The 56,557-nt window shown below is 64.0% G+C and carries 57 protein-coding genes and 1 pseudogene (2 of these 58 running past the window's edge); 24 read left to right on the plus strand and 34 right to left on the minus strand.

Annotated features, from left to right (window positions below; translation table 11 throughout):
* Both DK366_RS08165 and DK366_RS08170 read right to left on the minus strand, forming a co-directional pair.
* Positions 1 to 439 carry the 5' portion of a RidA family protein gene (locus tag DK366_RS08165; protein WP_109125114.1) on the minus strand. 47 nt of this gene lie to the left of the window's left edge, so only the first 439 of its 486 coding nucleotides appear in the window; it begins with the start codon at positions 437 to 439; its stop codon lies beyond the left edge, outside the window.
* 100 nt (positions 440 to 539) lie between these two features.
* On the minus strand, positions 540 to 1,421 hold the full coding sequence (locus DK366_RS08170) for a hypothetical protein (protein ID WP_109125039.1): 882 nt from the start codon (positions 1,419 to 1,421) through the stop codon (positions 540 to 542).
* Positions 1,422 to 1,613: 192 nt separating this feature from the next.
* On the opposite strand from DK366_RS08170, the gene DK366_RS08175 reads away from it, so the two are divergent.
* Positions 1,614 to 2,159 carry an ECF-type sigma factor gene (locus DK366_RS08175; protein ID WP_157956473.1) on the plus strand — a complete coding sequence of 182 codons (546 nt, stop codon included), beginning with the start codon at positions 1,614 to 1,616 and terminating at the stop codon, positions 2,157 to 2,159.
* 66 nt (positions 2,160 to 2,225) lie between these two features.
* Positions 2,226 to 5,036, plus strand: coding sequence for a serine/threonine-protein kinase (locus tag DK366_RS08180; RefSeq protein ID WP_109125041.1), 2,811 nt, complete (start codon positions 2,226 to 2,228; stop codon positions 5,034 to 5,036).
* A 68-nt stretch (positions 5,037 to 5,104) separates the two neighbouring features.
* Here the strand turns inward: DK366_RS08180 and DK366_RS08185 are convergent, their stop codons facing one another.
* The 5 genes from DK366_RS08185 to DK366_RS08205 all read right to left on the minus strand — a co-directional run bounded on the left by DK366_RS08185 (position 5,105) and on the right by DK366_RS08205 (position 9,264).
* On the minus strand, positions 5,105 to 5,338 hold the full coding sequence (locus DK366_RS08185) for a 4-oxalocrotonate tautomerase family protein (RefSeq protein WP_109125042.1): 234 nt from the start codon (positions 5,336 to 5,338) through the stop codon (positions 5,105 to 5,107).
* 51 nt (positions 5,339 to 5,389) lie between these two features.
* Entirely contained in the window at positions 5,390 to 6,100 is a 711-nt protein-coding gene (locus tag DK366_RS08190) for an SDR family NAD(P)-dependent oxidoreductase (RefSeq protein ID WP_109125043.1), read from the minus strand.
* A 103-nt stretch (positions 6,101 to 6,203) separates the two neighbouring features.
* Complete coding sequence (locus DK366_RS08195) at positions 6,204 to 7,175, minus strand: LysR family transcriptional regulator (protein WP_109125044.1); 972 nt, start codon at positions 7,173 to 7,175, stop codon at positions 6,204 to 6,206.
* Positions 7,176 to 7,274: 99 nt separating this feature from the next.
* Positions 7,275 to 8,351, minus strand: coding sequence for a nitronate monooxygenase (locus DK366_RS08200; RefSeq protein WP_109125045.1), 1,077 nt, complete (start codon positions 8,349 to 8,351; stop codon positions 7,275 to 7,277).
* A gap of 94 nt (positions 8,352 to 8,445) precedes the next feature.
* A complete protein-coding gene (locus DK366_RS08205; protein ID WP_109125046.1) occupies positions 8,446 to 9,264 on the minus strand; it encodes an SDR family oxidoreductase in 819 nt (272 codons plus the stop codon).
* A gap of 116 nt (positions 9,265 to 9,380) precedes the next feature.
* On the opposite strand from DK366_RS08205, the gene DK366_RS08210 reads away from it, so the two are divergent.
* A complete protein-coding gene (locus DK366_RS08210) occupies positions 9,381 to 10,337 on the plus strand; it encodes a GlxA family transcriptional regulator (protein ID WP_109125047.1) in 957 nt (318 codons plus the stop codon).
* Positions 10,338 to 10,351: 14 nt separating this feature from the next.
* On the opposite strand, the gene DK366_RS08215 is transcribed toward DK366_RS08210, so the two are convergent.
* Positions 10,352 to 11,269: an AraC family transcriptional regulator gene (locus DK366_RS08215; protein WP_198651473.1), complete on the minus strand. Its 918-nt coding sequence runs from the start codon at positions 11,267 to 11,269 to the stop codon at positions 10,352 to 10,354.
* A gap of 128 nt (positions 11,270 to 11,397) precedes the next feature.
* Between DK366_RS08215 and DK366_RS08220 the strand changes: the two genes are divergently transcribed.
* Together DK366_RS08220 and DK366_RS08225 are read left to right on the plus strand one after the other, a co-directional pair.
* The gene (locus DK366_RS08220) at positions 11,398 to 11,934 is read left to right on the plus strand and encodes a carboxymuconolactone decarboxylase family protein (protein WP_109125049.1); all 537 of its coding nucleotides are present in this window, start codon (positions 11,398 to 11,400) and stop codon (positions 11,932 to 11,934) included.
* Positions 11,935 to 12,408: 474 nt separating this feature from the next.
* On the plus strand, positions 12,409 to 12,957 hold the full coding sequence (locus DK366_RS08225) for a DUF4142 domain-containing protein (protein WP_109125050.1): 549 nt from the start codon (positions 12,409 to 12,411) through the stop codon (positions 12,955 to 12,957).
* A gap of 67 nt (positions 12,958 to 13,024) precedes the next feature.
* Here the strand turns inward: DK366_RS08225 and DK366_RS21170 are convergent, their stop codons facing one another.
* Together DK366_RS21170 and DK366_RS08230 are read right to left on the minus strand one after the other, a co-directional pair.
* Positions 13,025 to 13,261, minus strand: coding sequence for a hypothetical protein (locus DK366_RS21170; RefSeq protein WP_157956474.1), 237 nt, complete (start codon positions 13,259 to 13,261; stop codon positions 13,025 to 13,027).
* A gap of 44 nt (positions 13,262 to 13,305) precedes the next feature.
* Positions 13,306 to 13,794, minus strand: coding sequence for a DUF6496 domain-containing protein (locus tag DK366_RS08230; RefSeq protein ID WP_109125051.1), 489 nt, complete (start codon positions 13,792 to 13,794; stop codon positions 13,306 to 13,308).
* Positions 13,795 to 14,120: 326 nt separating this feature from the next.
* On the opposite strand from DK366_RS08230, the gene DK366_RS21390 reads away from it, so the two are divergent.
* The gene (locus DK366_RS21390; RefSeq protein WP_198651474.1) at positions 14,121 to 14,258 is read left to right on the plus strand and encodes a hypothetical protein; all 138 of its coding nucleotides are present in this window, start codon (positions 14,121 to 14,123) and stop codon (positions 14,256 to 14,258) included.
* Between the two features lie 24 nt (positions 14,259 to 14,282).
* Complete coding sequence (locus DK366_RS08235; protein WP_198651475.1) at positions 14,283 to 14,732, plus strand: hypothetical protein; 450 nt, start codon at positions 14,283 to 14,285, stop codon at positions 14,730 to 14,732.
* Here DK366_RS08235 and DK366_RS08240 read toward each other — a convergent pair.
* Together DK366_RS08240 and DK366_RS08245 are read right to left on the minus strand one after the other, a co-directional pair.
* Entirely contained in the window at positions 14,729 to 16,447 is a 1,719-nt protein-coding gene (locus DK366_RS08240) for an ABC transporter ATP-binding protein (protein ID WP_109125052.1), read from the minus strand. The genes DK366_RS08235 and DK366_RS08240 overlap by 4 nt on opposite strands.
* A 189-nt stretch (positions 16,448 to 16,636) precedes the next feature.
* On the minus strand, positions 16,637 to 17,713 hold the full coding sequence (locus DK366_RS08245) for a serine kinase (protein WP_232820969.1): 1,077 nt from the start codon (positions 17,711 to 17,713) through the stop codon (positions 16,637 to 16,639).
* 145 nt (positions 17,714 to 17,858) lie between these two features.
* On the opposite strand from DK366_RS08245, the gene DK366_RS08250 reads away from it, so the two are divergent.
* The gene (locus DK366_RS08250; protein WP_109125054.1) at positions 17,859 to 19,337 is read left to right on the plus strand and encodes a radical SAM protein; all 1,479 of its coding nucleotides are present in this window, start codon (positions 17,859 to 17,861) and stop codon (positions 19,335 to 19,337) included.
* On the plus strand, positions 19,330 to 20,565 hold the full coding sequence (locus DK366_RS08255) for a nucleotidyltransferase family protein (protein WP_109125055.1): 1,236 nt from the start codon (positions 19,330 to 19,332) through the stop codon (positions 20,563 to 20,565). The genes DK366_RS08250 and DK366_RS08255 overlap by 8 nt, the downstream gene beginning before the upstream one ends.
* Before the next feature lie 177 nt (positions 20,566 to 20,742).
* On the opposite strand, the gene DK366_RS08260 is transcribed toward DK366_RS08255, so the two are convergent.
* The 15 genes and pseudogenes from DK366_RS08260 to DK366_RS08330 all read right to left on the minus strand — a co-directional run bounded on the left by DK366_RS08260 (position 20,743) and on the right by DK366_RS08330 (position 35,738).
* Entirely contained in the window at positions 20,743 to 21,855 is a 1,113-nt protein-coding gene (locus tag DK366_RS08260) for a glycosyltransferase family 4 protein (protein ID WP_109125056.1), read from the minus strand.
* Complete coding sequence (locus tag DK366_RS08265) at positions 21,852 to 22,913, minus strand: glycosyltransferase family 4 protein (RefSeq protein WP_198651482.1); 1,062 nt, start codon at positions 22,911 to 22,913, stop codon at positions 21,852 to 21,854. The genes DK366_RS08260 and DK366_RS08265 overlap by 4 nt, the downstream gene beginning before the upstream one ends.
* A gap of 115 nt (positions 22,914 to 23,028) precedes the next feature.
* Positions 23,029 to 24,543, minus strand: a pseudogene (locus tag DK366_RS08270) (radical SAM protein).
* Between the two features lie 20 nt (positions 24,544 to 24,563).
* Positions 24,564 to 25,262: a class I SAM-dependent methyltransferase gene (locus DK366_RS08275; RefSeq protein WP_109125057.1), complete on the minus strand. Its 699-nt coding sequence runs from the start codon at positions 25,260 to 25,262 to the stop codon at positions 24,564 to 24,566.
* Positions 25,262 to 26,491, minus strand: coding sequence for an amidohydrolase family protein (locus tag DK366_RS08280; protein ID WP_109125058.1), 1,230 nt, complete (start codon positions 26,489 to 26,491; stop codon positions 25,262 to 25,264). Before DK366_RS08280 ends, DK366_RS08275 begins: the two co-directional genes overlap by 1 nt.
* 4 nt (positions 26,492 to 26,495) lie before the next feature.
* The gene (locus DK366_RS08285) at positions 26,496 to 27,335 is read right to left on the minus strand and encodes a class I SAM-dependent methyltransferase (RefSeq protein ID WP_109125059.1); all 840 of its coding nucleotides are present in this window, start codon (positions 27,333 to 27,335) and stop codon (positions 26,496 to 26,498) included.
* 84 nt (positions 27,336 to 27,419) lie between these two features.
* Positions 27,420 to 28,277, minus strand: a complete 858-nt coding sequence (locus DK366_RS08290) for a Wzz/FepE/Etk N-terminal domain-containing protein (protein ID WP_109125116.1) — start codon at positions 28,275 to 28,277, stop codon at positions 27,420 to 27,422.
* An 11-nt stretch (positions 28,278 to 28,288) separates the two neighbouring features.
* Positions 28,289 to 29,467 (minus strand): hypothetical protein, encoded by a 1,179-nt coding sequence (locus tag DK366_RS08295; protein WP_109125060.1) that lies wholly within the window; start codon positions 29,465 to 29,467, stop codon positions 28,289 to 28,291.
* Positions 29,464 to 30,411: a glycosyltransferase gene (locus tag DK366_RS08300; RefSeq protein WP_232820971.1), complete on the minus strand. Its 948-nt coding sequence runs from the start codon at positions 30,409 to 30,411 to the stop codon at positions 29,464 to 29,466. The genes DK366_RS08295 and DK366_RS08300 overlap by 4 nt, the downstream gene beginning before the upstream one ends.
* A gap of 2 nt (positions 30,412 to 30,413) precedes the next feature.
* Entirely contained in the window at positions 30,414 to 31,664 is a 1,251-nt protein-coding gene (locus DK366_RS08305; protein WP_109125061.1) for an O-antigen translocase, read from the minus strand.
* The gene (locus DK366_RS08310; protein WP_198651476.1) at positions 31,661 to 32,785 is read right to left on the minus strand and encodes a DegT/DnrJ/EryC1/StrS family aminotransferase; all 1,125 of its coding nucleotides are present in this window, start codon (positions 32,783 to 32,785) and stop codon (positions 31,661 to 31,663) included. The genes DK366_RS08305 and DK366_RS08310 overlap by 4 nt, the downstream gene beginning before the upstream one ends.
* The gene (locus DK366_RS08315) at positions 32,773 to 33,705 is read right to left on the minus strand and encodes a GNAT family N-acetyltransferase (protein WP_109125063.1); all 933 of its coding nucleotides are present in this window, start codon (positions 33,703 to 33,705) and stop codon (positions 32,773 to 32,775) included. Before DK366_RS08315 ends, DK366_RS08310 begins: the two co-directional genes overlap by 13 nt.
* Positions 33,698 to 34,645, minus strand: a complete 948-nt coding sequence (locus DK366_RS08320; protein ID WP_109125118.1) for a hypothetical protein — start codon at positions 34,643 to 34,645, stop codon at positions 33,698 to 33,700. Before DK366_RS08320 ends, DK366_RS08315 begins: the two co-directional genes overlap by 8 nt.
* A gap of 5 nt (positions 34,646 to 34,650) precedes the next feature.
* Positions 34,651 to 35,316 (minus strand): acetyltransferase, encoded by a 666-nt coding sequence (locus tag DK366_RS08325; protein ID WP_109125064.1) that lies wholly within the window; start codon positions 35,314 to 35,316, stop codon positions 34,651 to 34,653.
* Positions 35,301 to 35,738 carry an FdtA/QdtA family cupin domain-containing protein gene (locus tag DK366_RS08330; protein WP_109125065.1) on the minus strand — a complete coding sequence of 146 codons (438 nt, stop codon included), beginning with the start codon at positions 35,736 to 35,738 and terminating at the stop codon, positions 35,301 to 35,303. The genes DK366_RS08325 and DK366_RS08330 overlap by 16 nt, the downstream gene beginning before the upstream one ends.
* A gap of 337 nt (positions 35,739 to 36,075) precedes the next feature.
* On the opposite strand from DK366_RS08330, the gene DK366_RS08335 reads away from it, so the two are divergent.
* From DK366_RS08335 to folE2, 8 genes are all read left to right on the plus strand, one after another.
* Positions 36,076 to 36,600 carry a cytochrome b gene (locus DK366_RS08335; RefSeq protein ID WP_232820972.1) on the plus strand — a complete coding sequence of 175 codons (525 nt, stop codon included), beginning with the start codon at positions 36,076 to 36,078 and terminating at the stop codon, positions 36,598 to 36,600.
* A gap of 116 nt (positions 36,601 to 36,716) precedes the next feature.
* A complete protein-coding gene (locus DK366_RS08340; protein ID WP_343125617.1) occupies positions 36,717 to 37,979 on the plus strand; it encodes a cytochrome C in 1,263 nt (420 codons plus the stop codon).
* 19 nt (positions 37,980 to 37,998) lie between these two features.
* Positions 37,999 to 38,397 carry a c-type cytochrome gene (locus DK366_RS08345; RefSeq protein WP_304529333.1) on the plus strand — a complete coding sequence of 133 codons (399 nt, stop codon included), beginning with the start codon at positions 37,999 to 38,001 and terminating at the stop codon, positions 38,395 to 38,397.
* An 82-nt stretch (positions 38,398 to 38,479) separates the two neighbouring features.
* The gene (locus DK366_RS08350) at positions 38,480 to 39,298 is read left to right on the plus strand and encodes a TorF family putative porin (protein ID WP_109125068.1); all 819 of its coding nucleotides are present in this window, start codon (positions 38,480 to 38,482) and stop codon (positions 39,296 to 39,298) included.
* Positions 39,299 to 39,362: 64 nt separating this feature from the next.
* On the plus strand, positions 39,363 to 39,947 hold the full coding sequence (locus DK366_RS08355) for a sigma-70 family RNA polymerase sigma factor (RefSeq protein ID WP_109125069.1): 585 nt from the start codon (positions 39,363 to 39,365) through the stop codon (positions 39,945 to 39,947).
* Positions 39,944 to 40,576, plus strand: coding sequence for a zf-HC2 domain-containing protein (locus DK366_RS08360; protein WP_109125070.1), 633 nt, complete (start codon positions 39,944 to 39,946; stop codon positions 40,574 to 40,576). Before DK366_RS08355 ends, DK366_RS08360 begins: the two co-directional genes overlap by 4 nt.
* A gap of 10 nt (positions 40,577 to 40,586) precedes the next feature.
* Positions 40,587 to 41,888, plus strand: coding sequence for a S8 family serine peptidase (locus DK366_RS08365; protein WP_109125071.1), 1,302 nt, complete (start codon positions 40,587 to 40,589; stop codon positions 41,886 to 41,888).
* A 61-nt stretch (positions 41,889 to 41,949) separates the two neighbouring features.
* Positions 41,950 to 42,843, plus strand: a complete 894-nt coding sequence (gene folE2, locus DK366_RS08370) for a GTP cyclohydrolase FolE2 (RefSeq protein WP_109125120.1) — start codon at positions 41,950 to 41,952, stop codon at positions 42,841 to 42,843.
* A 5-nt stretch (positions 42,844 to 42,848) separates the two neighbouring features.
* Here the strand turns inward: folE2 and DK366_RS08375 are convergent, their stop codons facing one another.
* A complete protein-coding gene (locus DK366_RS08375) occupies positions 42,849 to 44,060 on the minus strand; it encodes an SGNH/GDSL hydrolase family protein (RefSeq protein ID WP_157956475.1) in 1,212 nt (403 codons plus the stop codon).
* 173 nt (positions 44,061 to 44,233) lie between these two features.
* Here DK366_RS08375 and DK366_RS08380 point away from each other — a divergent pair, with 173 nt between their 5' ends.
* The gene (locus DK366_RS08380; protein WP_109125073.1) at positions 44,234 to 44,440 is read left to right on the plus strand and encodes a dodecin; all 207 of its coding nucleotides are present in this window, start codon (positions 44,234 to 44,236) and stop codon (positions 44,438 to 44,440) included.
* Between the two features lie 73 nt (positions 44,441 to 44,513).
* On the opposite strand, the gene DK366_RS08385 is transcribed toward DK366_RS08380, so the two are convergent.
* Positions 44,514 to 44,831 carry an antibiotic biosynthesis monooxygenase gene (locus tag DK366_RS08385; protein ID WP_109125074.1) on the minus strand — a complete coding sequence of 106 codons (318 nt, stop codon included), beginning with the start codon at positions 44,829 to 44,831 and terminating at the stop codon, positions 44,514 to 44,516.
* Between the two features lie 262 nt (positions 44,832 to 45,093).
* Between DK366_RS08385 and DK366_RS08390 the strand changes: the two genes are divergently transcribed.
* Positions 45,094 to 45,888 (plus strand): SDR family oxidoreductase, encoded by a 795-nt coding sequence (locus DK366_RS08390; RefSeq protein WP_109125075.1) that lies wholly within the window; start codon positions 45,094 to 45,096, stop codon positions 45,886 to 45,888.
* 66 nt (positions 45,889 to 45,954) lie between these two features.
* Here DK366_RS08390 and DK366_RS08395 read toward each other — a convergent pair whose 3' ends face one another.
* Positions 45,955 to 47,148, minus strand: a complete 1,194-nt coding sequence (locus tag DK366_RS08395) for an aminotransferase class V-fold PLP-dependent enzyme (protein ID WP_109125076.1) — start codon at positions 47,146 to 47,148, stop codon at positions 45,955 to 45,957.
* A 315-nt stretch (positions 47,149 to 47,463) separates the two neighbouring features.
* Here DK366_RS08395 and DK366_RS21395 point away from each other — a divergent pair, with 315 nt between their 5' ends.
* Positions 47,464 to 47,619 carry a hypothetical protein gene (locus tag DK366_RS21395; RefSeq protein ID WP_198651477.1) on the plus strand — a complete coding sequence of 52 codons (156 nt, stop codon included), beginning with the start codon at positions 47,464 to 47,466 and terminating at the stop codon, positions 47,617 to 47,619.
* A gap of 217 nt (positions 47,620 to 47,836) precedes the next feature.
* Here the strand turns inward: DK366_RS21395 and DK366_RS08400 are convergent, their stop codons facing one another.
* Positions 47,837 to 48,076, minus strand: a complete 240-nt coding sequence (locus tag DK366_RS08400) for a hypothetical protein (RefSeq protein ID WP_109125121.1) — start codon at positions 48,074 to 48,076, stop codon at positions 47,837 to 47,839.
* Positions 48,077 to 48,522: 446 nt separating this feature from the next.
* Here DK366_RS08400 and DK366_RS08405 point away from each other — a divergent pair, with 446 nt between their 5' ends.
* A complete protein-coding gene (locus DK366_RS08405; RefSeq protein ID WP_198651478.1) occupies positions 48,523 to 49,353 on the plus strand; it encodes an alpha/beta hydrolase in 831 nt (276 codons plus the stop codon).
* 40 nt (positions 49,354 to 49,393) lie between these two features.
* Here DK366_RS08405 and DK366_RS21175 read toward each other — a convergent pair whose 3' ends face one another.
* A complete protein-coding gene (locus DK366_RS21175; protein WP_157956476.1) occupies positions 49,394 to 49,567 on the minus strand; it encodes a hypothetical protein in 174 nt (57 codons plus the stop codon).
* Positions 49,568 to 49,773: 206 nt separating this feature from the next.
* On the opposite strand from DK366_RS21175, the gene DK366_RS08410 reads away from it, so the two are divergent.
* Complete coding sequence (locus DK366_RS08410; RefSeq protein WP_109125078.1) at positions 49,774 to 51,576, plus strand: PAS domain S-box protein; 1,803 nt, start codon at positions 49,774 to 49,776, stop codon at positions 51,574 to 51,576.
* Between the two features lie 9 nt (positions 51,577 to 51,585).
* On the opposite strand, the gene poxB is transcribed toward DK366_RS08410, so the two are convergent.
* Positions 51,586 to 53,316, minus strand: coding sequence for a ubiquinone-dependent pyruvate dehydrogenase (gene poxB / locus DK366_RS08415; RefSeq protein ID WP_109125079.1), 1,731 nt, complete (start codon positions 53,314 to 53,316; stop codon positions 51,586 to 51,588).
* 186 nt (positions 53,317 to 53,502) lie between these two features.
* A complete protein-coding gene (locus DK366_RS08420) occupies positions 53,503 to 54,330 on the minus strand; it encodes a plasmid replication/partition related protein (RefSeq protein ID WP_109125080.1) in 828 nt (275 codons plus the stop codon).
* A 146-nt stretch (positions 54,331 to 54,476) separates the two neighbouring features.
* On the opposite strand from DK366_RS08420, the gene DK366_RS08425 reads away from it, so the two are divergent.
* Entirely contained in the window at positions 54,477 to 55,415 is a 939-nt protein-coding gene (locus DK366_RS08425) for a peptidylprolyl isomerase (RefSeq protein ID WP_109125081.1), read from the plus strand.
* A gap of 158 nt (positions 55,416 to 55,573) precedes the next feature.
* Positions 55,574 to 56,557 carry the 5' portion of an AsmA family protein gene (locus tag DK366_RS08430; RefSeq protein ID WP_109125082.1) on the plus strand. 1,179 nt of this gene lie beyond the right edge of the window, so 984 of the gene's 2,163 nt are visible here — the first part of the coding sequence; its start codon is at positions 55,574 to 55,576; its stop codon lies off the right edge, out of view.

The raw sequence follows: 56,557 nt of genomic DNA on the forward strand, positions 1-56,557 counted from the left end.
ACGGCAATTCCGCCATGCCCACGGCACTGCGCGTGTGGGCACCACGCTCATCGCCGAACAACTCGATGATGAGATCGGAAAACCCGTTGATCACCTGCGGCTGCTGGATGAAGCCCGGCGCCGAATTCACCATGCCGAACACACGATGCCAGCCGTCGACGCGGTCCAGGTCGCCGATGGCGCGCTTGAGGCTGGAAAGCATGGACAGCGCGACCAGGCGTGCCGACGCATAGCCCTCCTCCACCGACAACTCCGCTCCCACCTTGCCGAACGGCCCCGCCATCTGGCCATCGCTGCCCTGCGGACCGAGCCCGGAAATCAGCACACGCGTGCCGCGCACCTGCACGAACTGGAATGGCAGGCGCAAACCGGGCGGCAGCGTGAAGGGCGGAGGCAGCGTGAGTCCCAGCGCGGAAAGGCGTGCATCGATATCGCTCATGGTGCGTCCGGTGGCCTGAAGATGTGCGCCAAGCATAGCCTCATGCGCCCGATGACTGCTGGTGCACGGAGGCTCCGCCGCAGCGGAGCCTCCGCGTGACTCAGTGCCCGTGAACCGACGGCTTGGGCGTTGCGACCATGCCGTGGCGATGTCCTGTGGCATCAAGATAGTCGCCAGCGATCACGCCAAGATTGTTGATGGCCGTGGCGAATGTTGCCGCTGCGCCAGGCATGTCGAACGTCTGGAACTTGCCGTTCGATTCGACGAACGAGTGAATGCCGCCCGCGGCGTCAAAGTAGTAACCGGCGACCTGCCCCACATCGTTGATGCCCAGCGCCACGGTGCCGGCTGAATTGGGCACATCAAGCGTGCTGATCCGGCCCTTCGCGTCGCGATAGAAGCCATGCACGGCGCCCGCGGCGGTGTCCCAGTAGCCGACCGACTCGCCGGTGTCGTTGATGCCCAGGGGATAGGTGTCGCGCGCGCCGCTGACATCGAACGACGTATCCCAGTTGCGACCGATGCGCAGAATGCCGTGGTACACGCCGTCCGCATCCCAGTAGACGCCAAGGATGGCGCCGAAATCGTTGACGCCGTCCACGTTGGAATTGAGATGGCCCGGGAAATCCACCGTGCTCAGGCGATTGCCCTGGATGACGAAGCCATGCTGAATGCCTGTGGCATCGGCATAGCCGCCAAACGTGGTGCCGACGTCATTGGGACCGCCCGCTGCACTGAAATACGTGCCCAGCACGGCCGTATCCAGCAGCTGGAAGCGGCCCTGGCGAAATGCCATGGCATGCGCCGTGCCGCCATTGATCTCGTACTGACCAGCCAGCTCACCGAAATCGTTGATGCCCCAGTAGATGGTCTGTGACGATCCCGGGACATCGAGTGTCTGGAAGTTGTATGACGCACTGGCATTGCTGGTTCCATCGGCCAGCGCGACACCGGACAGCCCGGTGAAAGCAAGTGCAAGCAAAGCCGCGGCCCTTGTGAGCCGACCATTCGTAGCGCGATGATTCGACATGACTTCTCTCCTCTCTTGGATGCGACGGGCGATGGCATTCCCTGGATATGCAGCCGTTCCCACTCACGCCATCTCCCCTTACAGCGCAAAAGGGGAACGGTTTGCGACATCGCCTTCGCCACGTCATGCGATGACCCTGCTTCCATGAGCCCGGATCCGCAGATCACCGAAGTGCTTTCCCGCGCTGCCGGTGGCGATGCCGCGGCATTCGACACGCTGATTCCACGCATCTACGCCACGCTGCATCGCCTTGCGCGGCGCCAGCGCGCCCACGAAGCCGCGCATACGCTGGAGACGACGGCGCTGGTGCATGAGGCCTACCTCAAGCTCATGGCGCAGGAGCACATGAACTTTCCTGACCGTGCGCATTTGTACGCGTACATGAGCCAGGTGATGCGCCACATCCTGATCGACCACGCGCGACGTCGTAAGGCGCAGAAACGCCAGGCACCGGAGCTCACGGCGCCACAGGACGCATCGAACATCATCGACGTGCTCGCCATCGACGAAGCACTGAACCAGCTCGCCGCCGCCAATGAACGCCTTGCGCGCGTGGCGGAACTGCGGCTGTTCGCCGACCTGTCCAGCCCGGACATCGCCGAGGCACTGGGGGTCACCGCACGCACCGTGGAGCGCGACTGGCTGAAGGCGCGCACGTTTCTCTCCGCCTGCCTGATGCCCGCGTCGTAACGCCATGTCGCTCCGGGCGCGCCAAATTCGCTATAGGGTCATACCGGTCCGGAAAACGCGCAGCCCATGACATCCGCCTTTGCCCAGCGCTGGCATGAAATCGAGCCGCTGATCGATCAGCTGTTCGACGTGCCCGCCGCCGACCGCGCCGAATGGCTGCGCCTGCACTGCAAGGACGCCACGCTGCGAGTCTTGGTAGAACGCGCATTGGATAACGCGCCCGGGGTGGAAGCGCTTGAACGCGGCGTGGAGCAGTGGCTGCCTGCCCTGGCCGATGACCAGCCCGATGCCCTGCCCGTCATTGCCGGTTACCGTGTGCTGCGCTTCGTGGGCGCGGGCGGCATGGCCAGCGTGTTCGAAGCGGAACGCGAACTGCCCGGTGGACCGCAGAAGGTCGCGCTCAAGCTGCTGCGCATCGATGTGCACGATGTGGAAGAGCGGCGGCGATTCCTGCGCGAGCAAAGCATTCTGGCGCGCCTGCAGCACACGCATATCGCGCAATTGCTGGACGCGGGCTTCTCGCCGAGCGGCACGCCATTTCTCGCACTGGAATTCGTGGCAGGCCACGACGTGGTCTCGCATGCGTCTATCAACGGTTTGTCCGTGCGCGAGCGGCTCACCCTGTTCATCGACGTATGCGCCGCGGTGGAGCATGCGCACCGCAGCCTGATCGTGCACCGGGACATCAAGCCCAACAACGTGCTGGTGGGTGCCGATGGCCGCGTGAAGCTGGTGGATTTCGGCATCGCCAAACTGCTCACGGGTGATAGCGACCACACGCGCACGGACGCACGCCGCCTGACACGTTCCTATGCTGCACCCGAGCAATTCGGCGGTGATGTGGCGACCACGGCCATCGATGTCTATGCACTGGGCGTACTGCTGGCCGAGCTGCTCGGCAACCAGGCACCGCATCGCATGAAGGACGAGGCCGACGCCAAGGTGCCGGTCTTCGACGACGAAGCCTTGCGACGAAAGCTTGGCACCGACCTGCATGCCGTGGTGCATGAAGCCACACGACCTGATCCCTCGCGCCGTTACGCAAGCGTCGCCGCGTTGCGCGCGGACATCCAACGGTATCTGGAAGACAAGCCTTTGCGCGCACGCCCGGATACGCTGGCTTACCGCACGCATGCCTTCGTCCGTCGCCATGCGGTGGCCGTCTCGGCGGGTGTGGCGATCACGTTGCTGCTCGCCAGTGCCACCGTGGTGGGACTGCACGAAGCCAACCTGGCGCGCCGTGCCGCGCACGACGCCAGCACGCAGGCTGTGACGGCACTGGGCGAAGCACGCCGTGCCGATGCACTGAAGACCTTCCTCGAAGGCCTGTTCGACACCTCGTCGCACGGCACCGAGGCGAATGAAACCTCGGAAGAACTGCTGGCGCGGGGCCTGGAACGCGCCGAGCGCGACTTCGCCACGCAACCTGCGCTGCGCGCGGAAATCATTGCGCTGGTGGGCGACCTGGAACGCCGCAGCGGGCATCCGGAACGCGCCTGGCAACCGCTGGAAGAAGCCGCTGCGCTCGCACAGTCGCAATTCGGCCCCACGGATCGCCGCACACTGCACGCCGAGTATCTGCTGGCCAAGGAAGCCGACGAACTTGGCCGCGTGCGCGAGGCTACGGCACGGCTGCAGAACGCCATCGAGGCCTTCGAAAAAGGGCCTTATCGCAACTCACCCGAAGAAGTGCAGGCGCTCGCCTGGCTCGCGGGCCTGGACGAACGCATCGGCGAATCGGCCAAGGCCATCGATGTCGGCAACCGAGACGTCGCGCTCGCTCGTCAGGTGCTGCCACCCGACAGCGATGCGCTCACCGAAGCCTTGTTGAATCTGGGCTGGATTCTGATGGACGCCGGTCGCGCCGATCAGGCGGAACCCCTGTTGCGCGAGGCGCTAGAACGCAAGCGCAGCCACCTCGGTCCGCGTCACGCGGAAGTGGCTGACACCATGGCTATCCTTACCTCGGCGTTGACCAAACTGGGTCGTTACGACGAAGGCGAACAACTGCTGCGCGACGCCCTGGCCATCGACGCCAGCGCCTACACACACCCCAATGCGCACACGGCATGGCATCTCAACGACCTGGCCAACGTTTTCGGCCTGGAAGGCAAGCTGAATCAAGCCTCGGCGTTCTACGAAAAGTCACTGGCCATGGATCGCCTGCTGGCACCGGCCAACAACCTGACCGAAGCCGTGAGCCGCGCCAACGTTGCCAAACTGCGCTATCAGCAAGGCGACTACGCAGCTGCCGAAGATGGCCTGCGCGATGCCATCAACCGGAAACAGCGCCTGCTCGGCACGGATTACGGCGACAACGCCCGCAGCCATGATCGCGCGGGCCTGGCGGAAATACTTGTGGCCCGTGGCCAACTGGATGAGGCACGTGACCTCGCTGACGATGCACTCGCCGAAGCGCGCAAGCGCCATCGGGATGCGCATCCGGATACGGCCTATGCACTCACCGTGGAGGCGGAAATAGCGGCGGCGAAGAACGATACCGCGCACGCCGCCACGCTCGCCGCCGATGCCGTGAACATCTACGCCGCCTTGGCAGACACGATGTCGGATAAATCGATCCGCGCGCGTCTGCTCTACGGTGAGCTTCTTCAGGCGCTGGATCGCCCGGAAGAAGCGCGCCGCCCACTGGAGTCCGCGCTGGCCAGCGCGAATGCCGTCATGCCAAGCGCCGCCGCGCTTGTGGCGCATATCGAAGGCGATCTGGCGCGCACCGACCTCGCCGTGGGCGACACGGCGACGGCGCAACGGTTGCGTGGTGAAGCACGCGTGCTGCTCGCCGATGTCGAGCCCGGTCCGAATACCGAGCGCGACGCCACCGAACACATGCTCGCAGGCCTTCATGCGCGCGCTCGTTGATCGAGCGCATAAGCTCCGACAATCCGCTCGCGCACAACGCCGTCTCATGCGTCGCACGCCAGCCAAGGCTACTTTCCGGCGCCGCGCTGCTTGCGCATCTCGGAAACCGGCAGCCCTCCCCAGCCCCAGTTCTCAAGTTCTACTTCCTCGATCACCACGAAGGTGGCGTCAAGCGGTTTGTTGAGCACATCCAGCAACAGCTGGCTGACGCCCTTGATCAAGGCGGCCTTTTCTTCAGCGGTGGCCGCACTGCGACCTGGGCCGGAACCTTCGCGGGTAATCTGAATGTTGACGATGGGCATGATGCTCTCCTCGCGTGAAAGGGGTGAGCATGGCGCTCACCCCGTCGTGCTTCAGTGACCGGCGCTCTGGCCGCCATCCACGTGCAGGATCTCGCCCGTGACGAAGCCCGCGTTGTCGAGGTACACCACCGCGTCGGCCACGTCGGCGATGTCGCCCATGCGACCCACCGGGTGCAGGCCGGCGAGTGCGCCGTGCGTTTCCACCGGATGCATCGGCGTCTTGATCACGCCCGGCGCCACGGCGTTCACGCGAATGCCCCGCTTGGCGTATTCAATGGCGAGCGACTTGGTGGCCGCATTCAACCCACCCTTGGTAAGCGACGCCAGCACCGAGGGCACACCATCAATGGCGTGATCGACCAGGCTGGTGGACACATTCACGATATGCCCGCTGCCCTGCTTCTCCATCGCGGCAATGGCGAGCTGCGTGATGTGGAAGAAACCATGCAGGTTCACTGAGATCACGTCTGCGTAGTCCTGCTCCGTGTACGCCGTGAACGGCTTGGCCACGAAGATGCCGGCGTTGTTGACCAAGGTGTCGATGCGACCGAACTTGGCAAGCGCTTCATCGACGATGCGCTGGGCCACGGCGCGCTCGGCGATGTCACCGGGCACGGCAAGCACGTCCGCGTCATTGGACGGCTTGATGGAACGCGAGTTGGCGACGACACGGTAATTGCGATCACGGAAGGCCTTGACCAGGCCCGCGCCAATGCCCTGCGAGGCACCCGTGATAACGACGACGTTCTGCTGACTGCTCATGTGGATCACTCCGGGATGGGGAAAGGGGTTCAGCTTGATGCTGATCGGCCTTGTTTGCCGACGTACCCAATCTAGGAGCGATGCATGGATTAGCGAATCCCTGCTAGTCGACAGACACTCTTCCACGCCGCGGTGGAATGGCCGCTTCTGGCGTGGTTTCCGCGTCCTTCGACAGGCACGCGAAACGCGTGCGCAGACGCGGCAACGCAAAGTCGACGAAGGCGCGCACTTTCGGCACCGAGAGACGCCCCTGCGGCGCAATGATGTTCACCGGAAGCGGCGTCGGTTCCGCATCGGCCAGCACGACCTGCAGCTTGCCTGCCTTGATCTCCGGCGCCACGTGATACGACAACAAACGCGCGACCCCGTGTCCGTCCACTGCCGATTCCACCACCGCGCGCACGTTGTTCACGGCGAGCCGAGGCGTGAACACCACCGTGCGCGGCACGGCGGAGCCTTCCAAAGGCGGAAAGCTCCAGGAGTCCGTGCCGTTGTGGGTCATCGCGATGATCTGTTGCTTGCCCAGATCCGCAGGTTCGACGATACGAGGATGCGTGGCCAGGTAACGCGGCGAGGCGACGACCACGCGACGTGCTTCGCCGACATGGCGCGCCACCAGCGTGGAATCGGCCAGCGGATAAATACGCAGCGCCAGATCCATGCCTTCCTCGACAAGGTTGACCGGTCGTTCGAGCAGATGAAGCCGCACATTCACGGTGGGATATTCGTCCACGAAGGCGTCGACGATGGGGCGAAGAATCTCCACGCCCACGAACACGGTGGTGCTGATGGTAAGCGTGCCGCGCGGCACGGAGCGCTCGCCCGCTGCCGTGCGGTCGGCTTCTTCCAGCTCCGCCAATACCTTTCGGCACGACGCGGCATAGCGTTCGCCGGCTTCGCTCAACTTGATGGAGCGCGTGGTTCGATGCAGCAGCGGCACGCCCACGTGCGCTTCGAGAAAGGCGATGGCACGACTCACTGCGGCGGCGGAGCGTCCCGTACGCCGACTGGCGCCGGCGAGGCTTCCCTCGTCCAGCGCAGCGACGAATACCTTCATGGCATCGATGCGATCCATGGCATGCCTCGCCTGTCAGCGTGATTGAGCGTCAGCAAAGTGTCCTACAACTGTTTGCCACGCGCACAGGCACGCCGATACCTGATAAATCAGGAACGGTCAGCACCGTGCCTGTTGCCATTCATCGATCAACGTCTGCATCAGTTCACGTGTCGGCATGGGCCGCGCCAACGGCGCACCCTGCCCGGCCCAGTGCGCGCCGTAACCTGCTTCGCCGGCAGCACGTCCCGCCGCATTCAACGCCTTGCCGGCGTCGTACGTGATGGGATAGTCAGGCACGTCGGCGCTCGGCACCGAAGCACCCAAGCGCGTAAACAGGCTGGCCAGGCTGCGTGCGGGGCGCCCGGAGACGGCGCGCGTCATCACGGTGTGTTGCGCCGCATCGCTCGCCAATGCCTTGCGATAGCCGGCATCGGCCAGCGACTCATCGGTAACGACGAAGGCCGTGCCCAGCTGCGCGGCTGCTGCGCCGAGCGCCAGCGCGGCAGCGATGCCCGCACCATCCATGATGCCGCCCGCAGCAATCACGGGAACGCGCACGTTCGCCACCAGCAGGCGCGTCAGCGCGAAGGTGCCCAGCTGGCTGTCTTCAATATCGGGATCGAACATGCCGCGATGGCCACCCGCTTCATAGCCTTGCGCCACGATGGCATCGATGCCTGCCTGCTCGATGGCCTTGGCCTCCACCAGGTTCGTGGCCGAAGCCATCAAGTAGATGCCTGCGTGATGCAGTGCCTTGATTTGTTCGGTGGTCGGCAAGCCAAAGTGGAAGCTCATCACGGTCGGCTTTTCCGCCACCAGCATGGCGAGCATGTCATCGTCGACGAGGAAGGAGGTATAGATCTCCTTCAACGACGACGGCGGCGTGGCGCCGAAACGCTTGAATTCCGGTGCCAGGCGGGCAATCCACGCGGCCTGTCTTGCTTCGTCGGCATGCGCCGGGCGGTGAACAAACACGTTGATGTTGAGTGGTCCGTTGCTCTGCTGGCGAAACGCGTGAATGGCCTCGCGCGCTTTTTCGGCCGTCATCGCACCCACGCCCAAGGAGCCCAGGCCACCCGCGTTGCTTACCGCGACCGCCATGGCCGGCGAGGACACACCGGCCATGGGCGCCTGGATAATGGGCACTTCCATACCGACCGCGCTGAGCAGCGACGAGGAACCAGCCTGATTCATGGTGACAACTCCGGGGACGGACGGGGACACGTCGCAATGTACGCGCCCCCGCCGTCACTTCGAAGTCATGGCGCCCGGCAGTCACCCTTCCATGTCACGCAACAATGGCAGCCGATGACGCCACGCTGTAGCGTTCCGCAGGCTTGGAGCGCGACAGGTTCGGCAGCAGCTTCTGGCGCGCGCCCTCGTAATCGGCAAGGTCCGCGGCATCAGGCAGCGCAGGAATGGTGAAGAGCTCACCTTGATCCAGGCCCGCCAGCGCGGCGTCCACCATGTCGTCGGCGGTCATCACCCAGCTTTCCGGCAGGTTGCTGATGGGGTGGCCAAGCACATCCCAGAATTCCGTGGCGGTCGCGCCCGGCAACACGGCCTGCACGCGCACGCCCTTGTCGGCCAGTTCGTGCTCCAACGAACGCGTGAAGGCCAGCACATACGCCTTGGTGCCGCCGTACACGCCGTTCAACAGCTCCGGCGCCACGGCCACGATGGAGGCGATGTTGATCACCGTGCCAGCCGCTCGCTCCACGAAGCCCGGTACGGCGGCATAAGTGAGTCGCGTCAGCGCATTGACGTTGAGCGTGATCATGTCGGACATGCGTGCCACATCCGATTGCAGCAGCGGCGTGGCCGCACCGAAGCCCGCGTTGTTCACCAGCATGGTGATGCTGCGGTCCGTGCGCAAAAGCGCTTCCACCCTGGCGAGATCGGTGGCGTCGCCGAGGTCGGCCGGAAACACCTGCACCGAACGGCCGGTGGCGTCCGTGAGGCGGCGCGCCAGGTCCGCAAGGCGCTCGCGATTGCGCGCCACCAGGATCAGGTCGTAGCCGCGGCGGGCCAACCGGTCGGCATAGATGGCGCCAATGCCGCTGGATGCGCCGGTGATGAGGGCAGAGCCCAGGGTTTGCGTGGTCATGGCTGTTTCTCCGCATGGTCCGGCGGGGTGCCGGTGTCTGGGCATAGTTGTAAGTCCGGCCGCAAAAGACTTAAATGTCGCATATGCCACCTTTTAGGCCATAGCCGAGGCCAGCCATGCAAACCGTGGGTTTCGTTGTTTACCCGGGCGTCCAGTCCATGAGCCTGGCCGCGCTGTCGGTCTTTGAATTTGCCAACCTTGAGCTGGATGAACCCGCCTACGACGTGCGCGTGGTGTCCGAAAACGGGGGCGCCATGCCCTGCTCGTTCGGTGTGACCATCCAGAGCGAGGCGTTTCCCGCCGAACCGTTCGACACGGTGATGGTCTGCGGCAGCACTGGCGTGCCCACCTCCACGCCCGGCCTGCTCGACTACCTGCGCGTAACGTCGCAAACGTCGCGCCGCGTGGCGGCCATCTGCACCGGCGCCTTCCTTCTTGCGGAAACCGGGCTGCTGGATGGCCGTCGTGCCACCACGCATTGGCTGCTTGCGCGCGAACTGCGCGAACACTACCCGGCGGTGCATGTGGAAGAAGACCGCATCTTCATCATCGATGGCACCGTGTGGACATCCGCCGGCATGAGCGCCGGCGTCGACCTTGCGCTGGCCATGGTGGAAAAGGATCTGGGCGCGGAACTGGCGCGCGCAGTGGCGCGCATGCTGGTGCTGTATCACCGGCGTGCGGGCGGGCAGTCGCAATTCTCGGCCCTGCTGGATCTGGAGCCGAAATCCGATCGCATCCAGACCGCGCTGAACTACGCGAAAAACCATCTGCGTTCGGCGCTGTCCGTGGAGGAACTGGCCGCGGCCGCGAACCTGAGCCCGCGCCAATTCAGCCGCACGTTTCGCGCGGAGACCGGTCAGTCGCCAGCGAAGGCAGTGGAACATCTGCGCCTGGAAGCGGCGCGTCTGATGATGGAGCAGACGCGACATCCGGTTGAAGTGGTGGCGCGCGAAGTGGGGTTTGCCGATCGCGAACGCATGCGTCGCGCGTTTCTTCGCGCATTCGGCCAGCCGCCGCAGGCGATACGTCGCATGGCGCCGGAAAGTCCCATGGATGTTTCGGCAGCGTAGGCTTCGTCGGGCAATCAGCCTGTGCTGTGCATGCGTCCGTACGCAGCAGGGCTGTTGCCGTAGCGCGCCTTGAACGCACGCGCGAAAGCAGCCTCCGAAGCGTAACCGGCGATTTCCGCCGCCCTGCCCGCCGATAGCTTTCCCGCACGCAACGACTGCGCCGCCACGGCAAGCCGCACGCCGTTCACCCAGTCCATGGGCGTGACGCCCGCCGTTTCCGCGAAATGACGCGCGAAGCTGGCACGCGAGGTATGTGCCACGTCTGCCAGGTTCTGCAGGGTCCATGCATGGGCCGGATCTTTCAGCACGGCTTCCACCACGTGAGCCATGCCAGGCTGCGTCAGCAATCCCAGGATGCCCAGCTGCAAGTGGCCGCCTTCCGTCATGCCGCGCAGGATCAGCGCAAACATGGCGCCCGTGATCATTTGCACGACGGCGCCGCCGCCCGGTTTCGGTTCGGCCGCTTCATCGCGCAGCAACTGGATAAGGCCAGGCAGCGCATCGCTGCGGCCTGTGCGCAGATGCAGCACCTTGGGCAAGCCTGTCCATAACGCGTCCGTGGCACCTGAAAGCACGAACTCGCCACACAGCATGTCCAGCAGCTCACCGTCTCCCGTGCGCTCCACCAATGTCACCCGACCGTTCTGCTTCCGTGTCTCTCGACCGGCCGGCGACCGGTGGCCTGCGTCGTCCGGCGCGCTCCGCAAGATGTGCGCATCGCCATAGGGAAACAGCAGTACATCGCCCTTTTGCAGGGCAACGCGCTTGCCGTCCATCTCAAGTTCTGCGTGCCCGCCAAGTATCACGTGGTACGGCAGGTGATTGGTTCGCGCGGCGGGATGCTCGAGCGACCAGTCCCCCGCAAACCGGCATTGCAGCTCCACGCTTCCGGTGGGTGCGATGGCGTGAACCAGTCGGTCGAGACCATCCATCCGTTGAGACTCCCGGGCAAAAGGTTGAGACGCGCGTGTGCGGAAGGCAATGACCTTGCTACCTATCATTTTCTCACGGTCAAGGCATCACCACACCGTCTTTCATCCATTACCCAGGAGTCAACGTCATGAGCCGTTTGAAGACCATCAATGTTGCCGACGCGCCGGAAGAATCGGCAGCACTGTTCGCTGCCGTGAAGAAGGCCATCGGCAAGGTTCCCAATGCCTACGCCACCATCGGCAGCAACGCGCCTGACGTGCTTGCCCATGTGCTGCAGACAGGCGCCTTGCTCAAGCAGGGAAAGCTGTCCGCGATGGAGCTGGAAGCCATCAACCTGGCCGTGAGCGAAGCGTCGCAGTGTGACTACTGTGTGGCCGCGCACTCGATGACCGGCAAGATGGTGGGCTATTCCGCCGAACAGGTTCACCAATTACGCAACGGAGGCCTGGAAGGCAACGCGAAGATCGACGCACTCACCAAGTTTGCCGTCACCCTGGTGACCACCAGCAACACGCTTTCGGCGGAGGCGGTGAACAACGTGAAGGAGGCAGGTTACAGCGACCAGCAGATCGTGGAAGCCATTCTGGCGGTGAGCGCCATCCTCTTCACCAACATGTTCAACCGCGTGAACGACACGGTGCTCGATTTCCCGAAAGCAGCGTAAACGCAGCGAGGGCCGCGACACATCTCGCGGCCCTCGTGATGTTCAACCAGCCGAACCGTCCTGGTCTTCTTCAGATCGCCCCATGCAGGCGGGATGACCGCACTGGCATTGGGCTTCGACGTTTCCCTTGGCTTGCGCCTGTCGACAATGGGCGCTGCAGAAATCGCCTTTCTTGTCCACGTAACACTGGCAAGGGGGATAGGCGCATTGATAGCCGGTAGGCATGGCGATGCTCCGCGGACAGAGCGTCGAGTGTAGTTACTTGCGTCGCTGCATGGGTCTGGTCCACGTCAGAAGTGCGTTGTGGTTTCGATAGATTTCGAGGATGGCGACGGCATGTCCACCGCGCGTGAACTCGCCGTTCCTTCTTTGGTACCGTTGCGGCAAAAGGGCGAACACATGGGTGTCACACGCGCGGCATTGCGCGCGCCTTAGGGTCAAGTCACCTCGTTCCTTCCCAAGAAGGTGGCTGCCATGAAACGAACATCGCTCGTCATTGCCACGGCACTGTTCATGTCGGTGCCGGTATGCGGCGACTTGTGGGCACAGGCGGCAACGTCTGGCGCGTCACCTGTCGTGCAAGACCCCATTTCGGATCAGGACTTCTTCACCAAGGCGTCAAGCGATGGTGCTGACGAAGTCGCGATGGGTCAGCTGGCCATGCAAAAAGCCGCGTCTTTGCAAACCAGGGCGTTTGCGCAACAACTGGTGAAGGATCACACCGCTGCCAACAAGGAGCTGGCAGCACTGGCCAACCGCAAGCACGCCACAGTCGTGCAGCAACCGCCATCGTCGGATCTGATGGATCGACTGCAATCGCTCAAGGGCAACGATTTCGACAAGGCCTACGCGACGGCCATGGTTGGCGGGCATCAAAAAGCCATCGAGCTGTTTGATGCGGCCTCACACAGCAACGACCCGGACGTGAAGGCATTCGCCACCAGGACGCTGCCCACGCTGAAGCATCATCTCGCCATGGCCCAGGCGCTGAACGGCGATAGCCCGCCGATGGGTGCACCGTAACCGAAACAAGTGACCAACTTCATCCCGCGACCCGGCAAGGGTCGCGGGATGATCGTTCATCACGACATCAGGGGGACGTCGTTGCCGGTGCGGGAGCCGGCGCGCTTTGGGGATACGCGGGCGCAGGCGTCATGGCGCTGGAGCTGGCTGCAGGCGTGGTCGCGGGAATGGCCGGCGACGGTGCCGCTGAACTTGCCGGTGCGGGCGGTGCGGTGTTGGCGTCTTCATCGCTGTGACTGCAGCCCGCCGTTGCCAGCAGGGCCAGCAGCAGCGGTGCACAAAGCTTGCGTGTCGAAAGAACCATGTCATGCCTCCGTGGGCGGTGGTGGAGTGGATCAGCGTGATCACTCATGCACGCGCCTTGCGCGTACGTGCAGCTTTCTTCGCAGCCGCCGAACGGCCGGCGGCGCCTTTTGTGCGAGCAGCCTTTTTGGCCGCCGTCGATTTCGATGCTGACGTGCGTTTCTTTGCACTGGCCTTGGCCTGTCTGGACACGGCCGCGTGAGACGCCGCCGAATGTCCTTCCTTCTTCAACGCGCGTGTCGTGGCGTGGGAGCGCGTAGCCGAGGTCTTGCGAGGATGCCTGGAAGCCTTCTCGTCCTGGGCGGCCTTCTTGCGCGTTGCCTTGCTGGCTGTCTTGCCTGCCGGCACCTTCACGCCTGCTCTTCGCGCCTTGGACAGCCCGATGGCTATGGCTTGCTTCGTCGAGCGAGCGCCATGTTTTCCTTCCCGCACATGCTCGATTTCTTCGCGAACGTACTCTCCCGCCTGCGTACTGGCGGATTTTCCCTGTCGTTTGTCCCGCGCGACGGCTTTGCGCGTTTTTGCTTCGGGCATGGTCTGCTCCGGTTTGAATGTCCTTATTCGTCTAAGCCCTGCCATGTGCAGTACGCGTCATCCTTTTGCGCACAAGGGCAAAGCGTTCAGTGGATGCTCATGCTCCGAGACTGCATGCTCACGCCGCACCATCATCCTGTTAACGCGGGCAAGGCACGCCTGTTGACTTGCCGCCACGAGTCCATCGCCATGAGCGCTGAGCACGTAACCGGTACCTATCCGGTGTTTCGCCGTTACTTAGGCGGAATTACCTAGATGCACCCCGTAGATGTTCGCTAGCCCGGGTGCCTCCCAACGGATGAAATAGGCAGGAGCCATCGTCGCCCATGGCAGCAAAGACCGACACGCCATGGCTTGCGTCAGCCGTGAGCGGCTTTCGCGATCACCCAGCGATGCCGAATCATCCGGAGAAGACCATGAGCAAAGTCGGTGCCAAGATCAAAGAAGAATTCCTGAAGATGTAGCCGCCGACCATCTTCTTCTTCGTCATGCTCAACATCGTGCTGCTGGTGCGCGCACTGTTGACCCGCAACACGGGTCTCTCCGTACCCACTTTTGCCACCGTGGCGATCTCCTCGCTCATTCTCGGCAAGGCCGTGCTGCTGGCGAACATGCTGCCTTTCATCAACCGCTTCCCCGAGAAACCGCTGATCTGGAACGCCGCATGGAAGACGGTGATCTACAGCGTCGTGGCCACGTTCATCCATTACCTCGAACGCCTGCACGAATTCTGGAAGGAAACGCATGACCTTGGCGCCGCCAATCACGCCATGCTTACGCAGATGGTCTGGGGGCATTTCATTGCCATCGAGATCCTGCTGCTGGTACTCATCTTCAATTACTGCGTGTTTGCCGAACTGGCACGCGTGATCGGCGTCGCCAGGATGAAGGCCATGTTCATCGGGCCGATACCGGCGCAGCCCGGTCCTTCGCGCTAGATCGCTGCCACGTTGGCGACATCCTGGCGCGTGACGGCCGAGACCGTCGCCTGCCCCGCCCGGATCGTGAGGCATTGATCCGCCACGCACGCCACACCCGCGCGATGGGAGACGACCAGCAGGATGGTGGTCGGCAGGCGCCGCCTCAAAACGGAGAGCACGGCCAGCTCAGCTTCCGTGTCCAATGCGCTGGTGGCCTCGTCCAGCCAGGCCATGCGAGGACGATGCAGCAACACCTGCGCCAACAGCAGGCGCTGCAGTTCCCCACCGGAAAGCCGGCTCGATGAACTGCTGAGCGCGGTGTCCAGGGCGACGGATACATCGACCAGGCGCTTGTCGAGGCCGACGTCGACCAGTGCCTGCCACATCATGGCATCGGTCGCGTCCGGCGCAGCCCATTGCAGGCACTCGCGCACGGTGCGCTGCCACGGGCGAACGCTCTGGCTCACGTACGCACCTTCGCGCACGAGTGTCTTGTAGGCACTGAAATCGATGGTGCGTTCGCCCATGCGTGCAACGAACGATGCCGGCTCAACCATGCCGGCCAGCACGTCGACGAGGCTGGTTTTCCCGATACCGGAGTCGCCACACACCAATGTCAACTCGCCGGGAGTCAGTCGAAGATCGCTCAGCTCCAGCACGGTCGGTGCATCAGTGGTCAGCCTGCGAATGTGCAGGGTGTTGTCGATGGTGTCCACCGATGCCGAGCACGGCCCTTCTTCCGTCGCCGAGGCATAGCGCAGCCACAACTCGAAGGCGGGAATGGCCGAACGCAACTGCTGAAGACTTTGCCTCGTGGATACCAGGTAAGGCAGAAGGCGTCCCAGCAACAGGCAGACGGCAATCAGCGCCGCGCGATCCACGCCATGCCAACGGCTCGCCACGAAGAAGATCGCGGCGATGCCGAGTGCGGCAAGCATCTCCAGCATCAACCGGCCCGACGCAATCAAGTCCATCTGTCGCCGATAGCCGCGCCCCAACCGCTGCGAGATGTCGGCGTAGTGTGCCTTTTCGACCGTTTCGCGGCCGAAGGAACGGATATGCCGCCAGCGCCTGGGGAAATCCTCGCTCAACCAGAACAGATGCGTCAGATCCGCCACGTACTGGCGCGCAACGGCAGCCTGTTCCCGGCTGCTGGCATGCGATGCAGCCCATGCCAATGCCCCGACGAACGGCACCGCCAGGAGCAGCGGCGGTGACAGCCACAGGGCCATGGCAAGGCTGACCACGGTGGTCAGGCCGGCAACCAGCAATTGCAGCATCACGCTGAAGCCCTGCGTGGCGATCTCGATGTTGTACGTGAGCACGTTGGCCACTTCGGCGGAGGTGGCGTCGGCCAGCGAAGACAGCGGCGCGTCGATCAACCGTGCGTGCACCGTCTGGCGCAAGTACATGCCGTATCGGCTCGCCAAACGAGCACCCACGCGCGCCGCCTGCCATCGAAGCAGCGCAAAACTCGCGGAAATGCCGAGGAATACCGTCGCCTGCATGGCGGGATCGCCATGCACCAGCCAGCCGAATCCGGCGGGCAGCGGCTGGTCAGGTTCCACCAGCGGCGCCAGGGACACGGCGGCGACGCTGCCAGTGAAAGCGCTGCCCAGCGACAGCGCGACGTACCAGACGATGCCGCCCAGGCCAAGGCTTGCCAACGTGGCAAAAAAGGGCCGCGACAGACCACGGACCTGCTCACGCGATCGCGCGTTTCCGGCCTGCATGACTACGGAACCGCGCGACGATGAGCCCGCATCCGCCGCGGCACAATGGGCACCTGATGACAGTGCAGAAGGACACCTCGACCCGTTTGAGCTCCCATGCGGGTGAGTGCGGGTTGAAACGCGACGGGTTGCGTCCTTTGCCGGAAAAGCGAGTTTCAGCCGGGGCGTCGCCCTCAGCTTGAACGGAAATCAGCCCAGCAGGCGCTTGACCGCATCCACCGAGGCGAAGGGGTTGGTCCCGCGTCGCAACTCATACGCTCCCCACTGCTTCACTTTCGCCACAAAACCATCCCAGCCAGGCCGGGAGGCGGCGTAAGGCTGTTCGGCAGCGAGCCTTGCGGAAATCTCCTGCTCGGACATCGCCGTGATCAGCGCCTCCCCTTCCTGCGCATATCGACGGGATGCAAACACCACGCAGGCCACATCGAGCGGTCCTTGCGCCAGATGGCCACGGCCACCGCGAAGATCCACTTCGTATTTCTCCACGCCGCTGCGACGGCGAATCACCGGGGAACGCTCCACGTCATGTCGAAAGCCATCATCGCCCAGCAACTGAAGTGTGCCCGGCGTCACGTGCAGGTAGTTGGCAACGCCCAACGCCTGTCCCCCCTGCGCATGCACGAACACCGCATCCTCGGAAAGAAACTCCAGTCCCGCCATCCATGCATGCAGGGCGAGCGTGGATTTCCCGGCGCCGCTCGCTCCCATGACCAATGCACCGCGCCCATGCCAGCCGACGCAGGCCGCATGCAACGGCACCAGGCCAAGAGCACGCGTCGCCAACGTGAACACGGTGAACTCGATCAACTCGTAGCGCAGGTGATACGGGCGCGCCAGCATGTCGGGCGAGGCCACGATCAGCGCACGGCGCTGCTGCGGGAACAACACCGCGTAGTTTGACGCATCCATCACGCCGCACAGGAAGCCGGCGCCCGACTGCATCTGCACCAGGGGCGGTTCGTTTTCGGCAACCTGCCGTGCCGGCGACAAGCGCAATTCGATCTGGAACGCGGGCGCGATGCCGGGCAACAGCTGTGACGGCAGGCCGCCATAGGCCATCGCCACCACGTCGAGCAGCGCTGCATGATCGCTGGAAAAGCGGAACTGACCGCCCAGCACCTGCACGTCCATCGCATGCCGTTCGGCCGTCCGTTCAGCAAAGGGATCGGGACACATTTCGTCCGCGGAGAAATTCATCGTCTGCGCCATGGTGGTCCATCGTCGATCAGCGGCGATGTGATAGCACAAGGTTCCGCGACACGACATCGAAATATTTTCGTTACACACCGCAACCCATGCATCGAGCCATGGCACTCACCTGGCACGAGCGTTGAACGCTGGCGGCCGGGTGGCCGGCCTGCGGTGGAAGCGCCGGAGCAGTTTGCCCCACGGTTATCGAGGCTCTCCCGACATGCTAACGATCCAGGTCGGCCATTCCTATTTCCTCCGGTTCGACCGCAAGCAATGGGAACGTGGCAAGCCGTATCCACCGCTCGCCACCATGCAGGTGGCTGCCCTGCTACGACGCATGGGCCATGGCGTATCACTGTTCGACGCCATGCTCGCGGAAGGCGTGGACGACTACGCCACGTCGCTGCACGAAGCAGCGCCCAGTGTCGTCGTGATCTACGAAGACAATTTCAACTACCTCACCAAGATGTGCCTTGGGCGCATGCGCGAAGCCGCCTGCGAAATGATCGCACTGGCGCATGCGAGGGGTGCGCGCGTGATCGTGGCGGGTTCCGATGCGTCGGACCAGCCGGAGGCTTTTCTGGCGGCGGGTGCGGATGCCGTGTTGATCGGCGAAGGCATTGCGCCGTTGATCGAGCTGATCCGTCGACTGGATCAGAATCCTTCCGTGCAGCCGCGCGACTGGGTTGCCAATCTCAACGGCGTGGCATCCATGATCGATGGACAGCTGCAACTGACGCGCGTGGGCGCCGTGCCACCCGACCCGCGCATCGTTGGCCACCCTGCGTGGGACCTGGTGGACATCGCACGCTACCGCACGTTCTGGCGTGAACGACATGGCTACTTCAGCCTGAACATGGCGGCTTCCCGCGGCTGCCCCTTCCGTTGCAACTGGTGTGCAAAACCCATCTGGGGCAACCACTACAACCGTCGCACCGCCGAAGACGTCGCGGCGGAAATGACCTATCTCAAGCACACCTACCAGGCCGACCATATCTGGCTGGCCGATGACATCTTCGGATTTCATGTGGATTGGGTGGAGGCATTCGCCGCGCACGTGAACGCATCCGGCGGCTCGATTCCCTTCACCATCCAGACGCGCGCCGACCTGATCAGCGAACGCATGGCCACCGCGTTGCACCATGCCGGTTGCGCAGAAGCGTGGATCGGCGCGGAGAGCGGCAGCCAGCGCGTGCTGGATCACATGAACAAGGGCACCAAGGTCGAGGATCTCATCGTCGCCCGCGAGCGGCTGGGCGCCGTCGGCATTCGGGTCGGCTACTTCATCCAGCTCGGCTATCTCGGTGAACAACTCGATGACCTGAAAGCCACGCGCGACCTCATTACGCGCGCCGCACCGGACGACATCGGCGTGAGCGTGTCCTATCCGCTGCCCGGCACGCGCTTCTACGAGCAGGTGAAAGCGCAGCTGGGCGAAAAAACACACTGGCAGGACAGCGACGACCTGGCCATGATGTTCCAGGGCGCGTACGACTCCGAGTTCTACCGCCACGTGCGCGACCTGCTGCATGAGCAGGTGATCGTGCAACAGTGGAAAGTGGTGGGCCACACTGACCGACATCACCAGGCGTCCCGCGCGCTGGATGCACGATGGGATGCGCTGGTGGCTACCGAGGCCGTGCACCGCACGACCGCGCCGGAAGTCGTGCTGCGGTCGCGGACCACGTGCCATGTCTGAGCACGACACGTTGCCGCCATTGGCCACGCTCAAGGCGGGCCTGCAGCGCACCACCGAAGCGCTGGCCAACGAGTTGGGCAACCCCACCGGCACCACCCCAGGCTGGACGGATCTCGAATGGCGGCTCGCCGCCGCCGTGGCCGCGGCACACGGCGTGGCACCGTTGCTGTCGGTCTATCCACGCTGGCAGAACCCAAGTTGGTCGCGCTTTCTGGAAAGCCAGTACGAACATGTGGCGCAACGTCATCAACGCACTCATGCCCTGCTTGCGCGCATCGATGCAGACGCCCGTGCAGCCGGTATAGCGTTGGTTGCATTGAAAGGGTCGGCCCTGCATGCGCTGGGTATCTACACGCCTGGCGAACGCCCCATGGCGGATATCGACCTGCTGGTGCGTGATGCCGACATGGAACGCGCAGGCGCCTTGCTGGAAAAGCTTGGCTACGGCACGTCGTTCAACATGTGGAAACACCGCGTCTACAAGCCGTGTGGCGAATCACCCACCTTCGGGCTGGGCGAACACCGCGATACACCCATCAATATCGAACTGCACACGCGCATCCAGGAGCGCCTGCCCGTGGCGACGGTGGATATCACCGACCGCATCTACCCACGCGCGCCCGTGCCGGGCATCCATGCCTACCCTTCGACGGGTGCCTTGATGAGCCATCTGTTGCTGCACGCGGCGGGTAACCTGTGCAGTCGTTCAATACGCCTCATTCATCTCAATGACATTTCGCTGTTGGCTTCACGCATGGTGCGCAGCGACTGGCACGAGCTGTGGGGAGGCGACGCCGATGTATCGCCATGGTGGGCGCTGCCACCGCTGCAGCTGGTGTCGCGCTACTACCCCGATGCGGTTCCGTCCGCACTGCTGTACGAACTGGCCTTCGATTGTCACGCGCTCTTGCGTACGGTTTCCCGGCACCGGACGCTTACGCAGTGGTCGTGTTCGGAATTGTGGCTGCATGCCTGGTCCGGCTTCGAGTGGGCGCGCACCACTCGCGAACGTGTTCACTACATCTTCAATCGCGTTCGCCCCAGCAGGGAAGCGCAGCAAGAGCGCGATGACATGATTCGCACGCAGCTGTGGTTGCAGGGTGCGCCGTGGGTCAGGACGGGACAGATGCGCCGCGTGTTGACGTGGCTTACGCACCCTGTGCCGCGCATGGATACGTTGTATGTGTTGCGGGCTGCGCTAGGGTCTTCATTGGCTGCTTGGTCGTGAGCCGGGCTGCTCCCTCCAGTTGACTTATTCTCTGCCGTCATTCCCGCGCAGGCGGGAATCCAGCGACTTTGTACCTAGCGAAAAGGCACTGGATTCCCGCCTGCGCGGGAATGACGGTGAGGGATAGGTGGCTTCCCGGGGGGCTACTGAGCGCCCCAAAAGGCCTCTCCGTATTCCTCAGCGTCCCGCCCCTGCGGTCAGCAATTGAAGATAGAGCGCCTCGAACGTGCGCGCGGTGTAGTCGGCATCTTCCGTTACCGCCTTGCGTTGCGCCGCCACGGCCAGGCGAAGCCGAAGATCGTCATTCGACAGCACGCGGTCGATGGCATCGGCCAGCGCGGCCCAATCACCGACAGGCACCGCAAGCGCCGACGTGGGCGACCATTCCGCGATATGCCCTACGGCCGTGCCCACCGTGGGTATGCCCATCACGGCGGCTTCCAGCAATACCAATGGCCCGGCTTCGTGCAGGGACGACATCACCAGCAAGTCGGCTTCTTCCATCAAGGGCCTCAATTCGCGCTGCGTCTTGAAACCGTGGAAGCGCAGCCGGGCATCCAGGCCCAGCTCGTGTGCAAGCCGCTGCATTTCACCATCAAGCGTATCCACACCCACGATGTCCATGCTGAAGTCCACGCGCGCCTCGACCAGCACGGCGAGCGCGCGTAACAGCGTGGCCTGGTCCTTGACCCGGTTGAGGCTGGCCACATGGATCAGACGCGCACAACCATTGCGCCGCCCACGTGGCGGCAAGGGAGGCCAAAGGCGCAGATCCACGCCTAGCGGTACGCGCCTTGCCTGCAGACCCAGCGCACGTAGCGAATCGATGATGGGCGAACTGGCCGCCGTTATCGCGTCAGCAGCGCGCAGTACCAGTGCCTCACGAAGACGCCCCTTGAAGAAGCGTCGGCCGCCGTAGTCGATGTCATGCAACGCCACCAGCTCACCGCCCGCAATGTGCACCACGCTGGGAATCCGCAGCAGCATGGCCGCGCACACCGCCACGAAACTGCATGAACCCGAAAAAATGGCGTGCACCAGGTCAAAGGGAGCACGACGATGTTCCTGTCGGATGGCATCGATGGCACGAAGTCGCGACCATCCGTCCCCGATGTTGTGGATGCGCGCACCGGCAAGCTGCCAGCAGTCGGCCGTCGCCTCCTGCCTCAGCGCAAACACATGCACGTCGTGTTCGTTGGCCAGACGACGTATCAAGGCGAGGAATACAGGGATCACGCGGAACTCGCCCGTGCGATCGACACCACCGGGAACCACCAGCGCGATCTTCACGATGCCGCTCCCATCCGCGCGGTGCTCAATTCCTGATACGCCTGCTCCCAACGTCGCCCAACAGCCTCGAGCGACAACGCCCGATCGAAATGGGCACGCACTTCCGCGGACGATGTGCGCGCGGCGGCGGCCTGCACCATGGTCCGTGCCAGTGCACTTGCATCACCGCGCTCCCAAAGACGCCCCACGTTGCCAACCAGGGCCCGAAACGACGGGATATTCGTCACCACCGGCATCACGCCGCAGGCCATGGCTTCCAGCAGCGCATAGCCACAACTTTCCGCATGGCTGCCCGAAACGAAGATGTCGGCAGCACGCATCAGCGACTGCACATGCGGATGCGGCACCTTGCCGAGCAGGTGCACGCGATCGACCAGGCGCGCATCGCCCTCGATGCGTCGGCGCACCTGATCCAGCAACGGCGCGCGGCCGAAAGCACACCACAATTGCAGGCCCGGCAAGGACTCGCTGGCCTGCGCGACGCCTTCCAGTACCGTAAGGGGATCCTTGCCGGATTGCAGATGGCCGACCCACACCACGCACGGATCGCCGTACAGCCCGGTCTCCGACCACGCGCTTGCGCGGCTGCCCGGCGTGAACCGGCTGGTGGATTCGGGCACCACGAAGATGCGTGTCGATGGCGCAAACAGCGCAGCGGATACGTAGGGCTTCGCCAGCTCTGGGGCCGTGAATGCCACGCCCTGCGCAGCCGCGTACCAGCGCCGCCAGCGCGGGTGACGCCAGCGCGAGGGCACGCGATCCGCGTGGTCCTGCAGCAGGATCGGCAAACGCGGCAGCTCGCGTGCCAACGCGTGCACATCCGCCGCACAACCCAGGCTGTGCACGTGCGCCACGTCGGCGCCCAGTTCTCCAAGCAGATGCGCCACGCCACGCGCGCGTCCAGCGACGCCAGCGTGGCCCGCCGGCATGAAGCGGTAGTCCACGCCGTTGTGCTTCATCCTCCCCTCCCGCGTCGCCATCTGGATGACGCTCACCTGCACGCCTGCACTGGCCGGGGCTTCGGCGATGTCCACCAGCGACGGCCAATGCGCAAGCATGTCGGCGGGTGAAAAACCCTCCGGCGCCGGGAAATAGTTGATCTGGGCGACATGCAGGGGACGCACGGTCAGTGCCTGCGAAGGAAGCGTCGGCGCAACAGCATGAAAGCGCCGCTCAAAGGCCGGATACCTGCGGCATGCGCAAGCGCACCAGCCGGTTGGCAAGGTTCAATTCCCAGGGGCGATCGTACCTGCGCAAGCGGTATCGCCACGATGCTGCGGCCGCCAGCGTCCGTTTCGCCCACGGCGGCGAGCGCAGATCCTGCACGGTCGGGTAGCGGCAACGCAGCACCGTGACGAAATCGTGGATGCGCTGGCGAAGCTTGTCGTTGACCCAGGGCGCGTCCGCATGACAGGCGTAGTCCACCCATTGCTTCTGCGTCCATTCTTCGGGCGTGGAGGGGAACACCACGGGATTGCCGTGGATGTCCAGCAGCGGCGTCGCACGCCGCTTGCCGTGATCCTTTTCGTGCCGGCTGCTGTCGGGTAGCGGCGTGTAGATGTACACGATGATTTCCGACTGCGGATTGATGCCCTTCAACTAGCGGATGAACTCGAACGTATGCTCGGTTTCTTCTTCCGTGTTTTCCGGCGGCGCGACCATGAACGACAGTTCCGGAATCACGCCGTGACGGCGGCACAGCTCCGCCACTTCCAATGTCTGATCGGGACGCGTGCCCTTGCGGATTTCCTTCAGCATGGCCGGGCTGGCCGATTCCGCACCGATATACGCCATGCGCAGTCGACTCTTGCGCACCAGTTTCCACGTGCTTTCGGACAGGTTGAGCAAGGCATCGGCTCGCGCGTAACACCACCATGGCATCTCGAAGCGGGCCATGATTTCAAGCAGCGGAATCATGTCCTGTTCGCGGTCGAAGAAGTTGTGGTCGAAGTACTGGATGGAATCGGCACCCAGGCCGTGCTTGAGGTATTTGAGGTCGCGCTCGAGTCGCGCCAGGGGAGGCAAGGCCGTGGCACCGCCGAACATAGCCGCCACGCCGCAGAACGTGCAGCGAAAACGGCAACCCACCGATGCCTGGTGCGCCACCGTGCGCCGCCCGAGGAACGTGCGAGCGAGATAACGGCGCGGATCGCCCAGCTTCTCGTACGGCAACACCACGGACGGCCCGTTGCGGGAGAACGGCCGACTCGGGTTGTGTACCACGCCGCCCTCGCCCTTCCACGAGAGCCCGTTCACCGTGCCAAGCTTCGCCGTGTCGCCTGCATGCAATGCGGTGATCAACTCGGGAAAGCTGTCTTCTCCCTGCCCACGGATCGCATAGTCCACGTACGGCGCCGACAGCGCGGTATCGGTGTAAAGCGTGGGGAAATAGCCGCCCCATACAATGGGCGTGTCAGGTCGATGCGCACGTATGGCGCGCGATACCGCAATGGCCGGTTCAATTTGCGGACCACCCATCACGCTGATGCCCACGGCCGTATGGGCACGCTGGTCCAGCGCATGCAAGGTGCGATCGATGAAGTCGCGATCCATGTTGCCGTCGATGATCGAACTGCTTCCTTCGCGATCCAGCGTGGTCGACAGATGCAGCAGCGACAGCGGGAACCTTGCGCTCGAACGCGAGGTAATCGTGGGATTGATCAGCAGCGTGTGCGGTGCGTGGTTCATGGCGTCCGGGTGCCGGGGAATCATGGCTTGCGCCACAACTGGAAAACGAGGGCCACGGGCACGTCGAGCGCCACGCGGTCGAAGTGCGCGCCGGGCGGAATGTCCGCCGGGTCGAGCATGGGTTCGAGTACGCAACCGATCTCCAGCCCTTGCGCCGCACACGCGGCGTGCCAATGGCTGTAGTGGTGCGCGGTGTGGCGCACGGCATAACGCCGGCCTTCCGCCTTGAAGTCGCGCAGCCAGCCCAGGGCATGGCCGATGGGATGCACATCGCTGCACAGCACCATGCCGCCGGGCTGCGTGACGCGGCACAACTCGGCAAGCACGGGTTCCAACTGCTCGACATGGCCCACCGCCAGTCCACACACGGTGAGATCGGCCCACGCATCGGACACGGGCAGTGCATCCAGGCTGCCCTGCATGAGTTCAATGGATGCATGTCGATGCGGCGCCGCCAGTTCGTCCTGCGCGCGCACCAGCATGTCCGGCGAAAGATCCACGCCCGCCACGCGCGCAGCACCGCGCCGTATCGCATGGCGCATGTAGCGCCCGGTGCCACAGCCGGCGTCGAGCACATTGCGCCCGCCCATGTCGTGTGGCAGCAGGCCGAGCATGGCGCGTTCTTCCGCCAGCATCACCGGGTTGTGTGCCCGTGCCGGGTAACTTGGTGCCCACAGCGCGTATGCGTCGGCAGGATCGAGGATCGGCGTGGTAAGCATCAGCAGCGCGCCTCGGCGATGGTGGCAGGTGCGGTGAAAGCCGCGCGCGCGGTCGCCAGTTCAAGTCCGGGCTCCAGCGCCAGCACGGCGGTATCGGCCAGGGCCTTCGCCAGCAACTTGGGACGTCCATCCAATACGACGCGTACCGTCTCCACGCCGGCGACGTCAAACCATTCGGCAAAATCGGGATCGGCGATGCGCGGCACGCCGCCGCGCACCACGGCGCGAATCTGGTTGCGTTCGATGCCCACCAGGTTCCACGCCTCGTGGCCGCCGCGATCCTCCACGATCACCAGGTCCGCATGTGCACCCGGTTGCAACGTGCCGTGCCACGGCATGCGCAGCAGCCGGGCACTGTCGTCGGTAACCAGCCCGAGCAACTGTTGCGGCGACAGTTCACAGCGAACCGCTGCATGGCGCAGCTCTTCCAGCAGGTCACGCGAACCGCTCAACCGTGAATCCGTACCCAGCGCCAGCCTGCCTGTCTCGGCGAGGCGACGCGGTTGCAGCGTGCGTCCGAGCAGGCGTTCATTGCTGGACGGGCACCACACCACACCCGCACCGCAGGCGAGGATACGGTCGATGTCCTGTTCGCGCAGTCCCACGCCATGCACCAGCACCGTGTGCGCGGCGAGGCAACCGAGCTCATCGAGTCGCGCAAGTTCCGCTTCGGCCACGGCGTCGGTGCCTTCGGCGAGGTGAATGATCCACGGCCTATCCACCGGTGTCTGCGCAAAGCTCTGCTGCACCGGGGGCCCGTACGACGTCCAGCCCAGCGCATAGCTCCAACCGTGGTCGCGCAACAGCGCCACGGGGAAATCCACATCATCCAGCGCGGCATGCCATGGATCGTGGTGGGCGACGCACGTAGTGCCCGCCAGCAGATTCTTCAAACCACCATGGCGCAAACGCGTGGCCTTGGGCACGCGCAACGCGGCAACGACCGCGGGATTGGCGAAGTGCGACTGAAACGCCTCGATCCACGCGTAGCTGTTGGGAAACGCGCCCGCATCCAGCGCAGGCACCGCGTTGACCTGCAAATGATCGTGCGCGTTGATCAGGCCGGGAAAGATCAGGTGATCGCGCAGGTCGACCCGGTACGCCCATGCCGGCAGCGAGGCGTCGATGCGGCCGCCGCGAATCTGCAGCGGTGCGCGCGTTACGCCGTCGCGCGTGACGCACGCCGCTCCGCACAGGCTGGCATGGGTTCGGGCCGACCGCGTGTCCACGCTATCACCGCCTGCGCATGACAATAAGGAAGTGGTCGCCCATGTCGCGCAATAACGGAAAGGCACCGAGCTTGTCGTCGAGGCGACCGAGGCGCTCGTACCAATGCTGGCGTCGGCGATACCTGTCCACCAGATACGGCGGCGGCATGAACAGGCTCAGCGCGCGATAGCTCTCCAGCGAGAACTGCCCGGCAAAGGCGCGATAGAACTCACGCGGCAGGTAGTAGTAAGTCCAGATGGTGTGCTTGTTCATGCCCACCGCCGCCGGGCCACGCGTGCCACGCACACTGGCGCGGCGAAAACGCCCGCGCAGCGCGTAATGCCCCAGTTCCCACGGGCAGATGCGACCCATCGCGGAGAACACCAGCTTGCCGCCGGGCTTCAGCAGGCGTGCGCACTGCTCGGCGACGGCAGCCAGGTCCGGCGCACAATTGAGCGGGCCGAAGTTGGAATAGATGCCGTCGAACGATTCCTGCAATTGGTCCAGCTGCTGCACGCCAAGGTGCATCGCCACCACGTTCGATTCCACGCCCGCCACCGCGGCGCGTGAACGCGTGCGGCCCACCATGGCGGGCGACCAGTCGGTGGCCACCACCTGGTAACCGCGGTGCGCGAATTCCAGGGCATCCAGGCCCGTCCCGCAACCGATGTCCAGCAGTTGCGAGCCAGCGGGTACTTCGTGACACACCGTGTCCCACAGCGTGGTGCGCATGCGCTGGATCAATTCGTTATTGCCGCGCGGGCCATCGTAATCGGCGGCCACGCTGTCGAAGGCACGCTGCGTGTCGAGCAATTGCGCGTCGTTCAAGGAAGCCTCCATCGGGCGTCCGCTTGGTTGTCCCATCACTGGCTTACGGCACCCGTTTGCAGATTCATCGAGGCAACGCGTTCCCGTGCCGGGCGACGCGTCATGTGCAGGTAGGTGCCTTCACGCGTGCGTTTGGTTGAATGTCACGGTGGTGACGCGGGTGCGCCGCATGGCGTTGCGCACAATCGCGGCGAACGCGCCCAGCGTAAGCCCGAACAGCGCCCCGATACCCCAGATCAGCGCGAGATTGGGAAATGCCGGCCCCTTGGGCACGTACACGGGCCACATCAGCGAGGTGTCATACGTGTAGTTCGGGCTGAGACGGATGCTCAGGTCGCCACGCACCTGGCGAAGATCGCGAATCTGCGTATCCGTGGCCGCCAGCAGCACGGAGGCCACACCGGCATCCTGCGCGGTACCGTGCGCACCTCCCGGCGTGGCCTGCTGGGTCAACTGCTTGCGCTGGTTTTCGGCATTGGCCAGATCCGACTGCACTTCACCCAGGCGCGCCTGAGCCAGGGTCAGCGGCGTGGCCAACAGTTTCTGATGGAGCGTCTTCAGCTGGGCCACGGTCGCTTCAGCAAATTGCCGCGCCTGTTCGGGCGACCAGCCACGTACGGAAAACTTCACCAGCGGTCCTGCGTAGGGCAGCGGTTCGAGTTTCACGCTCTTTCGATACAGTCGCGCCTCAGTTGCATCCTCCGGGATATGCAGGCTCGCCAATACCTGGTTCTGGAACGGCACCAGCTGAAGGCGCTCCAGCACGCGCGCCAGCGGCTCCACCTTGGGGTCCTGCCCCGGAGGAATGCCGCCCACCTGCCCTATCTGGATATACGCCGTGGCTTCCCACTGGGGGCGCGCCGCATGCGAAAACGCGAACGTCGCGACCAGCACCACCAGCAACCCAGCGAGAAACCACACCCACTCGCGGATGAAGATCCGCCACATGTCCACTACGTACACTTCGTCTCGTTGCATGATCGTCTGGCTCACGGAGGGGTTGGCGTGGGCATGCCGCCGTTGGGATCGGCATGATCGAAGGGAGTGCCGGCATTGCCGCGTCGACTGGGCAACAAGGCCGCCACCAGCTGCAGCAGCAGGCACAGCACGATGAAGCCCGCATTGGTCCAGGTGAATGCCTGGGGCGCGAACGGCGCCATCAGGCAGGTATAGGCCACGCGCAGGAAAATCAGCAGCCCGAACAGCGGCACCGCGGGCTGCATGCGCCGCACGCTCCACAGCAGCAGCGCGTACAGCGCCGCCATGGAAGCGACCGCACCGCCTGGGCCCAGCGCCATCAGGAACGGAAAGAATTCCGTGCCCACATTGACGTTGGACGCATCCAGGGGAATGCCCGTGCCGGCGGTGACGATCGAACCCGCCATCGGCACCAGCTGGTTGATCAGGAAGTGCGTGTCCCGATAGTGCTTGGCGAGGATCGATGCGAAGTTGTACGGCCCGGCACTGGCGTACAGCAGCAACCACTTCACGCCCTGCGGCAATGCCTTGTACGTGTCGCTGAAGGGAAGCGTGACGTAATCGAGCGTGCCGGAACGCAGGATGCCGAGTACCGAAAACACCACGGCGCCGCCCAGCGCGAGCAACAGCACCCGCTTCCACGGCAACGGCCTGGCATCATCGCGACGGAACAGGATCACCAGCGCCACCGAAAACAGCGCGGCGAAGATGCGGTTGCGATCAATGACGAGCACGGGAAAGACGAATCCCGCGATGACCAGCGCCGCACGCAGCCCGCGATGGCGTGCGCAAAGCAAGCCGATCGGTGGCAGCACCCAGCACATGTCGGACACATGCCGAATGTGGTCGCGGCCGCCTTCCATGTTGGCGTACGACGAAGGTGCCGAAAACAACGGCACCGGAAACAGCACCAGATCGAGCACGCAGAACACCACGACGAGCCCGGCGAACAGCAGCGACACGAAAGCGTCCCGGGTGCCTGTGTAATCGCGGCTGCGAAAGACCGCGCTGCGCGGTACGCGAATGCCGGCCACGGCGTCGAAGGCGATCATGGCCACACCTGCCGTGGCCAGCAGCAGGAGACCTTCCAGATAGTCCGGTGGCAGATCGTAGGTAAGCAGCGTGAGTCCGCAAGCCACCAGCAGCGGCACGCCCAGGTAGAACGACGGCCATCGAAGTAGCGTCTTCATGCCTGCGCCACCAGGCGATGGGCCTGACGACGCCGCGTCCGCGCCATCAACAGCAACAAGGCGTAGCCGGCCATGTGCAGGGCCACCGACCACACGCGACGTTCCAGAAAAGCAATCTTGGCGCCTATGTGATGCGACTGGGCCAACAGCAGCGTGCGGTCCGGCTCATCGAACAGCACCGCGCGCCGTATCGCGACATCGCGCGCTTCCATCAGGTTGCGAATGCGCGCGTGGGTGTCGCGCGTGCGGCTGAGGTTGCTGCCGTGGATGCGGTAGGCACACACATTGCGGTCGATGAAACCGATGGCATCGTGGGCCGCCAGGCGCAGGAAAAAGTCCCAATCGTCGATGCGCAGGCTCTCGCTCCAGCCCGCCACCGTTTCCAGCGCACGCCGGCGCACCAGCGTCACCGGACCGCCGATCGCCCATTGCGTGATAACCGCGCGGCGAATGCCTTCATCCGTGCGATACAGGCGCTTGTCGGCGTGGTGAAGATCGCGCATGCCGCTGTGATGCACGCGATGACCGTCCTGATCCACCACTTCCGAATCGCCGATCACCGCCCACTTGTTGGGATGCGCCAACAGATAGTCCACCTGTGCATCCAGGCCGCCCGGCAACAGATAGTCATCGCTCGCGCCCAGGCGAAGGAAATCGCCACGCGCACGCGCGGCCAGTTCGTTGAGCGTGGCAGCCACGCCCTTGTTGCCGCGACGCACGTACTCCACGGGTACATCGTTGCCATGTCTAGCGATCCACGCAGCGATCCGACAACCGGTATCGTCCGTCGAACCGTCATCGATGATGATGATCTCTTTCGCCGGATAGGGATCTTCCAGCACGCTATCGAGACAGCGCTCCACGAAACGCTCGTGATTGAACGCGGGCACCAGCACCGACACCAGCGGCATGGGCGACGCGTTTTCCAGCATGCCGATTTCCATCGTCATAGTCCCCCCAGGTAGCGATGCACCACGACCGCATTGAAAGCGAGATAGAGCACGTAGTTCGCCACGAAGGCATACATGGCACCCACCACGCCGTAGTGCGCCGTAAACAGGTACACCAGTGCCACGTAGCTCGCGGCAAACACCAGCTCTGACGCCACGAACAAGCGAGTCATGGCCTTGGCCAGCATCACGTAGGAGAGAACGAACGAGGCGATCTTCACCACGTCGCCCATCAGCTGCGGCGCGTAGAGGTCGTTGGCGGGAGAAAATCCGGCGCTGAACAACAGCGAGGTCACCGCGTCACGGCAGAGGTAGACCGCCGCCGCCAACACCACCACCGCCGGCATGATGTAGCGGTACGCCATGCGCAACTCCGAGACCAGCGGCGTGCGCGCGTGCGTGGACGCCAGCTTGGGCAGGTAGTACACGTTGATCGCGGTGGTGAGGAACAACAGGTACGCGTCCGATACCTTGCTCACAGCCTGCCAGTAGCCCACCTGCTCCCAACCGAACTGAGTGGCGAGATGGTCGCGAACCGCCAGGTTCACCAGCGGCGGCAGCAACGCGGAGGTCAACGTCATCACGGAAAAGGCAGCGAGGCGCGTGGTCATCTCGCGGTCGAAGTGCATGCGCAGCATGCGTCGGTCAAAGTAAGGGCTACGCCACCACGCAGGCAGGCCCACGGCGAGCACCAGCAGCTGGCCAATCACCAGCGCGAGCAACGCGCCGTACAGATGCAGCCAGTGCGAAAGCGCCAGCGCCGCAGCAATGCTCAACAGCGAACCCAGCACCTGGATGAACGCCAGGCGCTTCACGTCCATGAAGCCATTGATCACGGCAAGAATGTAGTTGACCAAAGCGATGCCGAGCTGCACCGCCGCCAACACGGCAATCAGGCCCTGGTAACGCGCGTCGCCCAACAGCCAGCCGGCGATCTGGCGGCTGAGCAACAAGCCCAGGGCGCCGATCAGGCACGAAGCGCACAACGCGTACCACAGCGCTGCAGCCAACAGGCGCGACAAGCGCTGCGGATCGTCGCGGTATTCCGCCACGTACTTCACCACGCCCGCGCTGATGCCACCGCCGGCCAGCACGGCGAGCACCGACATCAGGCTCATGAACTGGCCCAGCCGGCCCACGCCTTCGGGTCCGGCCATCCACGCCACCAGCTTGATGATCACCAGCCCCGCCAGCAGCTTGGCCGCCGTGGCGATCGAGGCATAGAAGCCGGCGCGCACGATGTTCACGACATGCCCCCGAACGTATTGCAGGCATCGATGACGCGCTCGACCGCGTCGTCGTCCAGCGCGGGGCCCATGGGCAGGCTCAGCACTTCGTTGTGCAACTGCTCGGTGATGGGCAGGGGCACGTCGTGCAGCGATGCATAGGCCGGCTGGCGATGCGGCGGTACTGGATAATGCACCTGGCTTTGCACGCCCTGCAGGCTCAGGTGGCGCTGCAGTTCGGCGCGCTGGCTGCTTCGCACCACAAACAAGTGCCACGCGTGGCTTTCTTCAACGCCCACTTGCGGCAACACGATGCGCTCGTGACGAATGCCCTCGCGATAGCGCTGCGCCACCGAGCGGCGGCGCGACACCTCGTCATCGAGGTGGGCCAGTTTCACGCGCAGCATGGCCGCCTGTATTTCATCGAGCCGCGAATTAAAACCCTGGTAGAGATGGTGGTATTTCACCTCGGACCCGTAATTGCGAAGTGCAGCCACGTGCGTAGCCAGTTCGTCGTCGCCGGTAACCATGGCGCCACCATCGCCCAGCGCGCCGAGATTCTTCGCCGGAAAGAAACTGAAACCGGCTGCATGACCGAACGTGCCCGCCCGACGACCGTTGCGACGGGCGCCGTGCGCCTGGGCGGCATCTTCGATCAGCAGCAATCCGTGCTGGCTAGCCAAGGCTCCCAGGGAGTCCATATCCGCCAGCTGGCCGTACAGGTGCACCGGCATGATGGCGCGCGTGCGTGGACCGATGGCGGCTTCCACGCGCTCGGGATCGATGTTGAAGGTGAACGGGTCCGGCTCGACCGGCACCGGCACCAGCTGGTTGGCGGTAATGGCGAGAAAGGTGGCGATGAACGTGTTGGCAGGCACGATCACCTCGTCGCCGTCGCGCAGCACGCCCATCTCCTTGTAGCCACGCAGGATCAGTGACAGCGCATCCAGTCCGTTGCCCACGCCCAGTGCATGCGTGGAACCGCAGTAGGCGGCGAATTCCCGCTCGAACGCGACAAGCTCATCGCCCATCACGTACCAGCCCGAATCGATGACTCGGGACGCTGCTGCCTTGAGTTCATCGACGTAGCGCGCGTTGACGTCACGCAACGAGAGGAAGGGAACGTCCATCACAACACCCACTCGTAGAAGTCATGGACGACGCCGCGTGCACCGAAGGATTCCTTCTGGGCGATCAAGCCGCTGTTGAGCACCGTGCCTTCGCTTTCGGTGGAAATGCCGAAGCTGAAATGGCTGCGATCCGCATAGACCTCGTCGACCAGCGTTCCCAGCAAAAGGCTCAGCGCATCGACTCGACGCCCCTCTTCCGAGGCGGCGATGTATTGCGCATGCACGGTCTGGCCAAAATCGTAGACGAGCACGCCCGCCAGCATGGCGCCATGCAACCGCGCTTCATGCAAAACGATCTGGTCGGGAAAGCGCGAGCGCAGCAAAGCCAGCTCACTTGCGCTGTGCGTGGGCACCGCATCGTGGCGTTGCAGAACTTCGCCAAGCAGCGAGTGGTACGCCACAAGATCCTCGCCACGCCCCACCTCAACACCCTCGCCCCGCGCCCTGCGAATGGCGCGGCGGCGTCCGTCGGAAAAGCCGACGCGCTGCCTCAGCGGGATCACGGAAGAGATGTCGCGCCGTGTCAGCCGGGCGCCGAGGCGCTGCAAGGCGTAGAGATCTTCCTCGGAGGGATACGCGTGGAAGACATGGGGAACCGGCTTGTAGATAAGCCGTGCCACACCGCCCCGGCGATAGTGGCCACCCATCATTTCGAATACCGCAAGCGTGGCGTCTGCTCGCAGGTCGTGCGTAGCGATGAGGCCCGCATAGGTCAGGCCGCCATGGCTGGTCACCCGGTCGCCCCGAATGCTGGCGGGAAAAACGGCGACCATCTCGCGCCCCCGTTCAACGACCAGCGACGCATCGGTAAAGCGATCGGCGTGGTAGTCCATGTAGCCGCGGCGGTGCAAAAAGTTGCCATTCCTCGACCGCAAGACCACGGCATCCCACGCTGCCGCGTCCGACGGCTGGTAGGCGCGCACGCTAAACATGCGTGCCGCTCTCGAAGCGTGGCCGTTTGGCGACAGCCAGGCCGAAGCCGTCCATGCCCATGTCGTTGCCGTTGTAGAACATCAACATGTCGTCGCCGCGGGGCAACAGCGCGGGATAGCAGATGGTGCGCGAATCCCACCCCGCGTCGGACAACGCCAGGCCCAGCGCCTCGTCGCGACGCTCCCAGGCGATGCCATCGTCGCTGAAGGCCATCCCGGGGAAGTATTCGCCGGTCACGTTGCCGCGCGTGAAATACATCGTGTAACGGCCATTTTCTCGATACACGCGAGGACGTCCGATGCGGTATTCGTTGCCGCGCGGCCTCAGGCAGACGTGAGCGTCCAGCGGAATGGCGGAAAGATCGTCCGTCGCAACGCTGCGAATGTGATAGCGCGGGAACGGCTGCCCGTCGATGCGTTCCCAGTCGTCGCCGACGGCATACCAGAGGCGCCACTGCCCGCCGTCGTACATCGCCGAATGTACAGCGCCGATGGTGCTTCGACCCGGGGCGCGATCCAGGATGGGCGTCTCCTGCACGCGCTCGAAATGCTCGCCGCCATCCGTGGATATCGCCAGGCCCGTAAACGCAAGGAACTTCGCCCTCGCCACCCGCTGGAATCCCACGTAGAAAAGATGCAGTCCACCCGGTCCATCCACGATGTCGCCGAGGATCATGCCGTTGTCGTCGAAACAGCCACCGCGTCCGATATCGAGCGCGGGTTCGGCACTGACACGAAGCACGCGCGAAGGATCATCCGCGAGCACATCGACGTAGCCGATACGGCTGACGCCATCTTCGTCGCGAAAGCCTGCGTAGACGCGAATGGTGTCGTCGTCGAGCCGCCAGGGTGTTGGCGTCAGCGCGGAATGGCGCATCCATCCGCCGACACCTTGCCGTGCGGTGTCGAACACCAGGCCTTGCTTGTGCCATGCCGTCATGGCGTTCACAGCGTCACGTCGAAACTGGATCGACCCGGCACCGCCTTGGCCGGCGAACCGACGTAGACCCTGCCCGCCTCGGTGTCCTTGTGCACCAGCGCGCCGGAGCCGATGACGTTGTCGGAGGCGACCTTCACGTGATCGTTGAAGGTGGTGTTGACGCCGATGAAACTGCTCTCGCCGATGTCGCAATAGCCGGAGATCACGGCATGCGAGGCGACGAACACGTGGTCGCGCACGACGGTGCGGTGCCCCACGTGGTTGCCGCTCCACAGGATGCAGTTGTTGCCGATGCGCACGAACGGCTGGATCACGTTGTTCTCGAAGATGAAGCTGTTTTCGCCGATCTCGGCATTGCGCCAGACGAAGGCGCGCGAACTCACGTAAGTGGCAAGGCGATAGCCGCGTTGCTTGGCATCCAGGTAGAAGCGCGTGCGCAAGCGATTGAGCTGGCTCGCGGGAATAGCCACGAACGCTTCGACATCTTCAGGCGGATAGTGCTGCTCCAGCTCTTCGTACGGCACCACGGGACGACCGGCCAGCACGGGCTGGCTCAGGTATTGGCGTTCGACGCTGAAGGCCGCAACGTCGTAATCGCTGTCGTGTTCGAAGTATTCGCAGGCGATCTGCGCCAGTTCGCCTGCACCGATCAGGACTAGGCGCTTTGGCATGCGACCAGTTCCGCGGGAAAGACGAGCCCCTTCGCTTCGCGCAGGAATTCGTCATAGTCGGTGATGTAGTCGGCGGGATCGTACAGGTGGTCCGCCAGCACCATCAGCACGCAGTCGTCGCTGAAGTTGTACAGCTCGCGCCAGACCATGCGGCCCAGCAGCAGGCCTTGCGAAGGGTCGTCAAGCACCACCTCGGCGGCGCCCGAGCCATCGTCGACCAGGAACGTCACCGAACCACGCACGGCGACAGCCAACTGGTGCAGGTGTCGGTGCGCGTGCTTGCCACGGTGCACATCGTGCTCGGTCGCGAAGATGTAATACACGCGACGGATTTCAAAAGGCACGTTGCGGTTCTGCTCAAGGGCAATGAGCATGCCGCCGTGGTCGCCGTGCGACTGCAACTGGACGCGTTCGATTTCCATGTTCTCGGCCGGGCTCTGGAGTCGTCGACGACGATTCTTGTCACTGAGTGCCGGCCCGTTCGCAGAAGGTTGCGTCGCGCGCGTACCGTCCATCGGCGGTGTTTATGCGCAACCTTCGATGGCGTGTGCGGCACTCACCCGCACAACGCACGCTCCACCCCACGCGTCCCCTCCCCCGGCACACCTTCGCCGACGGCAGGCGCGTGACGAGCGGGTCACCGAGGCAAGGTGCAGAGGTCCATACATGGAATGGCAGAACAAGACTCCGCCAGCGGCGAATGACGAGGTGCTTTCCACGCCCGTCACCGACGAGCGCAACGAGGCCGAAACGAAGGTCATGCGACCACGTTCGCTGGTTGTCCTGCACTGGCTTACTGCATTGTTTCTTGCTGTTGCCGCCGCCCTCATCCTGATCCGCGATGAAGTGGATGGCCGCGCTTTGCGGTTATGGCTGCTGGAAGGTCATCGCCACTTCGGCCTGTTGGTGCTGCTGCTCTTTGCGGTTCGCGTAGTGCTGCGTTTTCGCCTGGGAAAACTGCCGGGCGAAGGCAATACATCCGCATTGATCCGTCTGGCAGCCGGCACAACGCACATGGCGTTGTACGCGCTGCTTCTGGTCCAGCCGCTGCTTGGCTGGGCCTTGAGCAATGCCGAAGGCAAGCCAGTGCATTTTCTTGGCATCACGCTGCCGGCCCTCGTAGCCAGCGACGAGAACCTCGCGGACAGCCTTACCACGTGGCACCAGGACGTTGCCTGGGTGCTGCTTGCCCTGATCACGCTGCATATGGGTGCCGCGCTCTGGCACCACTTCGTGCTGCGCGACCGCACGCTCCGGATGATGTTGCCGGAGCGTCGCCGCTGATGCGCACCACACCGCACCATCCGCTTCCGCCCCAAGCGAGACAAGGAGTTCGCATGCCGTCTTTTCTGACCCGTTGCCGGGCCGCGCTGGGTTCGTCTGCGCTGTTGGCCGCATTGATGTTGGCGGGCAACGATGCCCATGCGGTTCCCGCCTATGCCCGTCAGACAGGCTCCGCCTGCGCGGACTGTCACGCAGGTGCGTACGGTCCGGCGCTTACGCCGTACGGCATGCGCTTCAAGCTCAACGGCTATACCGACACCGATGGCCAGGGCACCAAGATTCCCGTCGCCGCCCAGCTGACCGGTTCGCACAATGTGCCTGCGCGCGGTGACAACACCACGCAGCTCACCGAAGCGGATGTCTATCTCGCCGGTCGCATCAGCGACCATCTCGGCGGCTTCGTGAAAGTAGAAACGGATAACAACGGCAACGACCACTTCAGCACCAAGCTGAGCAACCTGGATCTGCGCTTCGTTGCCAAGGACCTGAAGGTGGCCGGCAAGGACACCATCATCGGCGTGAGCGTGAACAACAGCCCGGGCTTTGACGACCCCATCGCCGCCCTGCCCAACGCATCCAGCCTCGGGCCGCCGGCGGTATCGGGCACGCTGCTCAACCTGTCCAGCGCCAACACGCTGTACAACCGCGTGATCGGTGGCGGCGTGTACGCGCTGTACAACAACGACTGGTACGGCGAGATTGGCACGTACAACACCATGCCCACGTCCATGCAGGATCACCTGGGTTACAACATCGCCAACGATCCGGGACGCATCAGCGACACGGGTTACTTTCGCTTCGCCTACATGAAGGACATGAAGCGGCAGTTCTTCTCCGCAGGCGTGGTCGCGCTCACCACGAAGCGCCAGTTGCCGCGCAATGCACCCAGCGACGACATCACCGATCTCGGCTATGACCTGACGTACCAGTTCCTGGGCAATCGCGAGCACATCGTGCAGGCGAGCTACGTGAACATCCTGGAACAACGCGACTACGGCAGTACGCCGGTGGTGAACGGCGTGGTGGCCAAGCCACGTGGCGATGCACACGACCAGACGCTCAGCGTGACCTACACGTTCAAGCAGAGCTATGCGTTGCAGGTGGCACACCTGGTGAGCACCGGCACGCAGGATGCGGCGCGCTATCCACCGTTTGGCAAGCCCGACAGCACCGCCAACCTCATCACCCTGTACTGGACACCGTTCGGCAAGGACGACTCGTTCACGTCCATTGCGAATTTGAAGATCGCTGCCACATGGTTCCGCTTCACGCGCTTCAACGGCGCCAGCTCGAACATTTTTGGCGCGCCCGTGGGATCGCCGATGACCAACGCCAAAGACCTTGATGCCTTCACCTTGAGCGCAAGTGTTGCGTTCTGACATCGACAGGAGCCAAGACGTGACTTGTTCCCCAAGGGTTAAAGCGGCACGGCGTGCCTTGCTGGCCGGCCTGTTTTTCTACAGCGCCGGCACGCTGCCAGTGCTGGCCGGCGATGCCAGCGCGGGCGCGGACGTGTTCAAGCAGGAATGCGCCGAGTGCCACACCACCAAGGAAGGCAAGAACAAGAAGGGCCCCAGCCTGTTCGGCATCGTGGGACGCAACGCCGGCAGCCTGGACGGCTACAGCTATTCGGATGCGCTGAAGAACGCAAAGTGGACCTGGACCGAGGACAAGCTGCACTGGTATCTCTCGCAGCCGGCCAAGCAGGCCAATCCCGGCACCAAGATGAAATATTCCGGACTGGACGATGCCAAGCAGCTCGATGATCTCATCGCTTACCTTCAATCAAATCACTGATGTGATGACAGGCGTGTCCGTGTACAGGGCTGTCTCGGTCCGACTAACCTACGTCGCACCGAGACGCACACACTAAGGGCTGATGTTGCAAGGCGATCGACCAGCCAACGTGGACCGGCGGCACACTGTTCGGTCATCTGCTTCCGCGGCGTATTCGCGCTCGCGGCGCTGGCTGTGCGCGTTCGCTGCGTTGGCCGTTGGCTCCGGCGCATCGGGGGCCGCACACGCGCAGTCGTCGAATCTGAGCGGCACGGTCGGCCTGAGTTCGCAACTGGTGGACCGAGGCCTGGCAATTACACCCGACACGACCATCGCGCAGGGTGCGGTGTCGTGGACGCTGCCTTCCGGCTGGGCATTCGGCGCCGCAGCCAGTACCGAGGTGCGCGATGCCACGCCCCTGGCCGAAGCCTTCGCGCAGGCGTCCCACTTCTGGCGGCTCACGCCGGACTGGCAGTTCGAAGCCGGGCTGGCCTATTACGACTACCCGGGCCGCGGCGGCGGGGCCTTCAACCGTGCCGAAGGCAGCGCCAACTGGATCTACCGCGACGTGCTTACCCTGGGCGCGTCGGCCATCTATCCCACCGGGGGTACCGACCACGCGTTGCGGGGAGCGGCGGACGTGGATTTCCACTGGCCGCTGCCCTGGCACGTCTCCTTTGCTGCCGGCGCGGGCTACGCCCAGGCCCAGGTGCCGTACTACCGGGTCTACCCCAACGGCCACGGCAGCTACGGCTATCACGGCGGGGACCGCGTAAACTCCTATGGGTACGGGCATTTGGGGCTGATCTGGGCCCAGGGACCCTGGCGCGTGGAGGTCGACCGCATGTTCGTGGATGCCAGCCTGCGCAGCGAAAACCTGGCCGCGTCGCCCTGGGTGGCCACCCTGTCGTTCTCTTTCTAGGCCAGGGCAACCCTTTCGGCGAGATCAGGCACTTACGCGTAACCCTCATGCCTCTGTCCTAGCCATGAAAGACGCCGATATCGACGCTGACGAGACAGACCGCCTGCTGCTGCAACGCATGGCGTCGGGCGACCGTGCCGCGCTGGCGGTGCTGTATCGCAGCTACCACGGCCGGTTGTGCCGCTTCCTGTCGCGACTGACCCGCCGCGCGGACCTGATCGAGGAAGTGATCAACGACTGCTTCTGGATCGTCTGGCAGAAGGCGGCCACCTTCAAGGGCGAGTCGCGCGTCTCCACCTGGATCATCGGCATCGCCTATCGCTGCGGCCTCAAAGCCCTGCGTCAGCGTGGCGACGAACCGGTGGATGACGAAAACCTGCCGGAAGACCGCACCCCCGCGCACGACCCGGGCGAGGATCGCGAATTGCGCGACTGGCTGAGCAAGGGCATGGAGCGCCTGTCGGCCGACCAGCGCGTGGTGGTGGAACTGGTCTACGGCGTGGGCCACACGCTGGACGACGTGGCCGCCATCATGCAGTGCCCGGTGGGCACGATTAAGGCACGGCTGTTCCACGCCAGGGTGAAATTGCGCAACGTACTGCCAGCCTTGGCTGGTGACCAGCTCACGCAGAAAGAGAGCGTGCCATGAAGTTGACGAAGGATACCGACAGGGATTGTGCGCAGGCCTGGGAAGCCATGCCGTGGGTGCTGCAGGACAGCGCGCCACCGGAGCAGAGCGCCTGGCTGACCGAACACCTTGCGCGCTGCGAAGCGTGTCGCGAAGAGTTCGCGCAGCAGAGCCAGCTGCGGCTTGCGCTGGCACTGCCCACCGACATCGACCTCGACCCCGAGGTTGGCCTCAAGCGGCTGATGGGCCGCATTGATGCCACCCAAGTGGAGGAAACCCAGACGCATGCGCGTACCGGCACATGGTTCACGCGTGCACTGGTGGCTGCCGTGCTGGTGCAGGCACTGGGCATCGGCGTGCTCGGCATCAAGCTGTGGTCCGAAGGTGATGCGCAGTCGTATCGCACGTTGAGCCAGCCGACACCGGCCGCCATGCCTGGCGCCATCCATGTCGTACCGGATGCCGGCATGAAGCTCGCCGACTGGAACACCCTGCTCCATTCGCTGCAGTTGCAGGTGGTGGGTGGACCCAACGATGTCGGCGCGTATACGGTGGTGCCCGCGCACGCGGCCGGTACCAGCGATACGCTGCAGCAGCTGCGATCCACGCACGGCATCCGCCTTGCCGAGCCGGCCACGACGAGCCCGTGATCACGCCTCGATGAACGTCCGCGCCCTGTTTGCATTGCTGGCCGTGATCGCACTGGGCGCATGCGCGCCCGCGCGCCCGGATGCCTCTGCGACCGCTACGGTGGCGCCGACCTCGAACGATCATGTCGCGAGCATGGATAGCGGTCGCGACATCGTGCTTGCCGTGGCCAACCCGCAGGAACCGCCGTCCACGCATGCCGGTTCAAGCATGCTCGGCTACGTGCCTGCCACCAACTACGGCGCCGGCCAGCGCGCCATTTCCACGCTGGACGACATGCGCCAGCGCTATGGCTGGCACCAGGTCACCGGCTGGCCGATCAAGGCGCTGAGCCTGTACTGCATCGTGCTCGAACCACCCGCCGGCATGACGCGCGACGACCTGCTCGCCGCCCTGGCCAAGGACGACCGCGTCGCACTGGCGCAGCCGTTGCAGGACTACACCGTGTATGCCGCGCAGACCGAACCGGCGCACAAGTACAACGATCCCTACGCGGAATTGCAGCGGGGCTTCGTCGAAACCGACGCGGCGCAGGCACACGCCGAAAGCCAGGGCGATCGCGTGCACATCGCCATCGTGGATACCGGGCTGGACATGAGCCATCCGGATCTCCAGGGCCGCATCCACGACATCACCAACGAAGTCGACGACGACGTACCCGCGTTCAACCGCGACCCGCACGGCACGGAGGTCGCCGGCATCATCGGTGCCATTGGCGACAACCATGTCGGCATCGTGGGCATGGCGCCCAAATCGATCATCAGCGTGTACAAGGCGTGCTGGTATCCCGGTGCCGTGCAGGCCGGTGCGCGCTGCAATTCCTTCACGCTGGCCAAGGCGCTGGCGGCGATATTGGATACGGATGCACGCATCATCAACCTGAGCCTGGGCGGCCCGGCCGACCCCTTGCTCAATCGCCTGCTCGCGCAGTTGCTGGAGCAGCGACGCATCGTGGTGGCGGCGCTCCCACCAGATGGCAGCACACGCGGATTTCCCGACAGCGCACCCGGCGTGCTGGTGGTGCGGGTAAGCAACGGCATGCCCGCGCCACCGGACGTATTGAGTGCGCCGGGCAACGACATTCTCACGACCCAACCCGGCGGTGGCTACGACTTCACCTCCGGCTCGTCCATGGCTGCCGCTCACGTGAGCGGCATCGTTGCGTTGCTGCTGTCGATTTCGCCGAATCTCGATGCGCACTCCATCCAGCAGCTGTTGCTCGGCAGCAGCAAGATGGTGAGCGGCAACCGCCAGGTCGACGCCGCAGCCGCGGTGACGACGTTGCGCAAGAGCATCGCCTCGTCGCGCCACTGACACCCCTTCCCTCCCCATCGCGGACCCCACCGTGAAGCAGATTGCCGAAGCCCCTTCCTGCATGCCCGATGTCGCCGTCCAGCCGTTGCTCGGTGGACGACTCGACTGGGTAGGCATGGAAGGTATCGACGCGCCCTTGCATATCGACGCCGGCAACGGCAGCACGCAACAGGTCACCGCCCACGTGGGCGCCTTCGTCAACCTCACGCGCACGGACCGGCGCGGCATCCACATGTCGCGCCTGTATCTGTTGATCGACGAGCATTTGGGCACCAGTACGCTCAGTCCCTTCACGCTGGAACGATTGCTGCGCGCCTTCCTGCAATCGCACCACGACCTGGCCGACCGTGCGCGACTTCGCCTGCGCTTCGAACAGCGCGTGCTGCGCAAGGCGTTACGCAGCGATCACTATGGCTGGCGAAGCTATCCGGTGACGGTGGACGCCACGCTCGGGCACCACGGCATCGACATAACGCTGTCCGCCGATGTCACCTATTCGTCCACCTGCCCTGCGTCGGCCGCGTTGTCGCGACAGTTGATCCAGGAACGATTCGCCAGCGATTTTCCGAACGCTGCGCCGCTGCATCACGCCGACGTACTCGCGTGGCTGGGCACCGAGCAAGGCATCGTGGCCACGCCACACGCGCAGCGCAGCATTGCGCAGGTATCGGTACGCCTGGCACACGACGCGCCGTTGGACATCATCGGCCTGATCGATCGGGTCGAGACCACGCTGGGCACACCGGTGCAGACTGCCGTGAAGCGCGAGGACGAACAGGCCTTCGCGCTCGCCAACGGAGCCAACCTCATGTTTTGCGAAGACGCGGCGCGCCGCATTCAGCGTGCGCTGGATGCCGACGAGCATTTCGCGGATTTCCAGGTGCGCGTGGAACACCAGGAAAGCCTGCACGCGCACGACGCCGTGGCGTGGGCCAGCAAGCACGGCGCCGTGTAACCCGCTCAGGGCTTCGCGAACAGCACCGGGATATCGAACGCCGCAGCAATCGCCTTGTGACCGGCATCGTTCGGGTGCAGGTGATCGCCACTGTCGTACGCGGCCAGCAGGCGTTCCGGATGCGCCGGGTCGCGCAACGCCTTGTCCGTGTCCACCACGCCATCGAACGCGTGGCCGTTGCGTATCCACGCGTTGACGGCCTGTCGCTTCGCCTCGCCATCCGCCGAATGGAAGGGCCATTCCAGTCCATCGAATGGCAGCAGCGTGGCGCCGATGACTTTCACCTTGCGCGCATGGGCTCGCGCAACGATGGTCTTCATGCCATCGATGATCTGTTGCGCGGTGACATCATCCGGCGTGCCGGGAAAGTAGCTGCTTGCGGAAATATCGTTGATGCCTTCCAGCAGCACCACGTAGCGCACGCCGGGCTTGTTCAACGCATCGGCGTCCAGTCGCGTCAACGCGCTGGGACCGATGAATGGCAGGTGTTCGTCGTGCAGCACGCGGTTGCCCGCAACGCCTTCATCGAGCACGGCCACGTTGTTCATGCCCGCGGTGTGTTGCAACGCAGACGCAAGATCGTCCGGCCAGCGTGCATCAGTATCCGGTGTGGAACCCACGCCATCGCTGATGGAATCACCCAGGACGGCGATGGCATAACCCGACGTGCCGGGTGCCACGTCCACGCCAGTGAGGAACAACCGGCTGCTCACCTTTTCCTGGACGGGAAACGCAGCGTCGCCGGTGGCATCGCCCTTGGCGATCCAGGCGGTCTGGTTGCCCACGCCGTGAGCCGTCGTGGCGCCAGCACCGTCGCCTACATGGATGCTCACCGCCAAGGCCTGCCATGGCGACACGGTCATGGCGACGGGATCACTCGTTGCCGTCCCGCCCTTCGCCAGCGTCACGGTCGGCTGGCCATGAAACATCACGGCGTGATCGGAGCCCGGCACGATGGCCGCGCCATCGGCCCGCTGGGCCACGCGCACCGGTCCCAGCGTGACGGGGCCCGTACCATTGACGTTGGATAGTTCCAGCCGCACTTCCGTGCCGCCCACGCTCGTGCGAATGGCTTCGCGCACGGTGGTCCCGGCAAGCGTGGGCAAGGTGGAATCCGGTGATGCGGACCAGGTGGCGACCCATGACGGTGCGGGTGCGGCATGCGCCGCCACCATGCTCAACCCAGACAACCCGCAGAACGCGACAACACGCTTCAACGACCTTCCGGGCATGGCTTGGTACCCCTTGGCGAAAGTGGGACAGCGGCCGCGGCATGGTCCGAGGCTTGGGACCGGGCAACCAGTGCCATTCTTCACACCAAGTTGGCAAGCCTGGGTATGCACTGGGTGGACGCCCTGCGACCCGGCACGGCCCCAGCGGAGACCCACGCATGTCCGAGCATGTCTACAAGTCCATCGAACTCACCGGTTCATCCAAGACCAGTTGCGATGACGCCATCCGCGCTGCAATTGCGCAGGCGTCCAAATCGGTACGCAACATCCGCTGGTTCCACGTGATCGAGACGCGCGGCCACGTCGACGACGGCAAGGTCGCCTATTGGCAGGTGACGCTGAAGGTAGGCTTCACGCTCGAGTGAACCAGCACGTGCGGTGCGTCTTGCCTGTCCATTCGTTTAAGCGGGTGGACAGCGCGAAGGCACACGCCAGGCCTCAGGCGCGCGCGTAACCACGCTTGAGATCGAGAAACTCGATGGTGCGTTCTGCGCGCAGCCATTGCGGCAAGGCGGCTTCGAATGCCTGTCGATAAGACTTGCCAAGGTGATGCTGCAGGAAATGTTCGCGGCTGCACGACCACACTTCATACAACACGAACGTATCCGGATCATCCGGGGCTTGATGCAGATGAGTGGACACGAAATCCGGCTCTTCCTGCATCGCGTCCAGCACATCCAGCATGCCACGCTCCAGTTGGGCCGCATGCTCGTGACGTGCGGGAAGATGCACGATGAAGGCGATGGTTTCGCTCATGACGTTTTCCTCGACGTTGCCAGTTGGATCGATGCGCCGCAGGACGGCGAGCCGACAGACAGCATGATCCCGCGCCATCCAGGCACAGATATTCGAAGGGGCTGATGAACATGTGCAACATCATCGAACGATGATGGACAGGTCCTTGAGGTTCATTCGGCAGGCCACCACGTGACATGCCCGAAGGGACGCTGGCCGATCCGTTGCCGCGTCGCTCGCCATCCCATATCCGCCACGTCACCGCTTTCCCGAGGAGTTTTCCATGCACATCGATCTCACCGGCCGCACGGCCATCGTCACCGGTTCCACCGCCGGCATCGGCCTGGCCATTGCCACCGGTCTTGCCGGCACCGGCGCGCACGTCATCGTTACCGGGCGCACCCAGGCACGCGTGGATGAGGCCATCGCCAGCATCAAGGCGGCGGTTTCCTCCGCCAGCGTCAGCGGCGTCGCAGGCGACCTTGGCTCAGCCGAAGGTGCACGCGAGTTGATCGCCAAGATTCCCGACGCCGACATCCTCATCAACAACCTCGGCATCTTCGAACCCAAGCCGTTCTTCGACATTCCCGACGAAGACTGGATGCGCTTCTTCGAAGTGAACGTGCTCAGCGGCGTGCGCCTGTCGCGCCATTACGCGCAAGGCATGGCCAAGCGTGGCTGGGGCCGCATCCAGTTCGTCTCCAGCGAATCGGGCCTGCAGATTCCCGCGGAGATGGTGCATTACGGCACCACCAAGACGGCGCAACTGGCCGTGGCGCGCGGACTGGCCGAGTCGCTGGCTGGAACCGGCGTCACCGTGAATTCCATCTTGCCGGGCCCGACACGCTCCGAAGGCGTGGGCGATTTCTTCGCCAAGATCGCCAAGGAACAAGGTGTGTCGCAGGAACAGGTGGAGCGCGACTTCATCCAGACGCACCGTCCGTCGTCGCTCATCAAGCGCCTGGCCACGGTGGAAGAAGTGGCGAACCTGTCGGTGTATCTCGCTTCCGAACAGGCGTCGGCCACCACCGGTGCCGCCATGCGCGTCGACGGTGGCGTGGTGCGTTCCATCGCCTGATGACTTGCAACCCGACGTGCTGAACGATGGACGCCCGCCTTGATGCGGGCGTCCATCAAATGGAGATCACGACGTCAGCCACGCCACGCAGCGCTCCACATCGCCCGACGCATGCCAGCCGTGGAATGCAATGCGGAGATAGCCTTCGCGCATGCTCGCGTGAATGCCTTGCGCCTCGGCGGCGCGCAGCAAATGTGCCGCGCGCTGCGGCGGCACCGCGAACGAAAGTATCGAGCCGAGCCTGTTGTTGCGCATCAATGCGTGCAGACGTTGTGCCTCGGACGACCACGACGGGTCGTTCGCCAGCGCAGCGAGCAACGCCTGCTGCAATCCGGCGATGTGTGACTGGATCGCCGCGACGCCACCGCTGTCCAGCAGCAACTGGATCGACGATGCCAACGCGGCGCACGACACGATCGATGGACTGCCTGCCTCCAGGCGACGACCATCGGCGGCCCACAACGCATCGCGCGATGCCTGCGTGCCTTCCTGCGAAAAATCATCGGGCGCGGATAACCATGTGCCCAAGGGAATCAGCTGCTGGCGGAAGGCGCGTTCGGTCCATAACAACCCCTGCCCCTGCAGCCCCAGCAGACCCTTGTGGCCACCCGTGGCAAACGCACTCACGCCATCCAACGCCGCCACGGCAGTACCGGCACCCTGAATGCCGTCGACCACCAGATGCACGCCACGCTCGCGGCAGGCGCGTCCCAGCCTTTCGATGTCCAGACGCAAACCATCCTGGTAGCGCACCCATGACACGGCGATGAGGCGCGTGCGCGGCGTAATCGCATCCAGCAAGCGCTGCTCCGGATCGACCGTGGCTTCGGGCGCCACGGGTGCATCGCCGGTCTGGCCGTCCCAAAGCACCACCTCCGTGCAAGTCACGCCCTTGTCCCGCAGCGCCAGCCAGGGCAAGCGGTTGCTGGGAAATTCACCGGCGGGAATGATGACTTCATCGCCGGACTTCCACGGATAGCCGAGCGCCACCGCCTCCAGCCCGCTCGACGTGCACGTCACCAGGCTCATGTCGTGAGCATCCACACCAAGCAGTTGGGCGCCGGCGTGACGCAGCGAGCGCTGCACATCGAGGAAATCCTCGTTCCAACGCACATCCCAGGGTCGCAGTTCGGTTTCCATCAGCGTGCTGATGGCTCGCGCCGATGCGCGTGGCAGCGGACCATCCTTGCAGTGGGACAACCACAGCACGGATGCCGGCATGTCGAAGTGGTCGCGGGAAATGAGCGGCTTGACCAACACGTGCGGGTTCCTTGAATGCGGGCACCGCCGAGTCGGCACGAATGCGGCGCGTGAAAACGGGGACACGGCACGCTAGCACAACGATTTGGGTCCCTTGTCGCGTTGAGCACGCGGCAAACGAACACTTGCGTGTCCGTAGCGGTGTCCGCGGTCTGCCGCGCCTGTCCGGACACCGTCCGCGGACACTCGTCACCGCAACGGCACATTGCCAGAAAATGGCTTCACAGCGCGGTTTACAGGGCATGCAAAGGGTTGGCACGGGGCTTGCCATATATCCAGTGAAAGCCACCCAACCCAAGTTCAAGGAGAACGACCATGAAATTCGAAAACCTGATGCTGCACAGCCTGTTCGCCGCCTGCCTGCTGGTTTGCGTGCTGACCCTGGGCGCCATGGTGACCGCACCGAACTTCACGTCCGCCGCCGTGGCCAGCAATGCCCCGGTCGCTACCACGGCGCAGCCCGCCGGTTGAGGAACGACGACGTGTACACACGTGCGTTCCCCCACGCACCGGGGAACCGATCGACGGACGGGTTCCCCCCAGAAAAATAGCCCCGGGAAATTCCCGGGGCTCGATGAGCGCAAGGGCATGCGCTGAAACACGCGTGACACAGGGATGCTTCACCACACAGGAAATCGTGTCTCTCGAAGCTCTACAACGAAGCAAGGGACACGTGGAACGAACGCTCTCAGTGAGCGCTCGACGCCAGCTGACTCAACTCGGTCAGCCCATGCCGCTCCATCGTCGAATACAGCTGCTCCCACCACCAGCGGCGATCCGCTTCGGCGATATCGGACGTCGGCAGCTGGACCAGTTGCTCGATGGCTGCCCAGCGTTCCTCTTCAAGTGCATGGCGCCGTGCAAGCCGCACCAGCTGCGCATCCAGCGCGGCAAAGCGGAAGGTCAACTGTTCCCGGGAAAATGGCACGTTGCTGTCCATCGTCTATCGGTGTTCGTTGCAGTGTTCCCTTTCTACTACGCCGGAGCACCCCGCAATGCACGAATCTGGCAGGCATGACTAAACGGGCTGGTTGAAGGCGTCGCCGGAAAGGTGACTGCCATTCACTCCCCATGTCGACGTTGCTGCGCATTGCCCGACGTTGGCAGCCGCGATATCACCTGCTTGACGGTTACTTCACCGCCACAAGAGGAATCTTCGGCGGGTGACGCGAGCCGACGTGCGTCACCCGTGGTGCTTCGCGTGACAGCGGAGCCCACACCCACCGCAGGGACACCAGCGCACGGGGACCAGCGCGCCTTCGAGTTGCTGTGCGCATGACTTTTTCTTTGCCGCTCGTTGAACTGTTTTATCCATGGCTGGCGTTTCGGCGCCAAGCGTCCGCATCGCGCCACTCAACCAACAGGTGTAAGCACATGGGCAGCAGCACGATCACTACGAAAGATGGCGTCGAGATCTACTACAAGGATTGGGGCAAGGGTCAACCGATCGTCTTCAGCCACGGCTGGCCGCTGTCGGCCGACGATTGGGACGCGCAGATGCTGTTCTTCCTCAGTCACGGCTATCGGGTGATCGCGCACGATCGTCGCGGGCACGGCCGCTCCACGCAGACGGAGGACGGCAACGACATGGATCACTACGCGGCGGATCTGGCCGCGCTCACCGAAAAGCTGGACCTGCACGATGCCATTCACGTGGGCCACTCCACCGGCGGTGGCGAAGTGGTGCATTACGTAGCCAAGCACGGCATGGCGCGCACCGCGAAGATCGTGCTGATCAGCGCCGTCCCGCCGATCATGCTCAAGACCAAGGACAACCCGGACGGCACGCCGATGGAAGTATTCGACGGGTTCCGCGCCGCCCTGGTGGCCAATCGTGCGCAGTTCTATTTCGACGTCGCCTCGGGGCCGTTCTACGGCTACAACCGCCCGGGCGCCAAGCCGTCGCAGGGCACCATTACCAACTGGTGGCGCCAGGGCATGATGGGGGGCACCAAGGCCCACTACGACTGCATCAAGGCGTTCTCGGAAACGGACTTCACCGAGGACCTGAAGAAGATCGACAAGCCGGCGCTGGTGATGCACGGCGATGACGATCAGGTGGTGCCCTACAAGGACGCCGGCGTGCTGTCGGCCAAGCTGCTGAAGAACGCGACCCTGAAGATCTATCCGGGCTACCCGCATGGCGCGCTCACCACGCACCACGAGGTCATCAACAAGGACCTGCTGGAATTCTTCAAGAGCTGATGGGGTATCGCAGCCCCTGCCATGGGCGGGGGCTGCGGCCTTATTCGGGACTCTTGTCGCGCCCCTTCACCAGGCACGCCACGCCCAGCAACAGGAACATGGTGCCGACACCCCAGAAGGCCGTCAGGTGGCCGATATAAGCGGCCACCAGGAACATGGCCCCGGCCGCCAGAAACAGGTAACCGCTGGTCTTCTTGCCTTGCTCTGCGGACATGGCTTTCCCCGGTTGGTCGCGCCGACTATAAGCCGCGTCCCGGCCGCAGCCAAATGCCCGCCCCCTGCCCGACACCCACCTGGCCTCTGCTCAAAGCATTCACGCCCGCACGGCTATATGTGACGGCCGCAACAACGCCTGTGACCGGAACCACAGCGTTCCGCGAGGACCGGGCATAGGCTGACGCAGTATTTTCCGGGGGACTCATGGCAGTGCCGGCTCCGCTTGCATCCGACGAAGGGCGACGCCTTGAGCGGTTGCTCTCGCTCGGCGTGCTCGATTCCGAAGCGGAGCCCCTGTTCGATGCCCTGACCCGCGCCGCATCGCTGCTCACCGGTGCGCCCATTGCGTTGATGACGCTGGTCGATGACAGGCGCCAGTGGTTCAAGTCCAACATCGGGCTGGAAGGAACGGCCGAAACCTCGCGCGACATCGCCTTCTGCTCGTACACCATCCTTGGCGATGAGCCCTTCGTGGTGCGCGATGCCATGAAAGATCCGCGCTTCTCGGACAACCCGCTGGTTACCGACGCGCCGCATATCCGGTTCTATGCGGGTGCGCCCATCACGCTGGGTGACGGCCTGCGCATGGGCGCGCTGTGCGTCATCGATCGACGTCCGCGCGAACTGTCCGAGCAACAGGCCTCCATCCTGCGCGAACTCGCGCGTGCTGCCGCCGAGGCCCTGGAACAACGCAAGGCGGCGCTTGAACGCAGCGAATCGCTGCATCGCGAGGCCCTGCTGCATCGGTTGCAGATGGATGACCGCAAGCGTCTGGCCGCCATTCTCGATGCCTCACAGGCCGGCACGTGGGAATGGAACATCCAGACCGGCGAGATGCGCTTCAACGAACAATGGGCGCGCATTCTCGGCTACAAGCTGGAAGACCTTGATCTGCTTTCGTCGAGCGTATGGCGTCATCTGCGCGCGGACGAAGGTGGCATTGTCCAGGGCGCGCAACGACGCCTCACCCATCCCGACGACCTGCCCCTGCTGGACGAACGCCTGCAGGAACATCTACGCGGCGAACGCCCGCTGTTCGAAAGCGAAGCGCGGCTGCGCCATCAGGATGGGCACTGGCTGTGGGGTCTGCTGCGCGGACGCGTCATCAGCCATACCGACGACGGTGCGCCGCTGTGGATCTACGGCACGCTGGTGGATGTCTCCGAACGCAAGCGTGCCGTGGAATACGTGCAGCGCAGCGAGCATCGCTTCCGCAAACTGTTCGAGGAAAGCCTGGGACTCATCTGCACGCACGACCTGGATGGCACCATTCTTTCGGCCAACCCGGCGGCCGCGCAGTCGCTGGGTTATTCGATGGGCGAGCTGCTGGGCCGGCCGTTCAAGGACCTGATCGAACCGACCTTGCATCCCATGTTCGATGCCTACCTGCAACGCGTCACCACCACGGGCGTGGCGCAAGGCCTGCTGCGCATCCAGTCGAAAAGCGGCAACACGTTGACCTGGCAGTACCACAACTCGCTGGACACCGAGGGCGAAGACCCTTACGTGCTCGGCCATGCACTCGACGTCACCGAACGCATGCGCCACGAAAGCCAGTTGCGCGAATGGAGCGTGCGCGATTCGCTCACGGGCTTATATAACCGGCGCTATCTCGGCCAGGTTGCCGAGAACCTCGTGCGTGGTGAGCCATGGGGTTGCATCGTGATCGACCTGGAAAGGTTCAAGTCGGTGAACGATACCTACGGCCACCAACGCGGCGACCAGGTGCTGGTGGCCATGGGCCAGTTCCTCACGACGCATGTTCGACCCGATGACATCGTGGTCCGTTCCGGCGGCGACGAATTCGTGGTGCTGCTGCCGGGTGCCGGCGAACAGGACACGCTCGCCATCATGCAGCGCCTGGACAGCGCACGTGCCAGCGCGCCCATCGGTTTCACGATGGGGCACGCCATCCGTTTCGGCGACGCGCCGCTGGATGCGGCGCTGGCGCAGGCGGACAATCAGCTTTACCGCGTGCGCCGCGACCGCGGCTACCAGGGCCGCTAGTTTCCTCGATCAACGAAACAGGTTCGTCTTCGCCAGCTCGACCAGTTCGTCACCGCGTCCGTTGATCACCGTGCGCAGCGCCCACAGGCCGAAGCCCTTGGCCTGCTCCAGCTTGATGCTGGGCGGCATCGCCAGTTCCTGCGTGTTGGTCACCACGTCGAGCAACGCAGGTCCGTCGTGCGCAAGTATGTCCTTGATGGCCGCGGGAAGATCGGCGGGATCTTCCACCCGAATGCCGTGCACGCCCACTGCGCGCGCCATGGCGGCGAAATCGGGATTGACCAGCGACGTGCCTGTTTCCAGGTAACCACCCGCTTTCATCTCCAACGCCACGAAACCCAGCGTGTGGTTGTTGAACACCACGATCTTCACCGGCAGCTTCTGTTGCACCAGCGTGAGGAAGTCGCCCATCAACATGCTGAAACCGCCGTCACCCGAAAGGCTGATCACCTGCCGTCCCGGATACGCCGACTGCGCGCCTATCGCCTGCGGCATGGCATTCGCCATCGAGCCGTGCACGAGCGAACCGATGAGGCGGCGATGGCCATTCATCTTCAGGTAGCGCGCAGCCCAGATGGATGGCGTGCCCACGTCGAAGGTGAACACCGCATCGTCCGCCGCGGCGTCGCTCACCAGCTTGGCCAGGTATTGCGGGTGAATGGGCTTTTTGCCGGGTTTTCCGATAGCGAGTTCGTCCAGGCCTTCGCGCGCCTTGCGGTAGTGCGCGAGGCATGCATCAAGGTGTGCCCTGTCCGTCTTGGGTTTCAGCTTGGGAAGCAACGCTTCAATAGTCGCGACGACATCGCCCACCATGCCAAGGTCGAGACGCGCACGGCGTCCGAGATTCTCCGGCCGCAAATCCACCTGCGCGATCCTGGCTTCCGTGGGATAGAACTGGCGATACGGGAAATCCGTGCCCAGCATCAACAACGTGTCGCAATTCAACATGGCGTGATAGCCGGAGCTGAAGCCGATCAGCCCCGTCATGCCCACATCGTAGGGGTTGTCGTATTCCACGTATTCCTTGCCGCCAAACGCATGCACGATGGGCGACTTCAGCGCCTCGGCAAGCTTGATCAGCGGATCGTGCGCGCCGGCGCAACCACGGCCGCACAGCAAGGTGACTTTCTTGCCGCTGTTGAGCAGTTGCGCGAGCGCTTCGATATCTTCCCCGGCTGGGGTCACCACGGGTGCGCGCAGTGCCAGGGACGGGCCAGCCGCCGGCTTGGCGTCCAGTTCGCGCAGCGCCACATCACCGGGAATGATCACCACGGCCACACCGCGCAAACCCACGGCGGCGCGAATCGCGCTTTCCAGCACACCCGGCAGCTGCTCGGGACTCGACACCAGTTCGCAATAACAGCTGCATTCGCGGAACAGCGATTCCGGATGCGTTTCCTGGAAATAGCCGCGACCGATTTCCGCACTGGGAATATGCGCCGCGATGGCCAGCACCGGCACGTGCGAACGGTGGCAATCGAACAGTCCGTTGATCAGGTGCAAGTTGCCCGGTCCGCAACTACCTGCGCATACCGCAAGTTCTCCGGTGAGATGCGCCTCCGCACCGGCGGCGAAAGCGGCAGCTTCCTCGTGCCGCATGTGAATCCAGTCGATGTCACCGCGGCGACGCAGGGATTCGGTGATGCCGTTGAGGCTGGCGCCCACGAGGCCATAAATGCGGCGAACGCCCGCCACGTGCAGCGTTTCGGTGACGACGTCGGAGACTTTCGTGCTTGCCATGTGTCGATGTCCTCGTGGGAAAGAAGCGGCATGTGCTTCATCAATCCCTTCGAGTATCGGGACGCCAGCGTGACAAGGACGTCAGCCGGCATCGCAATGGTCCACCGCAGCGTTACCCGAATGGGTAAATCACCGTTCGGTGCGTCGCCGCGCGGCACCGGGGGGCGCGGCGGCGTGGTCCCTGCATCACTCGCCGGCCGTGCGCTCCCATCGCGCCAGCTGTTCGCGCAGGGCGCCGTTGTCGGCGTTCAGCTCAGCCACTTCTGCCGACAATTCGGCAACACGGCGGCGCAGCGTGGGCAGGTCGTCGCCCGCGCCATCTTCGGCTTCCTTTTTCGGCTTGCGCTTGGCTTCCCGCACGCGCTTGGCGGCCTGCTTCAGCTCGTCGTCGCCCGCGCTGGCTGCGGCCCGCTGCTCCTCTTCGGGCAGGCTGGCCACGGCGGCCGCGGCATTGATCGAAAGCACACCCGATTTCACCGCCGCCACCACTTCCGGCGCGGCCTGCTTCTGGATCTTTTCGATCATCACCACCTGGTTGTTGCTCAGGCGCGCCTCGCGCGCGATGGCCTGCCGGCTCGGCAAGGCCTCCGCCTTGGCGGTTGCCGCGGGCGGCGCGGCGTCCTGCGCAACGTCCGGCGATGCATCGGGTGCTGGCGCGACTTCATCGTCGGCCGGCTTGGCGCGCTCGCGACGTTCGGCCAGGATCTCGCGCTTGCGCAGTGCCAGCACGCCACGCTGGAAATCCGACACGCTGCGGCGCCCCAGGTGCTGCTCGATCATCCACAGGTGCACGTCGTCCATCGACTGGAAGCGCGTGTTCTGTACCGTATTGAACGGCAGGTTGTGCTTGCGGCAAATGCCGTAGCGGTTGTGTCCGTCCACCAGCACGTTGCCCCACAGCACCAGCGAATCGCGGCAGCCTTCGGCGAGCAGGCTGCGCTCCAGCGACTCGTACTCCTCCGGCGTCAGCGGGTCGATATAGGCCTTGAGTTCTTGGTTGACGAGGATGTCCATGGGCGATGCAGATACGGCAAGGGGGCGGCATTGTAGATAACCTTGGCCGCCGTTTCGCGGCTTGTATTTCCCGCCGGAACGTGCGCGCGCCGCGCACTCCCGCGCCACTCTGCTACCTTGCAGGCTTTCCATCCGGGGGAGATTCCATGCTGCTGCGCCGTTGCCTTGCCCTTGCTCTGGCCATTGCCCTGCCCGTTGCGGTATCGGCCGACGAAACCCAGCCGGCGCGCACACCGGCACCCAAGGAACTGCTGGCCAAATCGCAGCCCCAGGAATGGCGCACGCCCGATCCGCAGAACCTGCTGGTGATGCAGCTGCCGCAAGGCCGCGTGCTGATCGAACTCGCGCCGGATTTCGCACCGCTGCACGTCACCAACATTCGTACGATGGCCCACGAGCACTACTACGACGGACTGGCCATTACGCGCGTGCACGACAATTTCGTCACCCAATGGGGCGACCCTGCCAGTGATGACGACAACGGCGACAAGAGCAAGCTCAAGCCGCTGGGCTCCGCCAAAGAAAAGCTGCCACCGGAATACACCCGCGTTTACGACGCCAAGCTGCCCTTCACGCCACTGAAGGACGGTGACTTCTACGCGCCCGAAGTGGGTTTCTCCGAAGGCTTTCCCGTCGCACGCGATCAGACGCACCAGCAGGAATGGTTGACGCATTGCTACGGCATGGTCGGCGTGGGGCGCGACATCGATCCGGAAACGGGCAGCGGCGCCGAGCTGTATGCGGTGATTGGCCAGGCACCGCGCGCGCTCGACCGCAACATCGCCGTCGTGGGGCGCGTGCTGCAGGGCATGGAGTTTCTCTCCGGCCTGCCGCGCGGCACGGGACCGTTGGGTTTCTATGAGAAGCCCGAACAGCACGTCATGATTTCTTCGGTGCGCCTCGCGTCGGACATCCCCGCCGCGCAGCGACCGCAGATCCAGGTGCTTCGCACGGACAGTGCGACGTTCGCGGCGCTGGTCGATGCCAAGCGCAATCGCTTCGACGATTTCTACCGCGTCCCGACCGGCAAGGTCGATGTGTGCAGCGTCACCATTCCCGTGCGCGACGCGAAGACCGCGCACTGACGTTATCCACGGCGAAAAGCGGCATGCATCCCTGCATGCCGCGCTTGCGCACAAATGACGCCTTTGGGTGAACACTGCCTTAGCCCTGAACCCAACGACGACACGTTCTTCACCCCCAAGCCCGGCAGGATGGCCGCACACCCTGAACGGAGCAACGCATGCGGCGGGGCTGGAAAATACTGTCATGGATTGTCGGCGTCTGCGTGGCGCTGATCGTGGTGCTGTTGATCGTCATCGCCACATTCGACTGGAACCGACTCAAGCCCACCATCAATGCGCACGCCAGCGAAACCCTTGGACGTCCGTTCGCCATCAATGGCGACCTGAGCGTTCGCTGGCGCCGCGAAGAGCGTGCCAGCGGCATCGAGGGTTGGGTACCGTGGCCGGAATTCGTTGCGCAGGACATTCGCGTCGGCAATCCCTCGTGGGCCAGCCAGCCTCAGTTTGCGCAGCTCGAAGCATTGCGCTTCCGCATTTCTCCACTGCCGTTGATCGTGCATCGCGTGGAGATCCCGGTGCTCTATCTCACGCAGCCCACCATCGATCTTGAGCGCGACGCACAAGGCCAGGCCAACTGGAATTTCGACCTTGGCAATGGCTCACCCTCGGCATGGACACTGGACCTGCATGCCATCGGCTTTGACCGTGGCCATATCACGCTCAACGATGCGATGAACAAGGCGGAACTGCAGATCACCATGGAGATGCTGCAGCGTGCCATTTCCTATGGCGACATTGTTTCGCAGCAATCGAAGGATGCACGCGAGCAGGCGAGCAAGACGGTGGGTTCGAACGCCAAGGTGACGCTGGAGAAGGATGCCGGCACCGACGAGAACAAACCCGGCAGCACCACCGCCACCTACCAGTTTGCGTGGCAGGCCCTGGGCAAGTATCAGGGCGCGCCGGTGGAAGGCAACGGCAAGACCGGCGGCGTACTGGCCTTGCAGCAGACCGACCAGCCCTTCCCGCTTCAGGCGGATGTGCATGTGGGTGACACGCATATCGCCTTGGTCGGCACGCTCACCGACCCGTTGCATCTGGCCGCGCTGAATATTCGCCTGTGGTTTTCCGGCAGCAGCATGGCCAAGCTGTATCCGCTCACGGGCGTCACCCTGCCCGACACACCGCCGTATGCCACGGAA

It is taken from the genome of Dyella sp. C11 (assembly GCF_003121485.1).
GTDB lineage: Bacteria > Pseudomonadota > Gammaproteobacteria > Xanthomonadales > Rhodanobacteraceae > Dyella.

Bases quoted from the DNA above. Each gene is read 5' to 3' on its own strand.
- DK366_RS08175 (WP_157956473.1), top strand. From the start codon at position 1,614: ATGAGCCCGGATCCGCAGATCACCGAAGTGCTTTCCCGCGCTGCCGGT.
- DK366_RS08180 (WP_109125041.1), top strand. From the start codon at position 2,226: ATGACATCCGCCTTTGCCCAGCGCTGGCATGAAATCGAGCCGCTGATC.
- DK366_RS08185 (WP_109125042.1), bottom strand. From the start codon at position 5,338: ATGCCCATCGTCAACATTCAGATTACCCGCGAAGGTTCCGGCCCAGGT.
- DK366_RS08190 (WP_109125043.1), bottom strand. From the start codon at position 6,100: ATGAGCAGTCAGCAGAACGTCGTCGTTATCACGGGTGCCTCGCAGGGC.
- DK366_RS08195 (WP_109125044.1), bottom strand. From the start codon at position 7,175: ATGGATCGCATCGATGCCATGAAGGTATTCGTCGCTGCGCTGGACGAG.
- DK366_RS08200 (WP_109125045.1), bottom strand. From the start codon at position 8,351: ATGAATCAGGCTGGTTCCTCGTCGCTGCTCAGCGCGGTCGGTATGGAA.
- DK366_RS08205 (WP_109125046.1), bottom strand. From the start codon at position 9,264: ATGACCACGCAAACCCTGGGCTCTGCCCTCATCACCGGCGCATCCAGC.
- DK366_RS08210 (WP_109125047.1), top strand. From the start codon at position 9,381: ATGCAAACCGTGGGTTTCGTTGTTTACCCGGGCGTCCAGTCCATGAGC.
- DK366_RS08215 (WP_198651473.1), bottom strand. From the start codon at position 11,269: ATGGATGGTCTCGACCGACTGGTTCACGCCATCGCACCCACCGGAAGC.
- DK366_RS08220 (WP_109125049.1), top strand. From the start codon at position 11,398: ATGAGCCGTTTGAAGACCATCAATGTTGCCGACGCGCCGGAAGAATCG.
- DK366_RS08225 (WP_109125050.1), top strand. From the start codon at position 12,409: ATGAAACGAACATCGCTCGTCATTGCCACGGCACTGTTCATGTCGGTG.
- DK366_RS21170 (WP_157956474.1), bottom strand. From the start codon at position 13,261: ATGGTTCTTTCGACACGCAAGCTTTGTGCACCGCTGCTGCTGGCCCTG.
- DK366_RS08230 (WP_109125051.1), bottom strand. From the start codon at position 13,794: ATGCCCGAAGCAAAAACGCGCAAAGCCGTCGCGCGGGACAAACGACAG.
- DK366_RS21390 (WP_198651474.1), top strand. From the start codon at position 14,121: ATGGCAGCAAAGACCGACACGCCATGGCTTGCGTCAGCCGTGAGCGGC.
- DK366_RS08235 (WP_198651475.1), top strand. From the start codon at position 14,283: ATGCTCAACATCGTGCTGCTGGTGCGCGCACTGTTGACCCGCAACACG.
- DK366_RS08240 (WP_109125052.1), bottom strand. From the start codon at position 16,447: ATGCAGGCCGGAAACGCGCGATCGCGTGAGCAGGTCCGTGGTCTGTCG.
- DK366_RS08245 (WP_232820969.1), bottom strand. From the start codon at position 17,713: ATGTCGTGTCGCGGAACCTTGTGCTATCACATCGCCGCTGATCGACGA.
- DK366_RS08250 (WP_109125054.1), top strand. From the start codon at position 17,859: ATGCTAACGATCCAGGTCGGCCATTCCTATTTCCTCCGGTTCGACCGC.
- DK366_RS08255 (WP_109125055.1), top strand. From the start codon at position 19,330: ATGTCTGAGCACGACACGTTGCCGCCATTGGCCACGCTCAAGGCGGGC.
- DK366_RS08265 (WP_198651482.1), bottom strand. From the start codon at position 22,913: ATGCTTGCGCATTGGCCGTCGCTGGTGGACATCGCCGAAGCCCCGGCC.
- DK366_RS08275 (WP_109125057.1), bottom strand. From the start codon at position 25,262: ATGCTTACCACGCCGATCCTCGATCCTGCCGACGCATACGCGCTGTGG.
- DK366_RS08285 (WP_109125059.1), bottom strand. From the start codon at position 27,335: ATGGGACAACCAAGCGGACGCCCGATGGAGGCTTCCTTGAACGACGCG.
- DK366_RS08290 (WP_109125116.1), bottom strand. From the start codon at position 28,277: ATGCAACGAGACGAAGTGTACGTAGTGGACATGTGGCGGATCTTCATC.
- DK366_RS08295 (WP_109125060.1), bottom strand. From the start codon at position 29,467: ATGAAGACGCTACTTCGATGGCCGTCGTTCTACCTGGGCGTGCCGCTG.
- DK366_RS08300 (WP_232820971.1), bottom strand. From the start codon at position 30,411: ATGGAAATCGGCATGCTGGAAAACGCGTCGCCCATGCCGCTGGTGTCG.
- DK366_RS08315 (WP_109125063.1), bottom strand. From the start codon at position 33,705: ATGTTTAGCGTGCGCGCCTACCAGCCGTCGGACGCGGCAGCGTGGGAT.
- DK366_RS08320 (WP_109125118.1), bottom strand. From the start codon at position 34,645: ATGACGGCATGGCACAAGCAAGGCCTGGTGTTCGACACCGCACGGCAA.
- DK366_RS08325 (WP_109125064.1), bottom strand. From the start codon at position 35,316: ATGCCAAAGCGCCTAGTCCTGATCGGTGCAGGCGAACTGGCGCAGATC.
- DK366_RS08330 (WP_109125065.1), bottom strand. From the start codon at position 35,738: ATGGAAATCGAACGCGTCCAGTTGCAGTCGCACGGCGACCACGGCGGC.
- DK366_RS08335 (WP_232820972.1), top strand. From the start codon at position 36,076: ATGCGACCACGTTCGCTGGTTGTCCTGCACTGGCTTACTGCATTGTTT.
- DK366_RS08340 (WP_343125617.1), top strand. From the start codon at position 36,717: ATGTTGGCGGGCAACGATGCCCATGCGGTTCCCGCCTATGCCCGTCAG.
- DK366_RS08350 (WP_109125068.1), top strand. From the start codon at position 38,480: ATGTTGCAAGGCGATCGACCAGCCAACGTGGACCGGCGGCACACTGTT.
- DK366_RS08355 (WP_109125069.1), top strand. From the start codon at position 39,363: ATGAAAGACGCCGATATCGACGCTGACGAGACAGACCGCCTGCTGCTG.
- DK366_RS08360 (WP_109125070.1), top strand. From the start codon at position 39,944: ATGAAGTTGACGAAGGATACCGACAGGGATTGTGCGCAGGCCTGGGAA.
- DK366_RS08365 (WP_109125071.1), top strand. From the start codon at position 40,587: ATGAACGTCCGCGCCCTGTTTGCATTGCTGGCCGTGATCGCACTGGGC.
- folE2 (WP_109125120.1), top strand. From the start codon at position 41,950: ATGCCCGATGTCGCCGTCCAGCCGTTGCTCGGTGGACGACTCGACTGG.
- DK366_RS08380 (WP_109125073.1), top strand. From the start codon at position 44,234: ATGTCCGAGCATGTCTACAAGTCCATCGAACTCACCGGTTCATCCAAG.
- DK366_RS08385 (WP_109125074.1), bottom strand. From the start codon at position 44,831: ATGAGCGAAACCATCGCCTTCATCGTGCATCTTCCCGCACGTCACGAG.
- DK366_RS08390 (WP_109125075.1), top strand. From the start codon at position 45,094: ATGCACATCGATCTCACCGGCCGCACGGCCATCGTCACCGGTTCCACC.
- DK366_RS21395 (WP_198651477.1), top strand. From the start codon at position 47,464: ATGAAATTCGAAAACCTGATGCTGCACAGCCTGTTCGCCGCCTGCCTG.
- DK366_RS08405 (WP_198651478.1), top strand. From the start codon at position 48,523: ATGGGCAGCAGCACGATCACTACGAAAGATGGCGTCGAGATCTACTAC.
- DK366_RS21175 (WP_157956476.1), bottom strand. From the start codon at position 49,567: ATGTCCGCAGAGCAAGGCAAGAAGACCAGCGGTTACCTGTTTCTGGCG.
- DK366_RS08410 (WP_109125078.1), top strand. From the start codon at position 49,774: ATGGCAGTGCCGGCTCCGCTTGCATCCGACGAAGGGCGACGCCTTGAG.
- poxB (WP_109125079.1), bottom strand. From the start codon at position 53,316: ATGGCAAGCACGAAAGTCTCCGACGTCGTCACCGAAACGCTGCACGTG.
- DK366_RS08420 (WP_109125080.1), bottom strand. From the start codon at position 54,330: ATGGACATCCTCGTCAACCAAGAACTCAAGGCCTATATCGACCCGCTG.
- DK366_RS08425 (WP_109125081.1), top strand. From the start codon at position 54,477: ATGCTGCTGCGCCGTTGCCTTGCCCTTGCTCTGGCCATTGCCCTGCCC.